The following is a 57,671-nucleotide window of genomic DNA, read 5'->3' on the forward strand; positions in this document are numbered from 1 at the left end:
TGTCCGCACAAAAAAATTCTCGTTAGAAACCATGTGGAATTATAAGGTTAAATAATTCAATTAGTTAGAATACACCTTAACCCGAGTTGAGGTTATTTAGATTGAACAAAGCCGTTTTTGTATAATTGGTTTATTATCCATAAACGGCTTTGTTAGTTTTAGATTAAAGCTTAATCACAAAACCATCGTTAGCCAGTAACGGGATTTTGGTTTCTGAACTTAACTCAATGGGATATTGAACTAAATTGGCTTGGCCTTTCCCTGTTGCAATAATTGATGCTTTTTTGCCAGCAAATTGAGATAAATCTAAGTTCAGCTCTTTTGATTTATTTTCACCATTTAACGCTGCAATATACCAATTATCGCCAGAGCGGCGAGCAAAAACAGCTAACTTGCCCGGATAACCATCAATAAATACCGATTCATCCCAACTTGCCGGAATTTCCTGTAAAAGCTGTTTGGCGTAGTAGGGTGCGTTTTTCATACCATCTGGCGTTTCAACTATATGCTGAATGCCGGATACAAATAATATGCTTTGCGCCAGTTGCAAACCGTTAGTGGTTTTTCGTTGAATATTATTCGCCAGAGGATTAAATGTGGTTGGGGTGTAATCCATAGGGTCAAATAAGTTACGGGTAAATGGTAAAACAGCGCTATGGCTAGCTGCTAAGTCGGCTGTTTTTTGAAAGAAGGTGACCATTTCAAAACCGTGCACTGCTTCTGCTGTCATCAAATTAGGGTAGGTTCTGTGTAAACCTCGTGGCAAAGTTGCACCATGAAAATTAACCAGTAGTTCGGCTTTAGCGGCATCCTGTAAAATATCGTGGTAATACTCAATCATAGATTGTCCGTCACCAGCAAAAAAGTCTATTTTGACGCCTTTAATCCCCATTGCTTTTAATTTTGCAAATTCAGCTTGGCGATCTTGCTGGGTGAGCAGAGTATGTTTTGGGGTGTAAGGTGTTTTATTCCAATCGCCAGATGAGTTATACCAAACTAATAAACCAACCCCTTTTGAGTTGGCATATTGTGCAAGCTCAGCTAGTTTTTCTTCGCCAATTTTTTGATCCCAGTCTGCATCCACTAAGGTGTATTGCCATTTCATATCGGCGGCGTGATCAATAAAAGTTTTTTGAACCGGAAATACCGTAAAATCGTCTTTTAATAATCCCCAGCTCCAAGACGATATGCCGGGCTTAATAAAATCCGTATTAGTCAATTTATTTGGCTCAGCTAAATCTGTTCCTATGGTTGATTCTGAAACCGTTTTTAAATCACCAATAGCCAGCACTCGCCAAGGCGTCGAAAAAGGCAAATTACTATGACCCATTAAGGCGCCATTGGTAAATACTTCTGCAGCCATAGGCTTATCTATTTCGTAAGCACCATCTGGTGAAGTTGGTGCTAAACGAGAAGCATGATTATGAGCGGTTATTCCAGCTTCGGTAATTGCAACCCAAGTATTTTCGTTTTTAACATTAAATAGAGCAGGGAAAACCCAACCGGCTTTAGTGGGTGATGGCGTATCAACTGCTGCTTCCATCAAATAATGTTCTTCATAACTTGGGTTGGTATTAGACCAGCCAGTTTGGGCTTCGGCAACAGGCTGAATCCAGGCTTTGCTGTCCATGCTAAAATCAAATTCAGTTATTTCATCTAGCAAAGTGACTTGTTCAGATGCATTCCCTTTCACTATATATTTAAAAGCCACACCATCGTTAGATACTCTGAATTTTATATCTAATTGTTGTTTGTCTGAGTTTTCTAGTGTGATTGTTTGCTCGTTAGCATCGTACTGAATGTGGCTGACTTTAGCTGAATATAAATGATATTCGTCATGGATAGGTTGAACGGGTGACTGTGCAATAATTTTCAGGTTTTTATCAAAGCTTCTGTCTTCAAAAATTAGACCTAAATCTGAATTTTCAATAATCAGCTGATTATTTCGATACACGCTATAAACTAATTGGTTATCTTCAAAATTAAGTTTTACTTGTAGTTGATTATCTGGGCTTGAGATTGCACCTGTCTGGTTTTGACTGCATCCTGATATAATTGCAGTTGCAGCTATGGTAAGCACTAACTTTTTCATCATTATTTTATCTTTTTAGTGGTTGAGGACATTTAAATAAAAAAGGCAGCTAGAGCTGCCTTAATGGATAACATATCTGTAAAAATTACTCTGCGCTGAATTTATAGCTCATACGAGTATGATAAACTTCGCCCGGACGTAATAATGTGCTTTGGAAGTTTTCCTGATTTGGTGAATCAGGGAAATGTTGAGGCTCTAAACAAAGTGCGCTGCGGTAATCAAATGTACGGCCTTTACCTTGTTTGGTACCATCTAAGAAGTTACCACCATAAAATTGCACACCTGGCTCTTCAGAAAATACTTCTAATACACGGCCTGATTTAGGATCTTTTAATTTAGCTGCCAGTTTAAACTCTTGCTTATCATCTTGAGTTAATACCCAGTTATGATCATAACCAAAGCCATATTTTAACTGTTGATTATCTTGATTGACTCGCTCACCAATTACCGTCGGTTGAGTGAAATCAAAAGGTGTACCCTCAACCGGCATAAACTCACCAGTTGGAATTAACGTTTCATTTACTGGTGTAATATGCTGAGCTGGAATCGTTAACTCGTGGTCTAAAATATCGCCTTCGCCCGCTAGATTAAAATAGCTGTGCTGAGTTAAATTAACATGTGTGGCTTTATCAGTTGTTGCTTTGTAATCAATTAATAATTCATTGCCACTTAATCTGTAATCAACTCTTACCGTTAAATTACCCGGATAACCCGCTTCGCCATCTGGACTAAAATATTGTAATTTTAAGCCAACATCTTCACCGTCAACATACGGGATAACCGACCAGTTTTTATTATCATAGCCTTGATTACCACCATGCAGGTGGTTTTGGCCATCGTTAGTATCTAATTGATATTCAGTTCCATCAATTGTGATTAAGCCTTTATCGATACGGTTACCGTAGCGGCCAATTAAAGCACCAAAGAAATAAGTATCGTTAATGTAACCTTCTAAATTATCATAACCAAATACGATATCGGCTTGTTTACCGTTTTTATCAGGTGCTTTAAGTGAAGTGATAATGCCACCAAAGCTAATCACTGAAACTTCAATGCCATCATCGTTGCGTAAAGTATATTCAGTGACTTCTTCACCATTTGGCAAAGTGCCGTAATAACTGGTTTGAATAGGTGATACTTTTTTCTCAAATGGTAACGAGTTTTGCTGTTCACTAACCGCATTACAACCGCTTAATAACAAACCGAACAGGGCGGCAGAGGTAAACGGAATGGCTTTTAAATTCATTTTATTCTCCAAATTTCCACTTTGTGCTTTATAAAACTTATTTTAACTGGCTAATATCCAGCCATAGGCTTTTATCATCAAACGGGGTTGTATCTGGAACAAACGGATTATTTATTTCAAATACGACTCGCTCAGTTAGATGCGCTTTTTCAATAACATCTTTAATCATTGGGTTACCAAAAAAATATGCGTCAAAGCTGCCATCTTCAATTGCTTGGCGTAAGCCGCTTTCTATTTTTTGTGCCAGTTCATAGTTACCTTTTTGAACCCACAAATATGCAGGCATTGGGTATTTAACTAAAATTCTTTTTTCAACAGTTAAAGGTAACTCTGGTCGGGCTGCAATTTCTGACCAAGGCTCATGTACACCACGTGGAAAATAATCATAGCGGCCTCCCTCTAACATATAAAATAGGTTTTCGTAGCGTCGAGTGCCAATGACCGGAATACCTGCGCTGCGTAAAATTTTAGTGTCAGCCCATGTGCGCTCCTGCGCTGCGGTTAATTGTTTTAACTCGGCAAAGGTATTTACATTATCAAATTTATATTGGTTACCTTCACGGATAATAAAAATTCGATGGCCTAATAAACCTTTGTATAAAGGGATGCGAATTGGCTGTATTTGGGCTTCTAATTCTTTAGAGGTACCCGTCCAAACAACATCTAATCTATCTGACTTTAGTTGTTCAACCATAGTTGACTGAGGTAAAAACTGGCTGGCAGGTTTGTATGTGTAGGTATTTTCTTTATCGTAAGACAATGCCAGTTTTAGCAGACCAAATTGATATTCTTCTTTAGCTCCAACGCCTTCTACTTTGTTGTGGCGTATCTCTATATTTTTGGCATTCACTAAAAGCGGAGATAAAACCGTTAAAATACTACATACAACTAACGTATGTTTTATCAATTTAAGCATGTCAAAACCTCTGGAAAATCATTTATGGTATATTAAATATAATATTACTTAATTACAACGCTTTAATGAATGTTTTAATTAATGTGAGGGAATTGTTGTTTTAGGTTACTGTAAATTTTGAATGGGTTAAATATAGTCTAGAGAGTCAGGTTTATAAAATATAAAACTTAATCTATAAAAAACCCCGCAGAGCGGGGTTTTAATTTTAAATATCGGTTAAGTTAAACAGATTTTTAGAACTGATAGCGAGCACCTACAGCAAATGTACGTGAGTAAATACCTGTCCCAAAGTTAAAGGTATCTACGTTACCTTCGCCATAATGGTTTTGGTATTTGTCATCTAAAATGTTAGTTGCATCAACCGTGATCCTTAAATCTTCTGTGACATCAAAGCTAAATTGGAAATCTAAACTTTGCTCTGGTTTGCTCCAGAATTGTAATGGGTTAGCAAAGAATAAAGCTTCGTTATGGCTGTAGAAAGCTTCACGCCATACATAAGATAAACGCATATCAAAGTTTTCTTTTTCATAGAAGGTAACAACACTGTATGAAGAATCAGAAACACCTGACATTTTAGATTCTACAACTGCACCTACTGTTCCATCTGCATTGAAATCCGTGGTTGTTTGAGATGAATCTAACTGAGTATAACTTGCTTGAAAACCAATACCGTCAATCATTTCAGGTAAATCTTCAGGCACATAGACTAAACCAACTTCCACACCTGATAACTCACCGTCCGATGCGTTTACTGGGGCATTTAAGATATAGTCTCGTTCTACATCATCTTCACCCACACGACGAACAATTTTAGAGCCGTTAATTACTAAACCTTCAATTTCCCGTTTAAACAAAGAACCGTATAATGAGCTACCTGGTGAAAAATACCATTCAAGTGTAACATCATAGTTAGTTGAAGTAGTTGGTTGTAACTGTGGGTTACCGCCATTACCTGTACCGTAAGATACACCTTCAGTTAATGGGTCATACCAGAATTGAAGCGCACTTAGTGCACTAAATTCAGGCATACGTAAAGTTTTAGTATAAGCCACACGGCCTACTAAATCTTCTGTAATATCCCAGGTTAAAGTAAAGCTAGGTAAAATCTCACGTTGACTACTATTTTCGGTTTCATAATTACCAGCAAAATCCCAGAACTCCATATCCTGTTTATAATCAACATAACGGATACCAAATTCACCACTAATATCTTCATAGCGATAATCAGCTGTTGCATAAACTGCAAATGAATCTTCTGAAATATCATAGGTTTTTGTTAGTGAAGCTTTTTCATACTGGTAAACAGAACGAACAGCATCAGCATTATCAATCATATATAAGCCATTAGCTGTAATATAGCTATCAAATACATCTGCACGGCCAAACATATAATCATCTACTTGTTTGATAAAGTCAGATCCATCACCAGAACCACCAGCGTCAACAATTGCTTGTGCCATATCTGCAACTGGCATGACAGAGGTTGCGCTTTGTTCACGAGCATAGTTTTTTGCACCGCGTTGCTCAATTTTTGCGCCAAAACGCACTTTTTCAACGAGTGAATCAACAAAATATTCACCGTCTACTTTAAACGTTAATGCGTCACCATCTTGTTTGCCGCTATTATCGTATAAAGTGCCTGAATTCCAGTTAGCTGGAGCTGCCATATCTGATTCATCAAGGTCAGCCGTTGCTGGATTATCCCAAAAATGTAAGCCTGGAACACCTTCACTATTGTTAAAATCGACATCTAAGCCATAAGCTTTACGATCGAATCGCATTGCAAAAAAGTCAGTTTCAAAGGTACTTTTTTGTGCAATAACCTCTGAGTTGATTGTTAAGTTTAAAGATGGCATCCATTTAGCACCAACTGCAAATAAATAGCTGTCAGTTTTACCTGTAGTTGCATCACCACTTTGGAAACCATTTGGTGCGTATACTTGGCGTTCTTTAATTATGTTAGTACCATCAATTAAGATTGGTTCATCAATATTTAAGTTACCGTTGTTTCCATCTTCTTCAAAGGTATTAGTGAACCACATAGAGTTTTGCAACTCTTGACGGTAGCCGGTATAAAAACCTTCGGCTAATAATTCAAGTTCCTCGTTCACAGCCCATTGTAATGAGACACTAGCGGCTGGGCGTTCACGTTTAGCTTCACCTACTGCACCAAATACCGCATCACGTGCTAAATAGTATGGAATTTGCTGATCGCCGACAGTTAAAGTTGAACCAGCTTCGCTTGGTAAACCATTAGTCAAACCTGGAGACCAGTAGCTACTGGCTGTACCAAAGTTCATAATTTTATATGGTTGGAAATCTGCTGGTGCATTAGCTGTAAAAAATGGAAAGGCCGCACCTGCCGTAATTGAGTCATCACGGAAATGGGTTTCAAGGTAAGATACGTTAACTAAAGCGCCAATTTCACCTAAATCAGTTTCCCAGCGGTTACTGACTAAAGCACTAACATTTGGATCAAGCTTTTTAGGTTGGTCTGAATAAATGCCACGTGCTGCTAAAACTACTTTTGAACCTTCAAAATCAAACGGGCGGTTAGTTTCAATATTAATTGAACCGGCAATACCACGCTCTGTTTGGCTTGCTGAACGAGTTTTATATACGGTTACATTTGATAATAAACTTGCAGGTATATCTTGTAAGGCTACTGCACGGCCAACCCCTGTAAATACATCACGGCCATTTACTGAAGTATGAACATCGTTTAAACCACGAATTGACACTGAACTAATTTCACCGCCACCACGGCCAGTTACCTGGATACCGGTAACACGTTGTAGCGCTTCTACTACGTTATTGTCTGGGAATTTACCAATATCTTCTGCAACAATTGAGTCAACAATTTGAGTATTAAAACGTTTGTTATTTAACGCTTTATTTAAACTGCCCTTAATGCCTTTTACTTGGATAACTTCTACATCTTCGCTAGTTTCTTCTTCAGCCGCGAATACTGGTTGTGCTAACAATGCGGTTAATACGGCGCTTGCTATAGCTGATTTTGAGTACATAGTTGTAACTCCATAATTATCTTGTTTTTAATTAAGCACATAGTGCTCAAATTTATTTAATTATTGATTGCAGAGGGATAAAACCCTCTGCGGATGAGTTTAATTACTCTGCAGTTTCTTCTGCTGGGATTTCGCCATCAGCATATAATTCACTGACTTTATTCGCTGAAATTGAGTTACCAAAAACTTTTAGTTCATCAATTGCACCGTTAAATGGAACATCCCAATGGTTAACGCCTAAACCGAAGTAGGTTGTACCGCCCGTACCAAATATATTCGGGAAGTTAATACCTTCAAATTTAAGCTCACCATTTACGTAAACTTGAACAGCGCCATTTGCTACAGAGAAGGCTATATGTGTCCACTCATTTACTGGGATAGTTTTATCTAAGTTAGCGTCGTACCATGCAGTACCAGACCATAAACGGCTCGCACCACCAGGAGATGGTACAAAACTTACCCAGCTAGAGGTGTTTGCAGCACCAAAGAAGGTGGTTGTATAGTCGGTAATAACACTTGGTTTTAACCACATAGAAACAGCATAGTCATAAGTGGTAATCAGGTTATTTGGTAAACGAACACCTGACGCACCGTCTAGCACTAATGCTGTGCCTTTAACACCTTCGACGTAAGATACTGCACCGCCAGTATTATCGATGCGATCACCTGTTACTGTGCCTGCTTCGGCGGCATCATTTAATGCGGTTAAGTCTCCCTCAAAGCTATATTCAGCTGGGGCTAATGACTTAATGGTGACATCAAATACTTTCGTATCGGTAAAGAAACTACCATCCGCTTTTTTGAATTGAATCGTTGCAGTTAAGGTAGCTTCTTGGTCACCAACTTCACCACTTGGTTGAGTCACAACTGCTTTGCCATTTTCAACTTTTAAGTATTGGTCGTTGTCAGATGTCCAGCTAATACCTGATACAAATGGACCAACACGTAATAAGTCAAAGCTTTCACGTACCGCACTGGTATCACCTAAATCAAGTGCTGCTTTAATTACATCAGCAAAATCTTCAGGATCAGTTAAGTTGTTTTTCGCAGCACCATTAATATCCAGAGGATGAAGTGCATAATCGTAAACAATTAACTCATCTAACTGGGCATCAAGTGGGGTGTCCCAATAGTTGACACCTAAAGCAAAGACACCGCCAGCATTACTAAACAAGTCAAACATACTAGTAGCAGTGGCTTTTAACTCACCATCAATGTAAAGTTTTTGCTCACCGTTATTAACAGTAACAGTAATATGAGACCAGCTATTTGTTGGTATACCCACCCAAGAGTCAGCAAACACCGCGCTCTCACCGTAAGCTGACCAAATCATAAAGTTATCTGCAACCCAGCCCATCGGCATAACGTTCATTCGCTGTCCGCCTGGATCGGCAATTGAGCCACCATAAAATGCACTGGTAAAGTTGGTAAAAGCTCTTGGTTTAAGCCAGAAAGCGACTGTGTATGTGTTTGTTTGAATTAAATCTTCTGGTAAGAGCACACCATAGGTAGCATCAAAATCAATAGCTTGACCAAAATCACCAGCTGAAAATGCTAAAGTTCCACCTGTGTTGTTAATCAAGTTACCTGTCACGCTGCCTGCTGCTTTAAGTCCTCTTGAATCAGTCAAATCGTCCTCAAACTTGTAATGGGCTACTGCATTAACAAATGCAGGACGGGCTTTTAACTCAACAGTGAATGATTTAGTAACACTTTGACCATTCAAGCTAATCGTGGCTTCTAAATCAACTACTTGGTCTCCACGATCTGGTGTTGGAATAAAGATAGAACCATCATTACCAATGTAGTATTCATCGCTGCTAACCCAGCTAATTTGCGCACCACTACGACCTTGCATTGGAATAATATAGTCTTCATCATCAATGGTTAGTACGGTTGGTAAATCTAGCGTTTGTTGAACATCTGCTAAAATTTCCGCTGTTGCTCCGATCTCATCAACTTTGCTACCCAATATGGTTGCATTTGTAGTTGAAACACCAGACAGAATAGGAACTAATTCCTGACGGCTATCGTCCCATTGCCATCTGGCTACAGTATTAAACTTGCCAAGTTCGCCCAAATTAATGACAACTTGACCAGCACCCAACATATGCCATGAACCAGATACCGAAGTTATCTCTTCATCTATTTTAATATGGCCTGTAATCGAGTGATCAGTATTTAACGAAATATGTCCAGACTCAGTGGACATATAATTCACTTTGCTGCCTTGGTTTATTAATTTGTAATAACCCGTAATATCAGCTTCATTTACAATATTTTCGCCATCTACAGGCACATAACGTTGTGGTGAGGCAACTAACCAACCAGACTCGTTAATAAACATTTCATGAACACGAACCTGGTGTGCTTCTCTGTTATTCGGGAATTCGGTTGCACTTTGAGGGAAGCGAGTATGGGTAACTAATAAATGACGACCCGTTGTTTCATCATAAATAGCTGAATTATGCCCCGGCGCATTATAACCCCAAGCTTGAGCTTCTTCGGCGACTTCTTGAGTAAATACAAAACCGCCCATTAATTTAACACCCATATCTAAACCACCAGCTGCAGCAATATCGTTCCCTGCAGCATCTAAATATGGACCATCCGGTGTTTTTGAACGAGCAATACGAATATTATAGCCACCGTTATAAACAAAACCAGCAGTTGATACCATTAGGTAATAATAATCACTTTCTGGGCTATAAAATACAAAAGGGCCTTCGATCGCTCGGAAGTCACCACCAGTTAAGTGTTTACCATAACCTTGGCCAGCAACAGGTTTGCCTGTTTCTTCATCCATCTCTAGTACAAAAATACCACCAGAGTACGATCCATAGACCATCCATAAACCACCTTCTTTATCATAAAAAGCGGTTGGATCAATTACGTTAGGATCAACGGCACCATTCCAAGTTGTTTGTCCATTATCTAATGGATAAGCTTCAAATTCTTCTGCATTACGGTAACCACTACGTAAGAAAACTCCTTTATCAACATAAGGGCCTTCAATATTATCTGCCTCAGCTAAACCTAAATATGAACGGTTATGGCAAACCTCATCTCTTGCTTCTGTAGCTGGGTCGTCTTGGGCGCAGTGGTTGTAGTAGAACCAAAATTTACCATTTGGCGCTTTGATTACATTGGCGGCCCAGTTACCGGTAAAGCCATCTGTCCATTCAATACCTTCAGAAATTTCAGAGGTGTAAGTATTAAATAGTGGGCTTTCATCAACACTGTCACCATAGCTTGAGAAAAGTTCCCAGTTCATTAAATCGGTGGATTTAGCCGCAGCTAAATGCGAACCAAAGATATAATAAGTATTGCCATCTTTAACCACAGATGGATCATGTACACCAACATTGGTAAATTCAGCCTGACCCGTGGTTGGATCTAAAATTTCAGAATCAGGTGCACTTGGCTCTACACTTGGATTAGTTTTACCTGGATTGCTTGGTGCTTCTGTGGTTGATAATGTTTTACCATCATCTGTGCCACAAGCTGTGATGGCTAAAACACTGCTAAGAAGCAATGTTATTTTGTTTAATTTCATTTAAAAAGCCCTCTTAAATTGAGATGTTTTTATTCATTTGTCATCGGAATGATAAATGTCGTGTGTACTTGTATCTAAATTAGTTAATAACAGAATATCATAATTTAATAATACTATTTAAATTGTGTCAATATGTTTGCTTTAGTAAATTTTTTGTTAATTGCTATTGGTTTGTTTGAGGGGGAGTGTTAAATTTGTCTATATACTTGAAAATACAGGGCTTTAAATGTGGCATATACTTAATCCTCTTTATCCTATTTATATTAAAAATATTTTGAAAAGGGTGTATAAACTTTTCATTACAATTTAAGTCTATTAAAATCCTGATTAATACAACTACTATCAAATATAGTAACAATAATGGTATTTTGCATGTCGATTGAAAATTGGAATCTAGCTACAGAGCAAGTTAAGTTTGATGTTCATTCAGTTATTGGTGGTCACCAATATATGGTTGAAAGTGAAAGGCTTTTCCAGAAGGTAAGCCCAGTCAACGGCAAAGTATTACCTGAGTTGTTTTGTTGTGATCAGAATGATGTAAACATTGCTGTACAATCGGCGAGGCAAGCTTTCGATAAAGGTGACTGGGTTAATATGCCGCTTGAGCAAAGAAAACACGTGTTATATAAGTTTGCCGATTTAATTGACCAGCATACAACTGAGCTTGCTTTATTAGATTGCCTTGAAATGGGTAAATCTATGTTCAATTTAATTAACGATGATGTGCCAACCTGTGCACGTAGTATTCGCTGGTTTGCTGAGGCGCTGGATAAAAACTATGGTTTTACCGCACCAGCTAGAGCCGGTGCACTGGGTACAGTCACTTATGAAGCCTTAGGTGTGGTTGGGTGTATTGTGCCGTGGAATTATCCGCTTATTTCTACGGCTTGGAAAATAGCTCCGGCGCTGGCAATGGGTAACTCCGTTATTTTAAAGCCAGCAGAACAATCCAGTTTTTCAGCCATTAAGTTAGCCTATTTGGCTTTGGAAGCAGGCATGCCTGCTGGCGTACTTAATGTGATTACCGGTGATGGCGAAACCGGCAAACAGCTAGCCATGCATAATGATGTCAATATGATCTCTTTTACCGGCTCAACTGAAGTTGGTAAATTAATTATGCAATATTCTGGCATGTCAAACCTTAAAAAAGTGGCACTGGAATGCGGCGGGAAATCACCATTTATTGTATTAAATTCATCAAAACAACTTGCCTATGCTGCCAAAAGTTTAGCGCGCCATTTATTTTTTAATCAAGGTCAAATTTGTTCATCGGCATCACGTTTAATTGTTGAATCAGGGGTAAAAGCTGAGCTACTTGAGTTAATTAAACAACAAGCTTTGAACTATCAGCCAGCCGATCCACTTAATATGAACAATAAAGTGGGCGCTATGGTTAGTCTTGACGCTTTACAAAAAGTGAAATCCAGTATTACACAGGCTGTAGAGCAGGGGGCTGAGATATATTGTGGTGGACAACAAGTTAACCCAGTTGCTGGTGGTGCTTATTTTGAGCCAACGATAGTCACTAATGTAACTAATAATATGCCAATTGCTCAGCAAGAGGTTTTTGGTCCAGTTTTATCGGTTATCACAGCAGACTCAGCAGAGCATGCGTTAGCACTTGCTAATGATACAAGATACGGATTAGCTGGTTCTGTTTGGTCCGATGATTTAACAACAGCACATAAAATCGCACAAGGGATTAAAGCGGGCGCTGTGCATGTTAACTGTTATGGAGAAGATGATTTATCAGCTCCGTTTGGTGGATTTAAACAATCCGGTATGGGCAAAGATAAATCTATTTGGTCGCTACAACAATATGCTGATTTAAAATCGACTTGGTTTAGATTAGCGGATTAGCTCTATAATAATCATCACTAAATTAACTAACCCACTAAAATTAAAAACCCGATTGAGCTAAAGCTGAATCGGGTTTTTTATTAATTTAGCACGCTACATTAGAATGAGTAACGAGCACCTAAAGCAAAGGTTCTGCTGTAAATTGCATTACCTAAGTTATACAAGTCTTCATCACCATAGTAGCTTTGGTAAATCTCGTTAGTTAAGTTAGTCGCATCAAAAGTAACAACTAAGTCTTCTGTTACATCTACACTTAACTGGAAATCTACGCTGGTTTCTGGTCTGCGGTAAATACCAAGCGGGTTAGCAAACGCACGAGCTTCATTAGCTGCTAAGAAATCTTCACGCCATACATAAGATAAACGCATATCGTAGTTTTCTTTCTCGTAAGCAAATACCACACTGTAAGATGAGTCAGATACACCAAACATTTTAGTGGTATCTGTACCAACAACTTCACCATTTTCTACGCGAGGAATATCCTGTGTTGAATCTAACCAAGTATAGCTTGCCTGAACACCAAAACCGTCTAGTGTAGTCGGTAGGTTATCCGGGAAATAAACTAAGCCAATTTCAGCACCTTTTAATTCACCATTCGAGGCGTTATCTGGTTGAGATAACATATATTCATCTTCAGCAGCAGAAGGACCATCGTAATAAACAAGGTTAGCAAAATCTGTAATAAAGCCTTCGATTTCACGCTTAAATAAAGTTGCATGAACTGAGCTGGTATCAGCAAAATACCATTCTAATGATAAATCGTAGTTTTTAGATTCAGTAGGCTTTAAGTTTGGATTACCGCCAGATGCAGTGCCGTATCCTTTATTTGTCGTATCTTCTATATAGTTTATGTTTGAATTTAACTGAGCAAAGTCTGGACGGCGCAAAGTTTCACCATAAGCAAAACGAACCATTACGTCATCAGTGATTTCATAACGAACCATTAAACTTGGTAATAACTTAGTGGTAGACGCATCATCACTAGAACGGACAAAAGTGTCTTTTTCGATGAATAACATATCTGTTTGTACATCAGTATAACGTACACCAAACTGACCATCTAAAATATGACCGTTTAAGTCAGTTTCAAAATCAGTCTGTAGATATAATTCTACTGTATCTTCTTCAACTTCAAATAGTTTTTGTAAAGCTAATTGTTCTGCTGGGAATGCATACATTTCACGGAATTCATCGCGGTGTGCCTGAATATAAGCACCATCTGCTGAAATCCATGATGTAGGAATATCCGCTTCACCATCAAAGAAGCCTGTAGTGGTATTAATTAAACCAGCGTCATAGCTTGATACTAAACCGCTACCAATACCTGTTATATCACGGGCACTTTCTTCTGCTTTACGCGCATCATAACGAGCACCAAACATTAATTTAGTGAAAATACCTGCATCTAAATAATATTCACCATCTACTTTTAGGGTAGTGGCTTCGCCTTTGCGTTTTGCACCATTATCGTATAAATCAGCTACTGTCCAAGCATCGGCGCGGGTTAAATCTGATTCATCAATATCGGCTGTTTCAGGGTTATCTAAATATTGATAAGCCGGTAAACCATCGTCGGCATTAAAGTCCATTTCTAAACCGTAATAACCGCCGTTAAATCGCATGGCGAAGAAAGACTCATTGTATTCAGATTGCTGATAAATTAACTCTGATTTAACCATTAAATCTTCTGTTAAATACCATTTACCGCCTAATGCATAAACATAACTATCTGTTTTAGCATCAACAAAATCACCACTGGTAAAGCCAGAAGTGCTATATACGGTTCTTTCTTTAATAATATTTGTGCCGTCAAAGGTAACAGGCGCGTCTGCTCCGTCTAATGCCCACCATGCATCAGCATAGGCGAATAATAAAGCATTGTTCGATTGATTACGGTAACCGTTATAAAACGCTTCAAATAAGTATTCTGAATCTGCGTTTGGTGCCCATTGTAATGAAATGTTAGCGGCCGGACGCTCACGCTTACCCGTGTAATCACTTTGGAAAATTGCGTCACGCGATAATAAATATTCAGTTGGCTGACCATTAATATCAATGGTTGAGCCTGGTTGGTTAGATAAACCTTGATCTAAGCCCGCTTCCCAAATTGGATTTTCAGCTACATCTGGGTGATCTAAAAAAATACGCTCATACGCGCCATAAGGAGCAGTAGGATTATCTGTCGCAAAAGGTACAAATGCACCCGGAGTTACACTTTGGTCACGATAGTTAGTTTCAGCATAAGAAATATTAACTAAAGCACCAAATTCACCTAAGTTGCTTTCCCAGCGCGTACTGGCTAATAAACTGACATTTGGATCAATTTCTTCAGCTTGTTCTTGATAAATACCACGTGCTGCTAAAACTACTTTATCACCTTGGAAATTAAATGGGCGCTGAGTTTTAATATCGATTTGGCCAGCAATACCTGAGCCTAATAAATTAGCTGAACGAGTTTTGTATACATTAACCTGACCTAATAAACTGGCAGGGATGTCAGCTAATGCAACAGAGCGGCCTGAGGCGGTAAAAATGTTGCGACCATTTACTGTTGTGGTTACGTCATTTAAACCACGGATAGATACAGTACTAACTTCACCTGCACCACGGTCAGTTACCTGAACACCGGTTAAACGTTGTAGAGCTTCAACAACGTTATTGTCAGGAAATTTACCGATATCCTCTGCAACAATTGCATCAACAATCTGAACTTCATCTCGTTTAATGCTAAGTGCTTTGTTTAAACTACCACGAATTCCTTTTACCTGGATTACTTCTGTATTTTCTTCTGGGGTTGATTCTGCTGCTACCGCTACTGCTGTTTGAGCAGACAGAGCTACAATAATTGCGCTAGTTAAATATGTTTTTGAAAACATGTTTAATCTCCGTGACTACGTTCACCTCAAGCATGATGAACAGGGATTAGAAGACATTGTGAATTTTTGTATAATAAGTAATACAATATAATTATATTATTTTAAAGCTGTGATTTTCAAGTCATTAAAAGGTTAACAAGGTGAAATCAAGGTATGAAATTAACGATAATTTGAATAATGTGAAAGCGGTCGGCTAATAAAAGATATTATATTGAATAGCTTAGCTAAAACTGTAATTAAATGTGATGCTGATAAAAAGAGGAAAATAAATTAAAGAAAAAGTGGATTTGACTAAGAGAGAATAAATGTTAGGTTTAATTTGTTAAACAAAGCGTTTTGCAAAAGTACAAAACGCTTTAACTTATAATTCACTTAAATTCAAAATGATTATTTAACAGGCTGAGTAATGCCTTCGGTAGTCATTTGAATACGTTTAATTGTACCATCTTCATTATAATATAATGGATCAACTGATACTGAACGACGGAAACGGCCACCACTTTCTTGACCATCTTTTGGTGGTAATGCACCAGTGTGATAAATAAAGTAACTTTTGCCTTTAAATTCAATAATTGATTGGTGATTGGTTTCACTGTTACCAGCTAATTCATTTAAAACACCTTTAAATTCCCACGGGCCATGAATGCTTTTACTCATTGCATAACAGATTTTTTCAGGGAATTCACAAGCATAAGATACATAATAGTTATCATCTTTTTTATGTACCCATAACGCTTCGGTAAAGTTAGGTAAGTCGATAGTTTTAATTTCACCGTCTAACTCAATCATATTGTCTTTTAACTTAACGTATTTTGGCATCAAGTTACCAAAAAACATATAAACGTCACCGTTTTCTTCAATATGAATTGCTGGGTCAATGTCATCCCAATCGTTAGGAGTTTGTTTGGTCATATCGTCTGTAATTAAAGCGCTGCCACGAGCATCTTTAAATGGACCATAAGGTGTATCTGCTACGGCAACGCCAACTGCAAAACCTGGTTTGTCGTCTTTATGACGTACTGTTGTATAAAAATAAAATTTACCATTGCGCTCAACCATGTGAGCTGCCCATGCATCGCCTTTTGCCCATTTAAAATCTGTTGCTTTCATAATCGGGCCGTGCGCTTTCCAATTCACCATGTCTTTTGAGGTAAATAATAACCAATCGTGCATTTGGAAAAAGACATTATTACTTGGTGATTCGTCATGGCCGGTATAAAGATAAACTGTATCACCATGTACCATAGCCGCAGGATCGGCAGTAAATACATTGTCAATGATAGGGTTTTTTGCAAATGCTCCAGCTGTAAGCAGCAAGCCTGATGCTGCTAAAGTTTTGAACATTTTTTTCATTTTCGCCTCACTTTATATAGGTTATAAATTTATTAATTTGAAAAGTATTACAATAATAGTAATATACTATTAACTTAAATTAAATACTTTTTGCCGCTTTGGTTTATTAAAGCGTTACATTTAACTGGTACAGTTTAATATTGCTCAGTATTTATCGGTTTACATAATTTGTTTGCTAATCCTTGGTTGACACATTCTATACATAAGATTAACATATAGTATAGTATTACTTTTTACTTGGTCCATTTGGATTATAGTCTGAATTGCCCCCACAGTTGAGGAAACTGAATGAAATCGTACAAACTATCTACGTTAGAAAAGGTAGGCTTTGGCGCTGGTGATATGGCGGTTAACGTTGTTATCTCGTCTATGATGTTAATTATCACCTATTTTTACACTGATATTTTTGGTTTAAAACCAACTGATTTAGCGATTTTATTTTTAGCTGTTCGTTTTATTGATGCGTTTACTGACCCGTTAATGGGGATGATTACTGATAAATATACCACCAGATGGGGACGTTACCGACCCTACTTCTTATTCCTATCTATCCCATTTGGTATTTCAGTATTTTTGACTTTTAGTACACCAGACTTTGATTATAACCAAAAATTAGTTTGGGCTTATGCCACCTATATTTTTGTCACTATCATGTTTACCAGTGTGACCATTCCATATATTTCGTTAATTGGGGTATTAACAAATGATCCTAAAGAGCGTTTATCGGCCAATGGTTATCGTTTATTTTTTGCTAAAATCGCCGCTTTTTTAGTGACTACCATTGTGCCTATTTTGGCGAAACATGAATACTGGCAAGGTAATCAGCAGTTAGGTTATCAAATGGCAATGGGGTTAATGGCTATAATGGGCGTTGGGTTATTTTTGTTTTGCTTTTTTACGACTAAAGAACGTATTGTGCATGTGGCAGACACCAAACCTTTTAAGCAGCAACTTAAATTATTATTAAAAAATGATCAGTGGTTAATCTTGTGTTCGGCTTGTTTTTTAATCACCATTGGTTATGTCGTACGGGGTTCTATCGCTATTTATTATGCTAAATATTATTTAGGTGGCGATGAAAAATTCCAATCTCTGTTTTTATCTGCCGGTGTTGCTGCAGCCATATTAGCTATGGTGGCTTCAACTTGGACTACTAAATCCTACTGTAAAATTAAGCTTTTTAAATACAGCCAAATGTGGGTTGGCGCATTGAGCTTATTAATGTTTTTTGCAGTAGAACCGGGGGATATGTTACTTGCATTAGTGATTTATTTTGTCTTGTCTTTTGTGGTTGATTTACATGCACCGGTATTTTGGTCAACCATTGCCGAAGCAGTAGATTATGGTGAAGTTAAAAATAAAGAGCGTGTATCTGGCTTAGCTTATGGTGGTATTTCATTTTTCCAAAAAGCCGGTATGGGTTTAGCTGGTGCGATAGTTAGCTGGTTATTAGCTTATTTTGATTATGTTCCAAATCAGGAACAAACCGAGCATGCATTATTTGGTATTGCACTGATTTTATGTGTGATCCCGGGCGCATTTCACTTTCTAGTTGGTGTATTGATGACTAAATATTTTATCACCGACGAATATTACAAACAAATAGAGCCTCAAGTCGCGTCTTCTCATACTGGTGTTCCTGTAGAGCAAGAAGCTGCTGAAATGGCAGAACCACCAGTTACGCAAGTGGCAAAACAAGATTAATAGCGGAGATTTAAAGTGAGCGAGATTAAACCACTTATTCCACAACGAGCTGACCCTCAAATTTTAAAACATACAGACGGTTATTATTATTTTACTGCGTCTGTACCGAGTTACGAGGGGGTTGAATTACGCCGCTCAAAAACGATTGCAGGTTTGGCTGATGCACAACCCCGTATGGTTTGGACAAAACCGGACACTGGTCCATATTCAGATTTAGTTTGGGCACCTGAGATTCATTTTAATCAGGGCGCTTGGTATGTTTATATTGCGATTGCACCAAACCGTGAATTAAAAGAAGGTATGTTCCAGCACAGAATGTATGCCATTAAGTGTACTGATGAAAATCCAGTTGAAGGCAATTGGGAATTTTGCGGACAAATTGATACAGGAATGGATACATTCTGTTTAGACGCAACTACTTTTTCCCATAAGGATATACTGTATTACTTATGGGCGCAGAAAGAAGATGGCATAAAAGGTCACTCCAATATTTATATTGCGCCAATGGAAACTCCAACCAAAATTAAAGGTGAGCCGATTCGGTTAACTATTCCTGAGTTTGATTGGGAGACCCGTATTTTTTGGGTGAATGAAGGCCCTTATGTGTTAAAGAAAAACGGCAAAATCTTTGTTACTTATTCAGCCAGTGCAACAGATGAAAACTATTGTATGGGCTTGTTATGGGCAGATGAAAACGCAGATTTGTTAGATCCAGCAAGCTGGCATAAATCTGAACAGCCAGTTTTTCAAACTTGTTATGAAAACAAAATGTTTGGCCCAGGACACAGCAGTTTTACTGTTTCTGAAGATGGCGAAACTGATTTATTGGTATTTCATGCGCGCAATTACACCGAAATTGAAGGTGATCCATTATGGAATCCAGACAGACATACTTTTATTAAAGCGATTGAGTGGGACGAACAGGGGATGCCGGTATTCGGTAGCCCAGCCGATTTGTTAAAACTGTAAAAGTTAAAAAATAAAAAAAGCCAAGTTTAACTTGGCTTTTTTTATGGTTATTAACAAGCTAATTCGTTATATAAAGTAACAAACCTCAACTCGGTTTAATGAATATGTTTCAAACGGTCTTTTTTCATGGGGACTGCGTTAAATTCACTTGCAATAGGCTAGCTATTGACGTGTGAATTTGCCTTGTCCGCACAAAAAAATTCTCGTTAGAAACCATGTTGAGCTATAAGGTTAAATAATTCAGATAGTTAGAATATACTTTAACCCGAGTTGAGGTTAATAAGTTACATAAATAAGAGAAGATCATGTTTAAAAAATCAAAAAAACTATTACTGGTTGGGGCAACTTTATTAGCTTCACAGATCAGCTCAGCTTTTGCTGAGCCTTTATCAACTTATCCATTAGCCGACGTTAAATTATTAGACGGGCCTTTTTTACATGCCCAGCAAACTAATGTTGAGTATTTATTAAGGTTGTCGCCGGATAAGTTATTAGCACCTTATTTGCGTGAAGCCGGTATTGCTACATTAGATAGCTATGGTAACTGGGAAAACACCGGTTTAGACGGGCATATTGGTGGTCATTATTTATCTGCATTAAGTTTAAGTTATGCGGCAAGTGGTGATGTTAGGCTCAAACAAAGATTAGATTATATGATTGAGCAGTTACGCCATGCTCAGGTAAAAAACGGTGATGGTTATTTAGGGGGGATCCCGGGCGCTAAACCAGTTTGGCGTGATGTTGCTGCCGGTAAAATTGATGCTGATTTATTCTCGATGAATAAGCTTTGGGTACCTTGGTATAACTTGCATAAAGTTTACACAGGTTTACGTGATGCTTATGTAATTGGTAAAAATGAGCAAGCTAAAACCATGTTAATTGACATGGGACGCTGGGCTCAGCGATTAGCTGCTAATTTGTCTGATGAGCAAATTCAAACCATGTTAATTACTGAACATGGTGGTTTAAACTCGGTATTTATTGATATTGCTAACATTACCGGCGATCAGTCTTTTGTGACTTTAGCTGAGCGTTTTTCACAAAAAATTATTTTAGATCCTTTAGTTAAATCGCAAGATAAGCTTAATGGCTTACATGCCAATACTCAAATTCCTAAAGTGATCGGCTTCAAAAAAGTGGCTGATGCAACAGGCAATCCGCAATGGGAAAAAGCCGCGGAATATTTTTGGAATAATATTGTTTCTGAGCGCTCAGTGGTGATTGGTGGTAATAGCGTGCGTGAGCATTTTCATCCGTCAGATGATTTCACTAGTATGGTTGAAGATGTTGAAGGTCCAGAAACTTGTAACACCTATAATATGCTTAAATTGAGCCGTTTGTTATTTTTAACTTCCAGCAATAATAAGTATATGGATTATTACGAGCGTGCACTTTATAACCATATTTTATCGTCGCAACACCCTGAGCATGGTGGTTTAGTTTATTTTACGCCTATGGTGCCGGGACATTACCGGATTTATTCTCAGCATGACAAAGGTATGTGGTGCTGTGTTGGCTCTGGGATTGAAAACCACGGTAAATATGGTGAGATGATTTATGCCAAAGACGATAGCAGTATTTATGTTAACTTATTTATTGCCTCAACATTAACTGATACAGATAAAGGGATTGTATTAACACAAAATACGGCGTTTCCTGATGTGAATTCAACTGAGTTTACAATTAGCAAAGGGCAAGCGAATTTTGAATTAAAAATACGCCGTCCAAATTGGATTCAGGGCGGAGAAGTTGAAGCTAAATTAAACGGTGAAACCATTAAGGTTAAGTTAGATGAACATGGTTTTATTAGCTTAAAACGTGACTGGAAAACCGGTGATAAATTAAGTTTAACTTTGCCAATTGGTAATCGTTTAGAGCAATTACCGGATGGACAGCAATATTTTGCAGTCATGCATGGCCCGATTGCAATGGCAGCTAAGGTGAATCCGTTTAAAGATGAAAAGCTAAACTTTGTTGGTGATGATTCACGTATGGGGCACATTGCCAGTGGGCCAGTTTGTCCGCCAGAAGCAACGCCATTTATTGTAGGTGAACCGGCGCAGTTTTTAGCAGGGTTAACGCCTGTTGCTGGCAAGCCATTAACTTATCAGGTTAACTCAAGTGTGTATAATCCGGGTGAAGAAAAGCTGGAGTTAATTCCATTTTTCAGATTACATGATTCGCGTTATGAAATTTATTGGCCACAAACCAGTAAAGCAGAAATGGATGACTTTTTAACCCGTGCGGAAAAAGCCGCAGAACAAAGAGCCGCTTTAGATGCTATTACCATTGATAAAGTCGCACCGGGCGAGCAGCAGCCGGAGTCTGATCACTTTTTTAAAGGTGAAGCAACAGAAGCGGGTGTTCATATGGGTAAACACTGGCGTCATACCCAAAAGTGGTTTAGTTATGAGTTAAATGATCCACAGCAAGAAGCTAAAACTTTGCGTATTACTTATTTTGGTTTAGATAACGGCCGTAGCTTTGAGATTCAAATTAATGGTCAAACCATTGCCACTGAAACGTTAAATGGTGATAAAGGCAATGATTTCTTTACCAAAGATTATGTTGTTCCGGCTGATTTAGTGGCCAATAGCAAGGGTAAACTCACGCTTAAATTTGTGGCTAACCCTAACTCGATTGCGGGTGGTTTTTATGGCGTGCGTTTATTACGCCAATAATTAGACAGATTTAGCGGTGTTTTAAATTAAGTAATACGATATACTATCCGGCTTGTTTTGACTTAAATTAGCTTGTTTATTGGCAAGGGATAAGTCGGATAGTTATTTAATTAAGTTAGAATCAGGGCTGTGGCAATTCATTCATCTAACCAAAATAGACATTCTCAAGTAACCCGTATTGAAAAATTAGGTTATGGCGCAGGTGATATGGCAATTAATGTTGCTTATTCATCTATGATGCTGCTGATTACCTTTTTTTATACCGATGTATACGGGCTTGCACCTCAGGATATGGGGTTGATGTTTGTGGTTGTTAGAGTGCTTGATTCTTTAATTACTCCGGTTATTGGGTATATTTGCGATAATGTGACTTCTCGCTGGGGACGTTATCGTCATTATTTATTGTTTTTATCTGTGCCGTTTGGGTTATCAATATTTTTAACTTTCACGACACCAGATTTAGATTACCAGTCTAAATTAATCTGGGCTTATGCCAGTTATGCTTTTGTCACTATTATGTTTACCGCAGTGACAATTCCTTATATCTCACTATTAAATGTTTTAACGGTAGACCCAAAAGAGCGTTTATCAGCCAGTGGTTATCGGCTATTTATGGCTAAACTCGCTGCGTTTTCGGTTACCGTATTTGTCCCTATTTTATCAACTGCTGGTATTTGGCAAGGGGATTTACAATTAGGTTACCAAATGGCAATGGGCTTAATGTCGGTCATGGCGGTGATACTATTTGTATTTTGTTTTTCGCAGGTTAAAGAACGTGTTAGATACCCAAATGTCACTTTAACTTTTAGCCAGCAGATGATGCATTTGGTTAAAAATGATCAATTATTGATTTTGTGTTTAAGCTTTTTCTTAAGCTCTATCGGTTTTATGATCCGCGGTGCGATGGCAATGTATTATGCCGGTTACTTTTTAGGAGGCAGTACAGAAATTCAGTCTGCATTTTTAGCGGTAAATGTATCAGCATCTTTATTAGCCATGGTCGCTTCAACTTGGCTCACCAAGCGTTTATGTAAAATTAAGCTGTTTTATTCAAGCCAAATGCTGGCTGGTGCATTGAGTATTTTAATGTTCTTTTGTGTGTCAGATCATCAAGTCGCACTCGCTTTTGTTTTCTTCTTTTTAATTAGTTTTATTGTCGATTTACATGCGCCTGTATTTTGGTCGGCAATTGCTGATGCTGTTGATTACGGCCAGTATAAACATGGGGTTAGAGTACCGGGAATGACCTTTTGTTTGGTCTCGTTTTGTCAGAAGATTGCTATTGGTTTAGCGGGCGCTATTGTGGGTACTTTACTGGTTGTATTGGATTATAAACCGGGCGAAGAAGCGACAGAATATGCAATGTATGGAATTGCCTTTGCATTTACGATTATTCCGGGCATTTTGCATTTGTTGGTTGGTTTAGTGATGCAAAAATATACCTTGAAAGGGGCTCAAGTGAGTCGCTTGAGCCAAAAGTTAGATGCGCTAAAAACCGCAGGATATCCGACAAAATAATATGATTGAATTAAGCTTATAAAGCTTGTTTTGCACCTTCATCTGTAACATTTAATAATGATGCCATTTCAAATCTGGCTCTTTCTGGATTCGCTTCTTTTATTCCTAAATAAACCGCTTTGTGCATAGGCAGCGAGGCTAGCCAATATTCTTCGCCACGGTTAGTTGTTACGTTAAATGAACGAATTAGGGCAGTTTCTATCATGGTACCAAAAGAGTCCATAAATGCATTGCCTGAGGCATCTAAAATTGCTTGATGGAATTCTAAATCAGAATAAAAGGTTTCATCCGTGCCGTATTTTGCCGCTTCCATTTTATAGTAGGCTGTTTCAATTGCGGCCAGTTGTTCATCTGTGCGCTTTTGTGCAGCTAAAAATGCCGCTTTAGGCTCTATTGCCTGACGGATCTGGAATAAATCTTCAAGCAATTCTTTACCAGATGAAGTATCAAAGCTCCAGTTTAAAATGTCTGGGTCGAGCATATTCCAGTATTTTTTAAAGTTTACACTGGTTCCGGTTTTTGGTTTAGATTGAATTAATCCTTTGGCTGCTAATACTTTAAAAGCTTCACGCAGGGCAGTACGTGAAATTTCAAACTCTTCCATAATAATGTTTTCTGCGGGTAGGATGCTGCCTTGAGGGTATTGTCCACTTACAATGCGCTCGCCTAAAGCGTTGGCTACCATGCCGTATAAGCTTCGTTTAGTCACTCTTCTTTTATTGTTTAACAAAGGAAATTCCCTTACATAATATTATTTACGTCGATCTTGGCATGATATTACAGAATTATTTTTGTTACTACTATTGAGTTTAGAAAGTTATATTTTTTAGCTAAATTTGTAATAAGGTGGTTTTAAGCGGCTTGGGAAGAATATTGAAACGGCTGAGAATATGGAAGTGTTAGTGTGATGCTAAAAATAATAAACCCACTTAAAACAGTTAGCATTAAGTGGGTTTAAAAAGTGCTTAGGGGCCGTTATGTGTAACAGCCTATGATAGACTAGTCACCTAATTCCTGATTGAAAACTGGGAAGCCGTTTTCATCGTATTCAATTACACGTACACGAGCATGACGGTTAGGATCTGTTAAAGGATTACCTTTTAACTCTTTATATGTACGAGCATGGTAAATTAATAAATCAGTTTTACCATCTTCAGATACAGTAAAGCTGTTATGACCTGGACCATAACGACCTACAGCTTCGTTAGTCGAAAATACTGGCTCTTGTAATTTATTCCAGCTTTTAGGATCCATTAAATCAGCGTCTTCATCTGCCCATAACATGCCCATTGCATAGTTATGATCGGTTGCACTTGCTGAATAAGTAATAAAGATTTTACCATTACGTTTTAATACAGCCGCACCTTCGTTTACTTTGTAAGTTACGGTTTCCCAGTCTAATTCTGGTTTAGTTAATTGGATAGTTGGTCCTGTTAACTCAAGCGCTGATTTTTGCTCAGACATCCATAAAGCTGAATTATTTGAGTCATCTGGGCTACGTTGTGCCCAAATATAATAACGCTTGCCTTTATGCTCGAAGCTGGTTGCGTCTAATGCAAAGTTTTCCCAGCCAGATTTAATTTGGCCAGCTTCTTTCCATTCACCTTCCATCGGGTTTGCTGAATCGTTTGATAAAGCATACATGCTGATGTGCCAGATATCTTCGGCACGTGAAGCTGCAAAGTAGACATACCATACACCATCAATTTTGTGTAACTCAGGTGCCCAAATGTGTTTACTCATTTCACCTGATTCGTGTTTTCTCCAAATCACTTTTTCAGGTGCGTTATTGATACCGTTAATGGTTTTTGACTTACGTAGAATAATGCGGTCAAACTCAGGTACAGAAGCAATAAAATAATAACTGCCGTCTGTATCTTTATAAACCCAAGGGTCAGCTCGTTCTTCGGCTAACGGGTTAATATATTGTGCTTGTTTTTCTGCCCAGCTTGATTCGTTACTGGTCGAAGTACAGCCAGAAACTAAACTGACCAGTGCGATTAAACAGCCGCCAATCAATGCACGACAGCTTGTTTTTTTGTCTATATTTGAGTTCATAGTTTACCCTAATATTTGCTACGTTAAATTTCAGTTATCTTTACTTAACTATGTTAACATTGTTTAAATGGTATTACTATAGCATAAATCTGCTAATTATTTTCCATCTTAATAATCTTGTAACTACCTATTTTTGCTCGAGTTATTTTTTATGTCTATGAAAAATATTGTTTTTTAAAAAGTATGACTAATGACATAATAAATTTAATGACTTATTATGTCATTAAATTTCAACTTAACTAACGCTAGATTTTATTGTGTAGCCCTTTGGGGAAGTGTTTCAAAGCTTAGTTATAGATAGATTGTTACGCCAGATTTACATTTAAATGATTTTTCTAACTGATGAGGTATTAGAATGAAAATTAAAAGTCTATTGGCTTTGGCATTGGCTTTTTTTACCAGTGTTGCCAGTGCGCAAGAAGTGATTGTGCATGATCCTGTCATGATTAAAAACGACAAAGGGTACTATTTGTTTAGCACCGGGCCGGGCATTGTTTTTTATCATTCGGATGATATGAAAAGTTGGAAAAACCAAGGTTCTGTATTTACTGATATGCCGCAGTGGACGCAAAAAATAAAAGGGTTTGACGGTCACATGTGGGCGCCGGATATTTATTTTGCTAACAATCAATATTATCTATATTACTCGGTATCTGCATTTGGCAAAAACACGTCTGGTATTGGTGTTGCAACTAATAAAACCCTTGATAAATCAAGCAAAAACTATAAATGGACGGATCATGGTATTGTAATTGAGTCTATTCCTAACCGTGATTTATTTAATGCAATTGATCCGGCTATTATTCAAGACAAGCAAGGTGAAACTTGGATGAGTTTTGGCTCATTCTGGGCTGGTATCAAAATGGTTAAGTTAGATAAAAGCTTAACTAAAATTGCAGAGCCTCAAGTTTGGCATTCAACTGCTAAGCGTGAAAGATCTTTATTAATCTCTGATACGGTTGCTTATCCTGGGGCAATTGAAGCGCCTTTTATTGCTAAACATGGTCAATATTTTTATCAGTTTGTCTCATGGGATTTTTGCTGTCGTGGTGAAAACAGTACCTATAAAGTAGTTGTTGGTCGCTCAAAGTCGGCGACTGGTCCGTTTTTAGATAAAGACGGTAAAGATATGGCACAGGGTGGTGGTTCTATTTTGGTTCAAGGTGACAAAAATTGGTATGGCGTAGGCCACAACAGTTTTTATACTTTTGATGGTTTAAGCTATTTAGTGGTTCATGCTTACGATGCCAATGATAAAAGTTTGCCTAAACTCAAGGTATTACCTGTTAAGTGGGATGCTGAATGGCCGGTTGTCACGCAGGAACAGTTAGTGGAATACAAGAGCAAGTTGGTCGAATAAGCTAAAAAGTTGCAAACAAAAGTTTAAGTTTTAACGTCTTTTGTTTGCATTTTTGTATATTGTTATATAATAATACTTATTAGCTTTTTATTAATTTATTTTTTGAACCTGTTGTTTATAAAAGGTCACAACATGAAACTAAAACAGAAAATGATGTCTTTAAAATCAGCATTGTCTATGGGTGTATTAGCTGCATCTTTGACTGCTTGTGGTGTTACTCAGCAAAACACAAGCGCTGAATTGACTCAAAATGATGCAAAAAATGCTCAGATTGCTGCTGACACTTTTGCTAACCCGTTGTTTAGAAATGGTGCCGATCCTTGGATGCATTATTTTAACGGTAACTATTATTTAACCACAACAACCTGGACTTCTCAGCTTGTTATGCGCAAATCTCCAACCATTGCGGGTTTAGCGGATGCTCCTGCTCATTACGTTTGGTCTGGTGATGATCCTAGTCGTGCATTTAACTTCTGGGCTTTTGAATTTCATCCACTACAACGCCCTGAAGGTTTACGCTGGTATATTATTATTACCTCAGGTGTTGAAGAGAGCTTTGGTGGTCAGAAGAATCACATCTTAGAAAGTGAAGGTTCAGATCCTATGGGGCCTTACCAGTATAAAGGCACACCAATGCCGGATCACTGGAATATCGACGGTAGTTATTTTGAGCACAATGGCGAACTTTATTTCACATGGTCTGAATGGCATGGTCCGGAGCAGGTTAACTTAGTTTCAAAAATGACCAACCCTTGGACATTAGAAGGTGAGCGTAATGTTATTACTCGCCCTGAATACGAGTGGGAACGTTCAGGTTTACCGGTTAACGAAGGTCCTGAAATTATCAAGCACAATGGCCGTGTATTTTTAACGCATTCATCTAGTTTCTGTAATACCGAAGATTATAAGTTAGCAGTTGTTGAATTAGTGGGTGATGATCCGGTTAAACCAGAATCATGGAAAAAATTTGATAAGCCATTCTTTAGTAAAGCAAACGGTGTTTATGGTCCGGGTCACCATGGTTTCTTTACCTCTCCAGACGGCAGCGAAGAGTGGTTAATTTATCACGGTAACTCTTCACCTACTGATGGTTGTAGTGGAACTCGTGCCGCCCGTGCACAACCTTTCACTTGGACGGCGGATGGTTTACCTGATTTTGGCGAGCCATTAATGGATAAACAACAATTACCTGTACCGAGTGGTGAGCAAGGTCCGTTAAAAGCACAAGTTGAGGGTGTTCGTTATAAAGTGGTTAGCCGTAACTCTGATTTATGTTTAGCTGCAAATGGTCAGGGCGAAACGCAAGTAGCAGATTGTACAAATGCTGCAACCGATTGGGTACTTGATCCGGCAAATGATGGTTTTTACCGTTTAGCAAACCATAAATATGGTACGTTTTTGACCGAAGATGCGGAAAACTCAGTTTCAAGCAGTGATTGGGTCTCTTCAAATTATCAACGCTGGTCTGTAGATGCTTCGGAACATGGTTGGGTACGTTTTGCTAATGCTCAAACGATTGGTCATTTACAAGCAGCAACTTGTTCAAATGACGCTGGCTCAGCAGTTGAAACCGGTGGTGACAGATTTACAACTTGTACAGACTGGCGCTTAGAGCCGGTAGATACTTTTGCTATGATTAATGCAAATAGCGGTAAAGTTGTTAGTGTTGCTGAGTGTAGTAAAGATGCTGATGCCAATATTGAGCAGCAGTCGTATACAGACAGTGCTTGTCAAAAGTGGAAAACCAATTACACAGACATGGGTTATTACACGTTTGAGTCATTAAATGCTCCGGGTTTATGTTTAGCTGTAAATGGTGTGTCTGATGATGATGGTAAAGTTGATATTGCTGATAATTTAGTTCAAGCAGCTTGTAGTGAAGCTGACAGTCAATGGCGCTTTGAACCTATGCCAAATGGTACTATGCGTATGACATCACGTAACTATGGCTTATCAATGAAAGTTGAAGGTGAGTCAATTGACAATGGTGACAATATCATTCAGCAAGTTTGGAAAGATACAATTTACCAACATTTCTACTTCAGAGTAGCTAAATAAAACATAAGTTTTATAAGCCAATTGGTAGCTGTAATATAAAAAGATAAAAAGGACGCTGATGCGTCCTTTTTGTTTTTAAATCAGTTAAAAATTTGCCATTTTAAATAATGGATCAACTCATACCAATCTAACCATTGATTTGTTTTGTCTGAATTAACTGCCAAAAACTTTCATCGTTTACTAATTCAACCATGCCAATTAATTTATCTGCAAAACGCTTTAATTGCTCAGCCTGATGTCGGTTATAGCGGGCAATATAGCGTAAGTTATCAGCAACGGTTTCAATTTCTGGGTTTGAAATAGGATAGATAGATAATTGAACAGAAGATAAAGTTTTGTGGTTTTGATCTGTGATAGCTGCTTTAAGTTGATCAATATTTTGTTCCGAGAATACAATTCTTTTTTCCATTTGCTGGTGTTTATTAGTGATAAAAAGGAAACTATCGTGGCTAAATTGTTTATGTCTTATAAAGTCTTGGATAATATTTGCGTAGGTTACTTTCTCATTCCCTTTAAGTAGAGGGAATAGAGTTAATTCATTTATATTACTGGCTTTTTGTAATTGTTCTAAAAAATCTAATTCTGGAGCGTCATTATCAGCTGTTAATAGGCGACTAGTTTTAAATAAGGCTTTATTACTTCTTACCACTCCAAAAGCGCAACTTGGAAATTCACTAATAAATGCAATACATAAAGCTTTTTGCAGAATGATAAATCGATCATACTGATCATTTATTTTTAGTTTACTTCTATGTTGCTTGATTAAAGCTTGCATAAAACTCAATAAGGGGCGGTTATTCTCATTATCTGTTAGCTGTAAATGAAGCGTATTCTTATGCTCATTTATACCAACTAACTTATATTTAGCATCCGTCTGCGTTACTATTTTATTAAATTGTTCTAATTTATCTATATTAAGCGGGAGCAGAGCTCCTAACTCAAGATAAGCAGGAATCTCTGAAAGTTTAACACTTAGGCCTTTTATCGATATATCAATTAGCTGAGCGTTGATTATACGGTTTTGGTAGGAAAAACTAGCAGGTGAATTGAGAAAAAATCTTTGCTCACTTCTTGCACATTTAGCCACTACATCGAATTTGCTCAATGTTTGGTTTTTTATTTTTGGGCACAAAAATTGATTTAATTTGGCTAGTTCGTGTTTTTCGATTTTTTGTGCTTGAATAGTATCTATATAATCTTTTACTTGTATAAGTGGAAATAAATAAATTAGTTGATTTGTTAATGTTAGTGGGTCTAAAGCCTTGTTTGCTTCATTGCTGGATTTAAACCAGTTTAATTTTAGTTGATTAAGAATATCTTCTGTTAAAGCCTTTGTTCTAACCTGATAAACGTTAATTTCTCCTTTTAACTTGGCAAAATCAACAAAGGTATTAAATAGTTTTTGCGAAATTAAATCGCTTAAAGTGGCTGCAATAAATTGAGTTTTATTTTGATTTTGCAGTTTACCAACTAAAAGAATATTAGAGTCTGTCTTATTTAATGAAGGCCATAGTTTAAAAATAATAGAGTTCAGCCGGTTTGAAGACTCTTTATCTTCAAAAAAGTCAGACACATTTGAGTTATTCTTATTGGTTAAACAGTACTTTACCTGTTTAACTTTGTTATTCTTTAGTTGTGCAAAGATAGGTAGCCATTGAGTATTTTTTAGAAGATGATTTTCTAATATTCGGGACTCTGTTAATTCTTTAGCGTTAGATATATCAACCTTAAATGATGAACGGTTAGCAAGTACATACCTATCTAAAAATTGCATCCATTCATGATTACCTTCATTCAGTTGTACACCGACCCTATATAATTCATCTTTATCTGGTTGATTAGAGATAAATTTAATTTGATAGGAGCAAACAGGACTTTGGCTCATCTTAAATTGCTCTGTTAATGAGCTGAAATCGATTCGGATTAGTTGATCTATTTTTAAATGATGTATCTCTTTAATTCGAATTAAGCATCCAGAGCGAGATATATTGGAAGTTACTGCATCTAATTGTATATTCTCAGAGGTATGGATAATAACGGGCTTAGCACAAAATAATCTTTCTTCTAATCTTTTTGTCGTTTGACCTAAACTTGTGATTTGTACTTTAAAAGCACTTAGCTGTTCTTCTTGTTGAAATTGCTTTTCGTATTGTAAATAGTTGCTGGGCGACAGAACAGTTTCATATACTCCTTCGGTATATTCGCCACCAAATATATCTATTGTCTGAATAAAAATACGCTTTGAGATTTCATCTAGATAAAATCTCATTTTACCCCATTTAAACTCACTGACCGGGTATTTTACTTGGGTTGATAAATCTATAGTTTTAATACAAGGTCTAAATAAACGAGCTAGCTCTTGTTTGATTAAAAATTTTTGTGGGGTTGTTAATGTATCAGTCAATGCATTAAATAAAGAATCAAATTCAGCAGTACGATAGACTCGTATGAGCTTATCGATCTTAAACTGAATATGGGGTTCTATAGTAACTGTATTTGATTGCATTATGACTATACTGGCTTGGTTACTGCTTAAAAATACCTACAATATATACTCAATAGGCTAATAAATCAGCTTTTTATTACTAGAAAGTATCTTTTATTGATTAACAGTCAGTTAAAAGCCATATAGAAACGATAACGTGTATTTATGCAATTAAACTAAATGTTTGAGTGGATTGCAGCTGTGAAATATTCACGGTTTTTAATAAAGCACTAGGTTCTGCACTGATAATATTTGCCACTAAAGCCGTTGCTTGTTTTGACGATAAATGTGAATTTTTTAACTTTTCAGTTGAAATTGCTTGGGGTTGACTTTGATTTAATTGAGTCTTAGCTGTGATATGAGTGGATGAAGTGTTAGAAATCATATAAAAACCTCGAATAAAACTTAATATTTAAAAGTGATATTTAACTATGCCTATATCAGGTTGTTGACGCTTATGTGCAAATTTCGTTAAAACTAACAACAGCTTTTGCTAGAATTTCTTCTGTGTTGTCTACTATAGATGCTGTGTATGTAACACAATATTTTTATAGACAGCTTGTTTGTGTAGCTCACTACACCTCAAATTTTTTAAATAGATATACAAAAAATTGATTAAAAACCGTACTTGGAAGGTCAACAAACCTTATATATGTGAGCAAAGCAATAATAGGACCAATATTTTTCGTCAAATTAATGACATAGCTTTTTATAGCTTTAATTTAAAATTAGGTGGAGGATTAAATGTGGCTAAGTTATGCTTATATACACCTGCTACTTTAAGATGCTGTTGAGCTATTACGGTGTTTTCAATCAATACAAAATATATTGGTGGGATATTTTCAAACTCATATTATGTAGTTGAGGGAGGTCATGACGCTCCCAAAAAGCCGAGCTAAAGTGCTAGATAGTAAGTCAAATTGTTTCGTTTCACGCATTTTTTCTTTGGCTTAAATTTAGTACTTTGGAATAGCACGGGTATAAACTCAAATAACACAGGTATATTTAACTTATTTCATTTAGCGCAATTAAGACTGGGAATATATGAAAATTAAACAAGTAGCTATTGTTTGTGGTACTCACGGTAATGAAATTACGGGTGTTTACCTGATGAAAAAGTGGCAGAAACAAAGTCAGCTGATTCAACGATCTACATTCTCACCTAAGTTGGTACAAGGTAATCCAAAAGCATACGAGATTAATCGCCGTTATGTTGACCAAGACCTGAATCGTCAATTTTCTGCTACTAGCTTACAAGATGATTCCTTAACAGGCTATGAGCAATTGAGGGCAAAAGCGCTTAATCAAATGATTGGTCCAAAAGGCGACTCAAAAACAGATTTAGTTATAGATTTACATACCACGACCAGTAACATGGGGCCAACTTTATTAATGCCGCAAAAAGGCACGTTTTATAACTTTTTGGCAGCCTATGTAAAATTAAAAATGCCTGAAGTCACGGTTTTTTGCGATGAAGATCATAAGCCTAATAACGAGCATCATTTAGTATGTACTATGGGGAAATATGGTGTTATTGTTGAAGTTGGGCCTGTACCACAATCTGTATTAAGGCACGATGTGTTTGAACAAAGTGAAATTTTAACTCAGCATATTTTAGATTTTGTGGATCTATATAATCAAGATAATCTACCTGAGTTACCAAAACAAATTGAAGCATATCGTTTTATAAAAAGCTTAAAGTTACCATTAGATGAACATGGTGAACGAATTGGCATGGTACATAAAAATGTACAGGATACAGACTTTAAAGCTTTAAATCCGGGCGATCCGTTATTTATTACTTTTGACGGTGAAGTGATCCCTTATACTGGTGAACAAACGGTATATACCGCTTTTGTTAATGAAGCAGCTTATTATGATAATAATTTGGCCACCTCATTAATGGAAAAAATTCAGTTAGATATCCAATAACCTCTAAATTCAGCTACACTGAAATTATTTATATTTCCTCTGCCTTGGTAGGGGTTTTGGTGTAGTCATGGATAGATTAAAACTTTTCTTTTGGATTTGGGTATTTGTTGTTTTTCCGGCAATAGCAAAACCTAGTCAATTAATGCTCGCTAATGTCTACAATGACAGTATAGATTTAGCTGATTATTGGGTTAGTGAAAAATATGATGGTGTCAGAGCCTATTGGGATGGACAAAAACTCTGGAGCCGGGCGGGTAATTTAATTAAAGCCCCTGCGTTTTTTACTCAAAACTTTCCTAAACAAGCATTAGATGGTGAGCTGTGGATCGCTAGAGGTCAATTTGCCAAAGTATCTGGGATTATTCGTCGTGATAATCCCGATAAACAGTGGCAGCAAGTCAAATATATGGTGTTTGATTTACCCGGCTCTGCGGACATATTTGACCAACGTCTTGAGCAATTAAATTTATTATTTTCAGACAATTCAAGTGACTACATTAAGCTTGTTCCTCAATTTAAGGTGAAAAATCATCAAGCCTTACAACACTTATTAGATGATTATGTTCGCCAAGGAAGCGAAGGGTTAATGCTACATAAAGGCAGCTCCTATTATCAAAAAATACGAAGTGATGATTTACTTAAACTCAAACAATTTATTGATGCTGATGCGGTCGTTATTGAGCATTTACCCGGTCAAGGTAAATATGCAGGCATGTTAGGCGCATTATTAGTTAAAGATGAAAATGGGGTTGTTTTTAAAATTGGTACTGGGTTTAGTGACGAAGAACGGAAAACGCCGCCTATAATAGGTAGCGTCATCAGTTTTAAATACACGGGGAGAACAAAAAGCGGTTTACCGAGATTCCCTGTCTTTTTGCGTGAGAAGCTGGATCAGGATTTATAAGCACTTTGTTGATCAGGTTCAGATTATACCCGTGATTGATTTGAAGGATTAGAGCTTTTTACTTTCAGTTTGCTCTGTAACTTCTTCTGATAAAGCGATAACCTCAATAGAAAGATCGTTTGGGTTCATACGCATTAAAGATAAAACTTTATCATTATCTAAATTAGCAGCCTGCTGATTAACTGACTCAAGTTCAATTTTAAACTCTTGGTTATCAGCGATTAAATTGGCAACACATGCAGCATCTTGCTCAAAAGTTTGTTTGTTGACACATTGATAAATATTTTGGCTATTTGCTGCTAAACAACTCGCACTAAACAGGCTGGCAAGCAAAATGGGTGTTAATTTTTTCATAACATTACTCCGGTTAAACAGCTTCATGCCGTGTGTAAAAGTTAAACGTTGTTTTACGTTATCTGTTGATATTAGAATGCGATAAATTAGATTTTTTTGCTAATTTTGGGGAGAGAGGTTAGTGGTCAGTGTGAGATTTGTTGTAAGTTTTTATTTACGAAAACACCGTTTCTTTTATGTGGTTTGTTACACTACTGTCACATTAATTTAAGATTAAAAAGAAAATATTTTAAAAACAAATAGATAACTTTTTTCTTTGGAAGGCTAATATTTTAATGGTATTTAGGCGCGTTATTCAATTTTTTCATCATCAGATCAATGAGTTTAGTTGGGTTTTGTTGATCTTTTTGCTGATATTTCATTTTGGTTTAAGTTGGGCTGGCTTATATTTAGCCGGTGAAAAAGAGTTAGCTGACTGGCTGGTTTATCCTTATTACTATGTGGTTACCACTAGCACAGTTGGCTACGGTGATTTTAGTCCACAAACTTTAGCCGGCAGAACTTGGGTGTGGTTATTTCAAATTCCAATGGGGTTGGCTCTATTTGCTGCTTTTATTGGTAAAGCTGGACAAGCATTAACTTATTATTTTAAGCGGGCGATTATGGGTAAAAAAGATTTTAGTCATTATACACATCACATTTTATTATTTGGTTACCATGAAAAAGTCACACAGGACATGGTTAAACATATTTTAGCGGATAAAAACAGAGAAGGTCGCAGGATTCTACTGTGTGATATTGAGCAAGCTGAACATCCAATATTAGGTTATTCCGATAGGGTAGATTACGCTAAATTAACTTCTTATACCTCTGATTCTGAATTAAGCAGAGTGGCTGTTGAAAATGCAGATCGTATCATTATTTTTGGTCAAACAGATGATCAAACCCTCACTTGTGCACTTAAACTTTCTCCGGTTGTCTCAGCTGATTGTCATATCACAGCTTGGTTTCATGATGAATCTAAAGTTGATTTATTACGTAGTCACTGTCCCAATATCGAATGTAGCTCATCTAAAATTGCGGAAATATTAGTGCGCTCAATGCAAGATCCAGGTGCAAGCCGAGTATATGAGCAATTACTTTCCGGTTTATTTGGGGATACTCAATATGCGATTCAGGTACCGGCCAAAATGAATAACCCAATTCAGTTTAAAGTTTTGTTTGAGTGTTTTAAAAATATTCATGATGCAACTTTATTGGCGGTAGCAAAAGAGAAAAATGGTAATTTTTTAGAAGTAAATCCACCTCTTGATACTCTGGTTCAGCCGGGTGATTATTTGCATTACATCGGAAATTTTAGAATTAGGCAGGATGAAGTTGATTGGCAGGCTTTAGATACTAATTAAATATTAAATCATTAAGCGATTTTAAACATAACGCGATTTTTACCGCGTTATGTTTGGGAGCAAGTTTATACTTCTTCGTCGTCTAAACTAAGTGGTTCGGGTGATAACACTATGCCGGTTGTATCCGCGTATAGATAATCCTCCGGTAAAAATGTAACCCCGCCAAAATTAACCGCAATGTCTGTTTCGCCGGTTTCATCATCATCAGCTCCAACTGGAATTGATGCCAGAGCCTGAATGCCGATATCAATTTCTTCTAATTCGTCAACATCGCGAACCGCGCCATAACAAATAATACCTTCCCAGTTGTTGGCCGCTGCGGTTTCTGCAATTTCAGCATCAATTAATGCGCGTCGCAGTGAACCGCCGCCATCAATTAATAATACTCGGCCTGAGCCATCTTCTTCTACAATTGAATTGATCAAACCATTATGTTCAAAACACTTGATTGTGCGAATACTGCCATAAAATGAGTCAATGCCACCATAGCTGCTAAACATTGGCTCAACTACATCGACCATGTCAGTGAAAGTATCGCATAAAATTGAAGTCGTAAATTCCATAATGATTGCCTATATTTAGTTTTAATAACGCCATTATAAACACCTGTTTGAGCTAAAGCCAAGAATTTAGTGGTGTCATATATCTGTCCAATTTGATTAAAGTTTTCGTCATATTTTAGGTCTAAGATGGTAAATGAGAGCTATAAAATGTTGGATGTTGTTAAATGAATTTAATTACAGTGAAAGATCAACAATTATTCGGTTGGATGTTTGCTTATACTCAAAATAGAAATATTCGTTGGGTTAGACTGATTTCACGCACCGGAGATGGCCATTTTTATTTGGCGCTGGCAATTATTTTAGCTGTATCAGAACAACAGGGCTTTTGGTTTCTAGCCGTTGGTTTGGTCGCTTTTTTATTAGAACTGCCTTCTTATTTTGTATTGAAAAAAGCATTTAAGCGCACACGCCCATCTGATTTATTAGTTTCTGCGCATATTCAGCCAAGTGATAAATTTAGCTTGCCTTCAGGACACACGGCGGCTGCATTTTTAATGGCAACGTTAATTAGTTATTTTTACCCGGGATTTACTGTTATTGCATACGCATGGGCAAGCTTAATTGGTTTGTCGAGAGTTTTATTAGGGGTGCATTTTCCTACTGATATTATTGCTGGAGCCTCTTTAGGGATGGTAAGTGCTTGGGTTAGTTTAAATTTGGTACTTTAGTTATATGAAAATTCTTTATGGCGTGCAAGGCACAGGAAATGGACATATCAGCCGTGCTCGCATTATGGCAAAACGATTCAATGAACTGAATATTGATGTTGATTTCGTTTTTTCAGGCCGAACGGCCGATAAATTTTTTGATATGGAAGTGTTTGGGAATTATCAAGTTCGCCAAGGAATGTCATTTTGCTATAAAGATGGCAAAGTTGATATGTTAGCAACATTAAAAAAACTAAACTTTTCTCAGTTAAGAGAGGATATTAAATCACTAGATTTGTCTAGTTATGATGTAGTGCTAAATGACTTCGAACCTATTTCTGCTTGGGCGGCAAAAAAGCAAAATAAACCGAGCATTAGCATTTCTCATCAAGCTGCTTTTTTGCAAGACATACCTATGCAAGGAGCTAAATGGACAGATAAAACAATTTTAAAATACTTTGCGCCATGTCAATTTAATTTAGGGGTTCATTGGTATCATTTTGGCGCAAATATTATTCCTCCATTTATTGATGCACCACTGCAGCTAAATTCAGTAGATAATAAAATCTTGGTTTATTTACCATTTGAATCTTTAACTCAGATTAAAGCGTTAATTGCCGACTTTTGTGATTTTGAATTCTATTGTTACCATCCTGATTTAATAGAGGACTCCGACGAAGAACATATTCATTTTAGAAAGTTAAGCAAAGAAGGCTTTAAAAAAGATATTGCAAATTGTAGCGGTATTATTGCCAATGCTGGATTTGAACTTTCCAGCGAGGCACTTTGCTTTGGTAAGCGGATTTTATTGAAGCCATTAACTGGACAGTTTGAACAGGCAAGTAATGCCTACACGTTAGAAATGTTAGGGTTGGCAAGTGTTATGGAGCGCCTGAGTTTTGATGCTGTTGAACAGTGGCTTGAAGAAACTCAGGCAGGGCAAGTAATTTTTCCGGCGGACCCACAGCCATTGATAAATTGGATCTTAGCCGGTAATTATAATGATACTTCCTATTTATTAACCGAGCTTTGGCAAAAAGTTCACTTTCCTGAACAAGTTAAATTACGTTTAGAGCATAGTTTAGCTGCTTGAGCTTTTTAATTTAGTCGTTAAAAATCCTCTGGTCTAGCCTAAGATTTCAACGCAATTCATGGCTTGATCCGAGGACAAACTATTTCATAATTGAATTATCCTACCAAGCATAGTTAAAACAATCTTTTATCATGAGTAGAAAAAAACCAGCAAAATAAATATACTTTTTTGAACCTGTATTTTTTTGATTGAGAAAGATCTATTTGAGCAATTAGTTCGTAACAATAAATTAGAACTATAAAACTAATCTGAAAATTAGAGGTAATTTATGAATGCTCTAGTTATTGGTGCTGGAATGGCTGGTGCCGCCTGTGCAGAATTATTATCTCAGGCTGGTCATCAGGTTAGTGTTTTTGATCAATCTACTCATATCGGTGGTCGTCTTTATACTCTGCATTTGGATTGGGCCGATATAGATTTAGGTGCTCAATATTTCACTGCCAAGGATGCTCTTTTTCAAAAACAAATCGATAAATGGCATCAGGATGGGGTTATTCAGCAGTGGAATGAGTCCCCATGGATGACGGATAATTATAATTCACGACCCTCACCGGATCACCAGATCCGATATATAGGATTCAAAAATGCTCAAGCACCAGTTAAACATTTATTGCAAAGTATTCCTGTTTATCTTCAACAGCACGTTGAATATGTGAGATTTAAACAGAATAAGTGGTATGTTGATTTAACTAACCATTCTCAAGCAGGGCCATTTGACACTCTAGTCTTGGCTATTCCCTTGCCACAAGCTCAAAAGCTATTTGAAGCAGAGTTGTTGTCAGGCTTGAATTTACCGGAAGTTGAAGTGAAGCCTACTCATACAGTTGCGGTCCAACTCGATGAACCAATTAAAACAGATTTAAAGTGGTCATTTGTTAAAGAACGTGCAATAGACTGGTTGGGACAAACAAATGTAAAACCGAACCGTCACTGTAAAAATCAAACTTGGTTGATGCATTTCTCAGAGGGGGCAACTCAAATGTATCAATATAACGGTGATTTAAGCTTTGTTAAACTTGCGCTATTACAATTATCTCAAATTTTTTCAACACAAAGGGTTGGCGAGTGTATTAATCACTTTAACTTTTATCATCCTTATGCTCGAATATTTAGTAAAACACTAGGACAAAATTTTTATTGGGATAAAACTCTCAGGGTTGGCTTTTGTGGAGATTGGTGTTTTTCTGGAAGAGTGGAAGGGGCATATTTAAGTGGTCGCCACTTAGCAAAAACGATTTTAAACTATCATTAAAAATAAAATTAATCAGTAATAGTTAATAAGATGTAAATTAAGTGGTGTTGTAAAAAATATGTTTGTTTTAGTCACGTTCAATTTATTGAATTTTATAACTTTACCACTATGCAGCGTATGATATTTGTTCTAGAATGACGCTTAAATCGACTTGCACATTAATAATGCATTAAGTAACCTATACTTATTATAAAAGTTATAATTTAGTCGACTAGATAAGTTTGGTTACATGATGAGTTATTCCCCTAATACATTTATTCAATATATTTGTGGAATGGCTCACAAGCTGTTAATTACAGGATGTTTTTTTTATTATCTTGTATAAAATAAGTGTTAGGTGGACAACGAGGTTCTATTTAATCTTTTTAATAGGACTTATTGAGTAAAACTAGACACTTTGAAAAAAATAGACTAAACCATCTTTAATAATAGAGATGGAATGAATTTAATTAGTTGTTTTAAGTTAGCGTAATTGGGACGCTGACTTTCATATTATAAACCCTCTAACTGGTTAAGGAATACATAATGAAAAAGTCATTTAAACTAGCCGCACTTGCCTCTGCTATTTTATCCGCTCCGCTAATGGCCGAAGAGCCTGTTTATGTGACAGGCGGTGCAAACTTATTTTTATTTGATACAGAAGTACATAACTTGGACTCAGGATTTGGTCCATGGTTAGGCTTAGGTTATCAAATCGATGATAAATGGGCAGTTGAGCTAGATTACAACATGGCAGATACAGACACTCGTGGTTTATCTCCAAATGTAAGCGCGGATGTCAGTTTATTATCTCTAAATGGTGTTTACCGTTATGCACCTGTTGGTCAAAACAGCTTATTATTAAAAGCAGGTTTAGGTAAATACGATTTAGATGCTGGTAGCCGTGGTGATGTGACTGAAACTGTTGTTAAAGCTGGTGCCGGTTATGAATATTATATCCAACCTAATTTATCTGCTACTTTCATGTGGGATTTGTTATATAGTGTAGATGAAGTATTAATTGATAGCATGCCTAGCATTGGTCTTAAATATCAATTTGGTTCTGTTAAATCTAGTAAATCTTCAAGCTCAGTAGATCCTGTTGAAACTAATAAACTAGATTCTGATGGTGATGGTGTAGCAAACAGCTTAGACATGTGTGCTAACACTCCAGCGGGTGTTGCTGTTAATTCTCAAGGTTGTCCATTTGATAAAGATGGTGATGGTGTATACGACTATAAAGATGAATGTCCAAATACGCCTGCAGGCGCTCGTACAGATGCTAAAGGTTGTAAAGTAGCTCTTACTGAAGAAGTGACTATGGACTTATACGTATCATTTGGTTTTGATAGTGCGAAGATTCCTGCACAATATTATGATGATATCAAGAAAGTTGCTGACTTTTTACGTGAATACCCAGACAGCAATGTTCGTTTAGTTGGTCACGCTGACTCAACAGGCCCTGCTAACTATAACCAAATGTTATCAGAGAAACGTGCTGCTCAAGTCGCTAAATATTTAGTTGAAGAGTTAGGTGTTAAAGCTTCACGTGTAAGCTCTGAAGGTAAAGGTGAGTCAAGCCCAATCGCAGATAACTCTACTGCTGAAGGACGTAAAAAGAACCGTCGTGTTACTTCACATATTCAAGCTATCATTGAAAAATAATTTAATGAGTTAGTTGTAATAAAAAGCCAGTCTTGACTGGCTTTTTTTATACCTAAATTTTGTTACGAGCAATTAGTCACTTATTTCAACACTTTCTAGTTTCACAGAGGTGTATAAGCTGGTATAAATAACTCGTTTTCAAGGATCCTGATAGCTGTTTTCTCAGTATACTTGATATGGACTTATTTTAAGCTAAATATACGACATTGTTACGGAGTTTAGTCATAAATTTGTCGTTTAAAGTTGGTCTAATAAACCTAACTTGTATTCTTTTAAATCATGGTTAAGGAACACATAATGGAATTGAACAAAACTTTTAAATTAGCTGCATTAACCGCTGCTATGTTATCTGCACCTGCAATGGCTGAGGAACCAGTTTATGTAACTGGCGGTGCAAATTTATTTTTATTTGATACAGAAGTACATAACTTGGATTCAGGTTTTGGTCCTTGGTTAGGTCTTGGTTATCAAATCGATGATAAATGGGCTGTTGAATTAGATTACAACATGGCTGATACAGATACTCGTGGCTTATCTCCAAACGTAAGTGCTGATGTTAGTTTGTTATCTTTAAACGGTATTTACCGTTATGCGCCTGTTGGTCAAAATAGCTTATTGGTTAAAGCGGGTTTAGGTAAATATGAGTTAGATGCGGGCAGCCGTGGTGAATCAACTGAAACTGTTTTAAAAGCGGGTGCAGGCTATGAATATTTCATTCAACCTAACTTATCTGCTACTTTTATGTGGGATTTACTGTATAGCACGGATGAAAGCTTAATTGATAGCATGCCAAGCATTGGTCTTAAATATCAATTTGGTTCTGTTAAATCTAAGCCAGCTAAAGTTGAAGAGACTAAACCACAAGTTAATACTTTAGATTCTGATAATGATGGCGTACCTAATGCTCAGGATGTTTGTGCTAATACACCAGCCGGTGTTCGCGTAAATTCACAGGGTTGTCCTTTTGACCGTGATGCTGATGGTGTTTACGATTATTTAGATGAGTGTCCGGCAACTCCAGCTGGTGCACGTATTGACGATAAAGGTTGTCGTGTACAGTTAACTGAGAAAGTATCAATTGATTTATATGTATCTTTCCCATTAAACAGCAGCTATATTCCTGATGAATATAATGATGAAATTAAACAAGTTGCTGATTTCATGCGTGAGTACCCAGATACAAATGTTCAGTTAGTCGGTTACACTGACTCAACAGGTACAGAATCTTATAACCAGATGTTATCTGAAAAGCGTGCGGCTAAAGTAGGTGATTATTTAGTTAACAAACTAAATATTGACGCAGCACGTGTAAGTACAGTTGGTAAAGGCGAAGCTAATCCAATTGCAAGCAATGCGACTAAAGAAGGTCGTGCGAAGAACCGTCGCGTGACAGCTGAAATTACAGCGATTGTTGAAAAGTAAGCGGAAAATATTTCTGTAAAACAAAAAACCAGTTGGATGCCAACTGGTTTTTTATGCTCATTGATTAGTTGAATTTAGTCTAGACTTAGCGATAAATAATCGCGTTAAAAACCAATATTTTCCTGCTTTTGGATAAGCTCAATCGAATAACCATCCGGATCTTTTACAAAAGCTATTTCCACAGTGCCACCTTTAACTGGCCCCGGCTCTCTAGAAATTAAACCTCCAGCATTTTTAATCTGCTCACAGGTTGTATAAATATCATCTACTTCAATTGCAATATGGCCGTATGCGTTACCTAAATCGTATTTTTCAACACCCCAGTTATAAGTTAGTTCAATAACCGTATTATGTTCTTCTTCACCATAGCCAATAAAAGCCAAAGTATATTTATATTCAGGGTTATCATGTTTACGTAATAGTGTCATGCCCATTATTTGAGTATAAAACTCGATTGATTTATCTAAGTTACCCACACGTAACATAGTATGTAAAAGTCGCATTGTTATCTCCTGATTAAATCTCGGTTTTATCTTTAAACTCACATAAATCTTCGATAATACAAGCGCCACATTTTGGCTTTCTGGCTACACAAATATAACGCCCGTGTAAAATTAACCAATGATGTACATCCACTTTAAATTCAGCCGGAACCACTTTAAGCAACTTTTCTTCTACTGCGACAACATCTTTACCAGCCGCTAATTTTGTGCGGTTACTCACTCTGAAAATATGGGTGTCTACCGCTATTGTTGGCCAGCCAAAGGCTGTATTTAAAACTACGTTAGCCGTTTTTCGGCCGACACCGGGTAGGGCTTCTAATGCTGCTCTGTCTTCTGGCACTTGGCTATTATGTTTGTCGATTAATATTTTACAGGCTTTAATCACATTGTTAGCTTTACTATTATAAAGGCCAATGGTCTTGATATATTCTTTTAAACCATCTACGCCTAATGCGTAAATGGCTTCGGGTGTGTTAGCAACAGGGTAGAGCTTACGGGTTGCTTTGTTAACACTCACATCAGTTGCTTGTGCTGATAATGTCACTGCAACTAATAATTCAAACGGGGTTGAAAACTCCAATTCAGTGGTTGGATTTGGATTTTGTTCTCTTAATCTGGATAAGATTTCTACTCGTTTTGCTTGATTCATAACAGTTGTAACTATGGATTAGCTCTCAGTGGTAACTCGTGCTCGTTCAATTTTTTCAGACTTTTTGCTTTCGCCGACAACTAAAGCTTCAATTCGTTTTTCATAACGATTTTTTAAAGCTATTAGTAAACCCATGATAATAAAAGCTCCCGGCGGCAAAATAGAGACTAAAAAGTGTTGTTCAAAATCAAATAGATGTACTGTCCAGTTGCTGGCAAAATCGCCTAATAATAGGTCAGCTCCAGAAAATAAAGTACCGTTGCCTAATAATTCACGGATACCGCCTAATACTAAAAGTACAACTAAAAAACCTGAGCCCATCATAAAACCATCCCAAGCAGCTAAAGGGACACTATTTTTAGAGGCAAAAGCTTCGGCACGACCAATAATGGCACAGTTAGTCACAATAAGCGGAATGAAGATACCTAAAGTTTGATAAAGCTCATACGTGTAGGCGTTCATTAATAGCTGAACTATGGTAACTAAAGATGCAATAATCATTACAAAAACTGGAATGCGGATTTCATTTGGGATCCAGTTTCTGACCACAGATACACTTATATTTGAGCCAATTAAAACCAATAAAGTCGCTATACCTAAACCTAAACCATTAATAAAAGTATTGGTCACGGCAAGTAAAGGACACAATCCCAGCATTTGAACAAGTGCTGGATTATTTTTCCATAAACCTTGCCAGCTGATTTCCTGAATTTGATTCATTAATGATCTCCACAATTACTGGGTAAATCGAAAATTTGCTGCTGTTGTTCAGACCAAAGCACCGTATTTTTAATTGATTTTACAACGGCTCTGGGGGTAATGGTTGCCCCTGTAAATTGATCAAATTGGCCGCCATCTTTACGGACAGCCCAAGACGACAAATTGTCTTCTGTCACAGTTAAGCCATTAAAAAAGGTTATCCAACGCGATTTTTTAAATTCTATTTTATCGCCTAGCCCGGGGGTTTCGTTATGGCTGGTGGTTCTCACCCCTAAAATACTTTGCTGGGTATTTACTCCAACGAGTAAATCAATACGGCCATTATAACCATCTGGCGCTATGCTTTCTATGACCAGTGCGCTTGGGGTATTGTTTAAACGTGCTCTGAATACTCTGATTGGTTGGTCGTTTTGATCGTACATAAGTCGGCAATCTTGAGTAATATCATTGTTGTATAAGTCTTTAGGAATGATCTCATTGATATTTTTTAAGACTGCATTGTTTTTTTCTTCTGCAATTTTATCTTTAGTTAAAATGTGGGTCGCAGTGACTAAACCAGTGGTGACGACTGCAAAGGCTGTCAAAATGGCACTTGCTTTACTAATTGGATGAATTTTAAACATAATTAGCCCTTCACATGCCCATAAGTTCTTGGTTTAGTGTAGTAGTCAATTAATGGCACACACATATTCGCTAATAACACTGCAAAAGCGACAGCTTCTGGGTAGCCGCCCCAGTTACGAATAACAAATACCAAAGAGGCAACTAACAGCGCATAAATAATACGACCTTTAGGCGTTGTTGAAGCTGTCACCGGATCGGTAAGAATAAAAAATGCGGCAAACATAGTTGCACCAGAAGTTATTTGCATTAATGGGTCTGCAATACTTTGTGGCGAGGCCAAATAACATATTCCACTGAGTAAAAATAAGCTCGCAATAAAAGTAAGCGGTATACGCCAGTTAATAATTTTGCGTTGTAGTAGCCATAAGCCACCTAACAAATAAGCTAAGTTAACCTGCATCCAACCAATACCAAAATCATGGTTAAAAATATTTTGCTGTAAAATTTCCTGATAGGTTTGTTGATTACTTAACCCTGTTTTAATGGCATCAAGAGGTGTTGCCATTGTGATGCCATCTAAGCTGGTTCTAAACTGAGCGAGTGAATAACCCTGATCGCTGTAACCGGTAAAAATGACTAAAATCATATCCCAAGCAGAGAGGCTATATTCAATTAGATTAAGTGGTGGCAGCCAAAGTGTCATTGCCAGTGGGAACGAAACCAGTAAAACCACATAGCCAGCCATAGCCGGATTAAATAAATTTTGCCCTAAACCACCATAAATTTGCTTTGCTATTACAATTGCAAAACAGGCACCGATAACGGCAATCCACCAAGGTGCTAAAGGGGGTAAGCAAATTCCTAAAAGCAAACCAGTTAACAGTGCCGAATTATCTTTAATTTGCATAAAAGAGCGGTTTCTTTGTCGTAAACAAATTATTTCAGTTAATAATGCTGCGGTAATTGCTAAGGCGATTTGGACTAAAACACCGATACCAAAATACCAAACTTGCGCCAATATCCCCGGAATACAGGCAAGAATAACGGCTAGCATTACATCGCTGGTTTTACGTTTTATTCTGTTATGTGGTGAGCTGGAGACTTTAAAATTCATTATTTATCTCCCAATGCTTGTTTTTTAGCTTTTGCTTTAGCAATTGCGGCTTTCACTCTTTGCTGCCTTATCTCTGCTTCAGTTAATTCATTCTCAGCCGTTTCTGTTGACTTCACATCGGTTGCGGCAGATGGCTCTGGTTCATTTTTGGGTGATGCTGTTTCGGTTTGGTTTGCTAGATTTTCCGGTTCAGCTTGCTCATTTGATCCTGCTTGAGCCTCAGCTTGGCGTTTTGCTTTAATTTTGTCAGCAATCGCTTTGGCTTTAATTTGAGCCGGTGTTAAACTTTGCTCCGTATCCTTATTATCGCTTTCGGTTTTTCCTGCTGCATTGTCAGGGTCGGCCGGTACATCAGATCCAGTTTGAGCCTCAGCTTGGCGTTTTGCTTTAATTTTGTCAGCAATCGCTTTGGCTTTAATTTGAGCCGGTGTTAAACCTTGTTCCGTATCTTTATTATCGCTTTCGGTTTTTCCTGCTACAGTGTCAGCCTCAGCTGGTGCATCAGATCCCGCTTGAGTTTCGGCTTGGCGTTTTGCTTTAATTTTTTCAGCAATTGCTTTGGCTTTAATTTGAGCCGGTGTTAAACCTTGTTCCGTATCTTTATTATCGCTTTCTGTTTTTACTGCTGCATTGTCAGGTTCGGCCGGTGCATCAGATCCCGCTTGAGCTTCGGCTTGGCGTTTTGCTTTAATTTTTTCGGCAATCGCTTTGGCTTTCGCCTGTGCCGAATCTTCAGTCGTTGGAGTCTTATCTGTGTCTTTTGCTAATTGTTCTGCTTTTGCTTGTGCGGCTTTTTTCGCTTTAGCCCTTGCAATCGCAGCTGCTGCTGTTGCCTTAGCTGATGTATCTTGACTAACGGCTGAATCAGCAACATTTTGTGCTGTTTTATTGGTTGTTTCTTGCTGCTCTGGCGTTTCTTTAGCTTGCTTTTTCGCTTGGACTCTAGCCAGTGCTGCAGCTACTTTGTCTTGTGCCCCCTGATCTTTAGCCATTGCTTTTTTACGGCTTTCGGCTGCTTGTTGGTGTTTGTCTAAACGCTCTTGTTTTTCACGTTCTAATCTTTCGTTGCGAGCATTAAAACGTTCTTTCGCTTTTTCTGCTTTTTCATGTTCAAGCTGTTCAGTTTTTATATCGGCTTTAGCAATTCGATAATACTGAACTAAAGGTATTTCACTTGGGCAGACATAAGCACATGCGCCACATTCAATGCAATCAAAGAGTTTATAATCCTGTGCTTTGTCATATTCTTTAGCTTTACTATGCCAATAGAGCTGTTGTGGTAACAGTGACGCAGGGCAGGCATCGGCACAATAACCGCAGCGAATACACGCTTGCTCATTTTCTGGGGCTGGTAAGGCTTTATCACTAGGCGCTAATATACAGTTTGTCATTTTAGCAACTGGGGTTGCCAAACTATGTAGTGCAAAGCCCATCATTGGGCCGCCCATAATAACCCTAGGTTTTTTAAGCGGTTTATAACCTTGATTATCTAATAAAAATTGTACCGGTGTGCCAATTCTGGCCCATACATTTTGGGCAGAATTAACCTGCTCACCTGTCACAGTCACAACTCTTTCAATCAAAGGCTCACCCTGCACAATGGCTTTATACGCAGCGTACGCTGTGCCTATATTTTGGCTGATAATGCCTAAATCTGCGGTAATGCCTCGGCTGGGCACTTCTTGCCCTGTAATAACTTGAATTAGTTGTTTTTCACCACCAGCCGGATATTTGGTTGGGATGGCTCTCACTACAAATTTGGTTTTACCGCTACAAGCCGCTTCTATTGCCGCGATAGCTTCTGGTTTATTATTTTCAATTGCGATCACTACTAATTTGGGTTGAAGCAGATGGGTAAATATCTCAATACCGCTTACAATTTCATTAGCATGTTCCCGCATCAACATATCATCAGCTGTGATATAGGGCTCACACTCCACACCGTTAATAATTAACAGCTCAATGGGTTGTGAGTTAGATTGCTTAACATAAGTTGGGAAAGAAGCACCACCTAAACCCGAAATACCAGCCTGTTTGAGCTTATCTAACAGCTCCACTTTACTTAATGTAAAATAATTTGGCGTAGGGGACTTTTCACACCAGTTATCTAAACTATCCGGTTTAAGCACTATTGCCAGCTCTTCTAAACCAGATGGATGCGCTGAAATTCTTGGTTCTATTGCAATAATCTCACCAGAGGTTGGAGCATGTACAGGCAGCTCCATTGGCCCTTGAACCTGAGTAAGGGCTTGTCCTTTTAAAACTGAATCCCCTATTTGAACAACAATATTAGCCGGATGACCAATATGCTGTTTAACCGGAATAATATATTCATCCGCAAGCGGTAGTTGTTTGATTGGGCTGTGGTTTGATAATTTTTTTCGTTCCGGCGGAAAAACGCCACCGGGAAAATCCCATAAATAGCCAGATTTTATTTTTTCTATTAAAGAATCCACGCAGACTCCAACGGATAATTCAGGGGTTATAACTGTTTAACCGGAATGGCATTTAGCTGCCAGCGCCAGTTTTCTGGTTTAGTTGCAACAGGTATCATATCAATACAGTCAACCGGACAAGGCTCAACACATAAATCACAACCGGTACATTCATCGGTTATGACTGTATGCATGTGTTTGGCTGCGCCAACAATTGCATCAACCGGACAAGCCTGAATACATTTAGTACAGCCAATACATTCAGCTTCGCGTATATAAGCTACTTTTTTAACAGGCTCGGCAACTTCGCCCTCGGTTCCGGCCAAAGGTTTTACTTCTTTACCGGTTAAATCTGCCAGTTTTTTGATGGTTGCATCACCACCGGGCGGACATTTATTAATATCATCACCATTGGCGATAGCTTCTGCATAAGGTTTACAACCGGGGTAACCACATTGACCACATTGTGTTTGTGGCAAAATTTCATCAATTTGATCCACTAGTGGATCGCTTTCCACCTTAAATCGAATATTGGCATAACCTAAAATAGCACCAAAAATCAGTGCAATAATGCCTAGTGCAAGCAGTGAATACAGCAAAATCATGAGGTTTTAATCAATCCTGTAAATCCAAGAAACGCTAATGACATTAAACCTGCTGTGACCATTGCAATTGCAGAACCTTTAAAGGGTGAGGGAATATCGGCAGCGGCTAATCTTTCGCGCATTGCAGAAAATAATATCAGTACCAGTGAAAAGCCAACCGCAGCAGAAAATCCGTAGACAGCAGATTCAACCAGATTATGTTTTTCATTAATATTTAATAACGCAACCCCTAAAACCGCGCAGTTTGTGGTGATTAAAGGTAAAAATATACCCAACAGGCGATATAAACTCGGGCTGGTTTTATGTACCACCATTTCAGTAAACTGAACCACAACCGCAATGACTAAAATAAAAGCCAGCGTACGTAAAAACTCAATCCCCAATGGCAGCAGGATATAGTGGTCAATTAAATAACTAGCAATCGACGCCAGTGTTAATACAAAAGTTGTCGCCAAAGACATGCCTATAGCCGTTTCAACTTTGCCGGATACCCCCATAAAAGGGCATAAGCCTAAAAACTTAACTAAAACAAAGTTATTGACTAAAACGGTTGCAATAAAAATTAAAAAATAATCAGTCATAATCGTTCTGTAATTTGTATGCCGAATAAAATAAGTTTGCCTGTATGGCAAAACAAGATGTGAAAAACATACTTTTTAAGAAAATTTTAGCGGCGCTATTATCCGGTTTTAGAGCACAGATAACAACTTGTGATGTGCATGGTTTTTAACTTATTTGAGAATTAATTTCATTTATTCTGTAATTTTTTGATTTAGGATAAATAAATTTTATCGTATTGATTAAAATGGTGTTGGTTTACCTACTAAGTATCCTTGCGTGCCGTCAATAAATAATTTTTCTAATGTTTGTTTTTCAGCTTCACTTTCAACGCTCTCGGCGATCACACTAATGCCTATCCTATGCGCAAGCTCAACCAAAATTCGGACAAAATACTGATTGTCTTTATCTGTGTCTATATTACGGCTATAACTGCCATCTAATTTGATAAAGTCCGGCTTAACTTCCCGGAAAAAAGTCAGTGAACTAAAGCCTGTGCCAAAACGTTCTATAGTAATTTTTGCGCCACATTTATGCAGCATTTTGACAAATTTTTTGGAAGCTGAGGCATTTTGACTAAAACCAAATTCGGTTATTTCAAATATCAATTTGGTGGTGATAGACGGATCTTGTAATAAACGTTTTTCTAGCCAATCCACAAATGCTTCATCATGTACGGTTTTGGCACTTAAATTAATCGCAAAACTTTGTCCGGTTAAATTTTTTTGTTGGATAGCTTCAAGTGTTTTTTCGATAACTAATTTATCTAAGCTAATGATTTTGTCTAATTTATCCGCCATCGCCACTAAAGAATGAGTCGGTAAAAGCTGTTCATCTGGGGTGTTAAAACGAGCTAAAATCTCAGAATAAACTTTAGAAATTTTATTGGTTGGCTGAATTGGCTGACAATATAAAACCAGACTTTGTTGCTTGATAATATGGTTAATAGCATCCTGCCAATTTTGGCGGCCATATTTAGCACTCGGATGATCTAATACAGATTTATCATGTTGAATAAAGCAAGCATTGACTGACTGGGTTTGCGCCAAACTAATTGCGGTATCAGCTAAAGCCAGGAGTTCAGTAATTGCATCGTTTGACTGAAAAGGAACCATACCGGTATAAGCGACCGTGGTCGTTTGTAATCTAGTTTGCAGTTCATTAAATTTAGCCGTTAACTCAGACGCAATCGTATTGATTTGATCTGCTTCTAACTTGGGCAGGAGCAAAGCAAAATCAGCCCCTTTAATGCGGTATAAAATCGGATTATTTGGCAGAGATTGGGCGATTTTAGTTAATGTTTGCGCTAATGCATTGAGGTAATCGTCACCAATATGAAACCCACGGGTCTGATTAACTGTTTGTAATTCGCTGGCTCGGATAATTGCTAAATAGCCAGAATGCTCAGCCGTAGGATCAGATAAAAGGGTTTTAAAGGATTCTAAAAATGCTTTACGGTTGGCTAAACCTGTTAATTCATCGATTTTGGCTTCTTGTTGTAAGTTTTGGGTCGATAATTTCCATTCTTCAATTTGCTGATTAAGGGACTGATGCTGAGATTGCAATGTCTCGTACAAACGAACACATTCTTGTGGTAAAGCAACTTGAGCCGATTCAGTTAAGTTAGCCTCTTCACCATTAAATTGCTGCGCTAATATTGATGTGATTTTATTGAGTGCTTTTTTAAAGTTAATTAAAGCGGCAATACTAAACAGGCAGACAGCGGCTAACATACAAAGCCAAGTGTATAAGAGTAGGGCATTAGCTTGTTTAAAATCTTCAATCGCCGTCAGTTGATAACTGATACTAAATAACTGGTTATTACTTTGAATTAGAGCTGGTTTATATTGAAAACCAAACAGGCGGGATAATGTTTGAGTAAAATTAAATTCACCCTCAGGTGCAGAAAATTGGTGTAAAACAGCGCCACTTTGCCACTCAACTTTAAATTCTGTGTATTGATAAGTTGCCTTTAGTGACTTAATGATATCTTTTGTTTTTTGAGTTGAATGCGAGTCAAATAATTCAGCCAGTAATAAACCATGCTGAGCTTGTTTTTGTTGGTAAGTTTGGGTGACATATTGGCAGATTACAAAATTGAGGAACAGGCAAGTGATTAATCCTATTATCAAGTTTTGTACAAAAATCCGTCTTAAAAAGTTCATTAACTACCATACTCCGATAATGCTCTAGCTTATTTTTAAACTTTAGCTGATTCTGAGCTAACATAGCAAAATACTATGTTGATTCCAATGACGAAACAAGGGCAGAGTATACAGCTTAATTTAACCTGTAAATTTAACGTCAGGAAAATAAAAAGATAATAATCAGAAAGTTTATAATAAACAATAAATTAAGCTAAAAACGAATGAAGTATAAGGGGAATAAATAAGATAAGAAGTGGAGCCAGATATTAAGTTGGCTCCCCCTCCCCGACTCGAACGGGGGACCTGCGGATTAACAGTCCGTCGCTCTAACCAACTGAGCTAAGGGGGAATAACTTAAATGATAACCTTGACGAGTGGCTCCCCCTCCCCGACTCGAACGGGGGACCTGCGGATTAACAGTCCGTCGCTCTAACCAACTGAGCTAAGGGGGAATTGTCTCGGTCAACGGGGGCGCATCTTAATGATACTCTTAGCTGCTGTCAACAAAGTTTTTATCAAATTTATTAAAAAATTACTGTTTGTTTAAAATATCAGCTTGGTAGATTTATTTTTGAGCAAAAATAGCCTAGTTGGGTCGTTTTTAGCTAATTTTCCTGACTGTGTTTTATCTTTGCGTTTTATTTTAGGCTGGAGGGTTTTATTCGCAGCTCTCGTTTTAGTTAACCGTTTATAGTTAACTTACTGTTGTCTGGCAGATAAGAAAAATGAAGCCCAATAATGAATCAGAAAAATGGTTATTTTGGTGCAATATTCATTTTATTTTTGAAGAATAAAATATCCAGTAGTCATTTTTATACTTTGTAAATCTGTTACAAAAATAAACAGATAAGCTGGCAGGCTAGATAAATCAAGGCTTAGCTTTGGTTATCCACCAAAGTTGTGGATAACTGTGTTTATAAGTTTGAATATCTGGGTCTAAGCCGCGTCATTACTGTGTCAATAAAAAATGTTTAAATTTTGTGTTTTTTTTATTTTTGAATATATATCAATGGTTTAAGTTTATTTTGATTAGTATGATTGAATAATAAACACTAAGATAAAAATCGTTAACTGATATTGTGCATATCATTTTTTAATCACTGTTCAAATTTTCAAAAAACAGGCCAAAATATCTTCAAAAATATTTATGTAAAGCTGAATTTGTAGCTAAAAGGTTAATATTTGTTGGCAGTACAAAAGCTTTAGCTACATTATTATTAAAAATATTGCAGCCAGATGAATCGCAAGGCTGTTGTAACTATTTGTCTGGTCAGTTTTTATCTTGGCTAAAACATGGCACTTATTTTACTTATCCCTTAAACTAACGCGCTCTGTAATTCTATTGATTGGATTTTGCCGTGCCGTCTGAACCAAAAAAGAATGATTTATTAACTCAGCCAATTAAACCAACTTTAAAGCGGATGACTATTCCAATGGTAATCGGCATGATTGCATTAATGTCGTTTAATTTGGTTGATACATTTTTTATTGGGTTATTAGGGACAGATGAATTAGCCGCCGTTAGTTTTACCTTTCCAATTACGTTTACCTTAATTAGTTTAACCATTGGCCTTGGTGTTGGCACCTCTGCCGTGATTGCCAAAACTTTGGGTAGTGGGGCAGAAGATAAAGCTCATTTGCAGGGCACCAGTGCATTATTACTGTCGATTGTTTTGGTGATTATACTGGCTGCAGCCGGTTATTTGGTCACTGAACCTTTATTTATTTTACTGGGCAGTGAAGAAAATACGTTACCGCATATCAAAGACTATATGCATATATGGTATTTAGGCTCGGTTTTTTTAGCTTTACCTATGATAGGTAATGCAATTTTACGCGCTTCGGGCGATACCAAAACCCCTAGCTCTATTATGGCATTTGGTGGACTTATCAATGCGATATTAGATCCGATCCTAATTTTTGGCTGGGGGCCTATTTCCGCCATGGGAATTAAAGGCGCGGCAATTGCTAGTGTGATTTCATGGGTGATCAGCAGCTCGGTATTAATGTATATATTAGTGGTTAAACGAGGTTTAATTGAGCTAACTTTACCCAGTTGGCATAGATTAAAAGAATCAACTTTCAGCATTTTAAAAATTGGGTTACCGGCTGCTGGAGCCAATATGTTAACTCCAATTGCGATGAGTATTTTAACTGCGATTATTGCCCGTTTTGGTCACGAAGCGGTGGCAGCATTTGGTGTGGGCCAGCGGATCGAATCTATTGCCAGTATTGTTGTATTGGCTTTATCTATGACATTGCCGCCTTTTATTAGTCAAAATTTTGGGGCAAATCAAACTAACCGTGTCCAGCAGGCGTATCAAATTGTGAGCCGCTTTGTTTTAGTATGGCAGTTTGTTGTGTACTTAATTTTAGCTTTGTTAGCGCCTTGGATTGCTAAAGCGTTTTCAGCAGAGACTCAAGTACAAGATTTAATTTGTGCGTTTATCTGGATCTTGCCTTTGGCGTACGGTTTGCAGGGGATTGTTATTTTAACTAACTCATCTTTTAATGCATTGCACCAGCCAATGGTATCAGTCCAGTTAAGCATTTTACGGTTATTTGTTTTTTATGTACCTTTTGCTTATGTGGGCGGGTTAATCGGTGGCATTTTAGGTTTATTTGCCGGTTGTGTTATTGCGAACTTATGTATGGCTGGTGTGTCTTATTTGCGTTTTTCACGTTATTTTAAACAACTTCAGCACAAGGTCTTGGTGTGATGAAAGCTTTTGACTTAAATTCAAATTATCAGGCGGCGGGTGACCAACCTAAAGCCATTGCTCAGTTAATTGAGGGGATTGAAGCTGGTTTGGCGCATCAAACTTTACTTGGTGTTACAGGCTCAGGTAAAACTTTTACAATTGCTAATGTTATCGCCAGTTTAGATCGACCAGCTATTTTAATGGCGCCGAATAAAACGCTAGCGGCTCAGTTATATGGTGAGATGAAAGAGTTTTTCCCTAATAACGCGGTTGAATATTTTGTTTCATATTATGATTATTACCAGCCGGAGGCGTATGTTCCGGCAACCGATACTTTTATTGAAAAAGATGCATCAATTAATGATCATATCGAGCAAATGCGTTTATCCGCGACCAAGGCACTAATGGAACGGCGTGATGTTATTATTGTTGCGTCAGTTTCTGCCATTTATGGTCTAGGTGATCCGCAGTCGTATATGCAAATGTTATTGCATTTGCGACAAGGTGATTTAATTGACCAAAGGGCCATTTTGCGCCGGTTAGCCGAATTACAATATACCCGTAACGACATTGATTTTCAGCGCGGTACTTATCGGGTGCGTGGTGATGTAATCGATATTTTTCCGGCGGATTCTGAACGTTATGCCGTTCGGGTTGAATTATTTGATGAAGAGCTGGAGCGGATCACTGAATTTGATCCTTTAACCGGTGAAATGTTGCGCCAGTTAGTTCGAGCGACTATTTATCCTAAAACTCACTATGTGACCCCGCGCGAAACGATAGTGGACGCAACAGAGCAAATTAAGCAGGAATTAAGACAACGCAAACAACAATTAATTGATGCTAATAAATTAGTAGAAGAGCAAAGACTGACCCAACGTACGCAATATGATTTAGAAATGATGCTTGAACTAGGGTATTGCTCTGGCATTGAAAACTACTCAAGGTATTTATCGGGCCGTGCCAATGGCGAGCCGCCTCCGACGTTAATCGATTATTTACCGGCTGACGGGATTATGATTATTGATGAATCCCATGTCACAGTGCCACAAATCGGAGCCATGTATAAAGGCGATAGGGCGCGTAAAGAAAACTTAGTGGAATATGGATTCAGATTACCGTCTGCTTTAGATAACCGGCCACTTAAATTTGAAGAGTTTGAACGCTTGATGCCACAGGCCATTTTTGTTTCAGCAACACCGGGACCTTATGAGCTGGATAAATCGGGGAGCGATATTGCAGAGCAGGTGGTTAGACCGACCGGTTTGGTTGATCCTCAAATTGAGGTGAGACCGGTTAATACTCAGGTTGATGACCTGATGTCTGAAGCAAGGCTAAGAATTGCAGCCGGTGAACGGGTTTTAGTGACCACTTTAACCAAACGTATGGCTGAAGATTTAACCGATTATTTAAATGATCATGATATTAAAGTTCGTTATTTGCATTCAGATATAGATACAGTTGAAAGAATGGAAATTATTCGGGACTTACGATTAGGTAAATTTGATATTTTGGTTGGTATTAACTTATTGCGTGAAGGTTTGGATATGCCGGAAGTATCATTGGTGGCTATTTTTGACGCGGATAAAGAAGGCTTTTTACGTTCAGAGCGCTCACTAATTCAAACCATTGGCCGGGCTGCACGTAACTTAAATGGTAAAGCCATTTTATATGCTGATACCATTACTAAATCTATGCGTAAAGCGATTGACGAAACCGATCGTCGCCGTGAAAAGCAAGTCGCGTTTAACCAGCAACACGGTATTACCCCGCAAGCACTGAATAAAAAAATTACCGATATTATGGATTTAGGCCATTCAGACGAAGCGCCAAGCGGGCAAGTTAAACTGCGTAAAGTTGCGGATAAAAAAGCACAATATAAATTGGATAATGCAGATGCTATCGCTAAACAAATTAAACAGTTAGAAGCTAAAATGTTTGAACATGCACGCAATTTAGAGTTTGAGCAAGCGGCTAAATTACGCGATGATATTCATGACTTACAACAAGCATTGCTAAAAGTGTAGCTCTAATTTAAAACTCTTCTCAAAGGAAACATACAGTGCTGGATTTTATTATTAATTGGTACAACAAACGTTTTTCTGATCCGGACGCAATTACACTGGCATTGATTTTAGCGTTTATTTTTATCGGCCTGATAGTGTTGGGCGATATATTAGCACCTGTCATTGTGGCGTTGGTGATTGCGTATTTATTGGAGTGGCCGATTACTCATTTAGTCCGTTTAGGGGTTAGGCGCAGCTTGGCCGTTGGCGCAGTTATGATCTTGTTTGTTTTTATCTGTACACTTTCTTTATTGGGTTTAACCCCGTTAATTTGGCATCAGTTGATTAATTTAACTGGTGAAATTCCTAATATTATTCAGCAAGGGCAAAACTATTTATTAAATATCCCCGAATATCAGCAAGTGATTAAGGAAGAGCAAATTAAAGCGATTACCGCCTCGGTTAATAATCAGGTGGTTGAATCAAGTAAAACCTTAGTAACCGCATCGCTTAATTCAATTGTTACTATTGTCACTTTATTAATTTATCTGGTGTTAGTGCCGCTATTAGTCTTTTTTATGCTGGCCGATAAAGAAACGCTGCTCAGACAAGTGATGTTTATTATGCCGAACAAACGTCGTTTAGCGGTTAAAGTATGGGCAGAGATGAACCAGCAAATTGGTAATTATATTCAAGGTAAAGTATTTGAAATTTTGATTGTTGGTAGTATTTCTGTCATTGCATTTTTATTAC

At 37.6% G+C, this 57,671-nt stretch carries 40 protein-coding genes and 2 tRNA genes (1 of these 42 running past the window's edge); 18 read left to right on the forward strand and 24 right to left on the reverse strand.

The window, feature by feature from the left end:
• Positions 1–163 precede the first annotated feature (163 nt).
• The 5 genes from N7931_RS12495 to N7931_RS12515 form a co-directional block, all read right to left on the reverse strand.
• The gene (locus tag N7931_RS12495; protein ID WP_262794508.1) at positions 164–2,095 is read right to left on the reverse strand and encodes a glycoside hydrolase family 97 protein; all 1,932 of its coding nucleotides are present in this window, start codon (positions 2,093–2,095) and stop codon (positions 164–166) included.
• 82 nt (positions 2,096–2,177) lie between these two features.
• Positions 2,178–3,338: an aldose epimerase family protein gene (locus N7931_RS12500; protein WP_262794509.1), complete on the reverse strand. Its 1,161-nt coding sequence runs from the start codon at positions 3,336–3,338 to the stop codon at positions 2,178–2,180.
• A gap of 37 nt (positions 3,339–3,375) precedes the next feature.
• Entirely contained in the window at positions 3,376–4,254 is an 879-nt protein-coding gene (locus tag N7931_RS12505; RefSeq protein ID WP_262794510.1) for a transporter substrate-binding domain-containing protein, read from the reverse strand.
• 233 nt (positions 4,255–4,487) lie between these two features.
• Positions 4,488–7,280, reverse strand: a complete 2,793-nt coding sequence (locus N7931_RS12510; protein WP_262794512.1) for a TonB-dependent receptor — start codon at positions 7,278–7,280, stop codon at positions 4,488–4,490.
• A gap of 103 nt (positions 7,281–7,383) precedes the next feature.
• Complete coding sequence (locus N7931_RS12515) at positions 7,384–10,836, reverse strand: LamG-like jellyroll fold domain-containing protein (RefSeq protein WP_262794514.1); 3,453 nt, start codon at positions 10,834–10,836, stop codon at positions 7,384–7,386.
• Between the two features lie 372 nt (positions 10,837–11,208).
• On the opposite strand from N7931_RS12515, the gene N7931_RS12520 reads away from it, so the two are divergent.
• A complete protein-coding gene (locus tag N7931_RS12520) occupies positions 11,209–12,696 on the forward strand; it encodes an aldehyde dehydrogenase family protein (protein WP_262794516.1) in 1,488 nt (495 codons plus the stop codon).
• A 98-nt stretch (positions 12,697–12,794) separates the two neighbouring features.
• On the opposite strand, the gene N7931_RS12525 is transcribed toward N7931_RS12520, so the two are convergent.
• Both N7931_RS12525 and N7931_RS12530 read right to left on the reverse strand, forming a co-directional pair.
• Positions 12,795–15,572 carry a TonB-dependent receptor gene (locus tag N7931_RS12525; RefSeq protein WP_262794518.1) on the reverse strand — a complete coding sequence of 926 codons (2,778 nt, stop codon included), beginning with the start codon at positions 15,570–15,572 and terminating at the stop codon, positions 12,795–12,797.
• Between the two features lie 387 nt (positions 15,573–15,959).
• Complete coding sequence (locus N7931_RS12530; protein ID WP_262794520.1) at positions 15,960–16,925, reverse strand: glycoside hydrolase family 43 protein; 966 nt, start codon at positions 16,923–16,925, stop codon at positions 15,960–15,962.
• A gap of 288 nt (positions 16,926–17,213) precedes the next feature.
• On the opposite strand from N7931_RS12530, the gene N7931_RS12535 reads away from it, so the two are divergent.
• The 4 genes from N7931_RS12535 (at position 17,214) to N7931_RS12550 (ending at position 23,797) form a co-directional block, all read left to right on the forward strand.
• Positions 17,214–18,629, forward strand: a complete 1,416-nt coding sequence (locus N7931_RS12535; RefSeq protein WP_262794522.1) for an MFS transporter — start codon at positions 17,214–17,216, stop codon at positions 18,627–18,629.
• Positions 18,630–18,644: 15 nt separating this feature from the next.
• Complete coding sequence (locus N7931_RS12540) at positions 18,645–19,598, forward strand: glycoside hydrolase family 43 protein (RefSeq protein ID WP_262794523.1); 954 nt, start codon at positions 18,645–18,647, stop codon at positions 19,596–19,598.
• Positions 19,599–19,903: 305 nt separating this feature from the next.
• Positions 19,904–22,279 carry a glycoside hydrolase family 127 protein gene (locus N7931_RS12545; protein ID WP_262794526.1) on the forward strand — a complete coding sequence of 792 codons (2,376 nt, stop codon included), beginning with the start codon at positions 19,904–19,906 and terminating at the stop codon, positions 22,277–22,279.
• Positions 22,280–22,408: 129 nt separating this feature from the next.
• Positions 22,409–23,797: an MFS transporter gene (locus N7931_RS12550; RefSeq protein WP_262794528.1), complete on the forward strand. Its 1,389-nt coding sequence runs from the start codon at positions 22,409–22,411 to the stop codon at positions 23,795–23,797.
• A gap of 16 nt (positions 23,798–23,813) precedes the next feature.
• Here N7931_RS12550 and N7931_RS12555 read toward each other — a convergent pair whose 3' ends face one another.
• Together N7931_RS12555 and N7931_RS12560 are read right to left on the reverse strand one after the other, a co-directional pair.
• Entirely contained in the window at positions 23,814–24,527 is a 714-nt protein-coding gene (locus N7931_RS12555; protein ID WP_262794529.1) for a FadR/GntR family transcriptional regulator, read from the reverse strand.
• A 269-nt stretch (positions 24,528–24,796) separates the two neighbouring features.
• The gene (locus N7931_RS12560) at positions 24,797–25,855 is read right to left on the reverse strand and encodes a glycoside hydrolase family 43 protein (RefSeq protein WP_262794530.1); all 1,059 of its coding nucleotides are present in this window, start codon (positions 25,853–25,855) and stop codon (positions 24,797–24,799) included.
• A gap of 355 nt (positions 25,856–26,210) precedes the next feature.
• Between N7931_RS12560 and N7931_RS12565 the strand changes: the two genes are divergently transcribed.
• Together N7931_RS12565 and N7931_RS12570 are read left to right on the forward strand one after the other, a co-directional pair.
• Positions 26,211–27,215, forward strand: coding sequence for an arabinan endo-1,5-alpha-L-arabinosidase (locus N7931_RS12565; protein WP_262794531.1), 1,005 nt, complete (start codon positions 26,211–26,213; stop codon positions 27,213–27,215).
• Positions 27,216–27,347: 132 nt separating this feature from the next.
• The gene (locus N7931_RS12570; RefSeq protein WP_262794533.1) at positions 27,348–29,273 is read left to right on the forward strand and encodes a family 43 glycosylhydrolase; all 1,926 of its coding nucleotides are present in this window, start codon (positions 27,348–27,350) and stop codon (positions 29,271–29,273) included.
• 127 nt (positions 29,274–29,400) lie between these two features.
• On the opposite strand, the gene N7931_RS12575 is transcribed toward N7931_RS12570, so the two are convergent.
• Positions 29,401–31,779 carry a PilZ domain-containing protein gene (locus N7931_RS12575; protein WP_262794535.1) on the reverse strand — a complete coding sequence of 793 codons (2,379 nt, stop codon included), beginning with the start codon at positions 31,777–31,779 and terminating at the stop codon, positions 29,401–29,403.
• A gap of 142 nt (positions 31,780–31,921) precedes the next feature.
• Complete coding sequence (locus N7931_RS12580; RefSeq protein ID WP_262794536.1) at positions 31,922–32,143, reverse strand: hypothetical protein; 222 nt, start codon at positions 32,141–32,143, stop codon at positions 31,922–31,924.
• A 659-nt stretch (positions 32,144–32,802) separates the two neighbouring features.
• Here N7931_RS12580 and N7931_RS12585 point away from each other — a divergent pair.
• Together N7931_RS12585 and N7931_RS12590 are read left to right on the forward strand one after the other, a co-directional pair.
• The gene (locus N7931_RS12585) at positions 32,803–33,690 is read left to right on the forward strand and encodes an aspartoacylase (protein ID WP_262794537.1); all 888 of its coding nucleotides are present in this window, start codon (positions 32,803–32,805) and stop codon (positions 33,688–33,690) included.
• A gap of 67 nt (positions 33,691–33,757) precedes the next feature.
• Complete coding sequence (locus tag N7931_RS12590; RefSeq protein ID WP_262794538.1) at positions 33,758–34,594, forward strand: DNA ligase; 837 nt, start codon at positions 33,758–33,760, stop codon at positions 34,592–34,594.
• Between the two features lie 48 nt (positions 34,595–34,642).
• Here N7931_RS12590 and N7931_RS12595 read toward each other — a convergent pair whose 3' ends face one another.
• Positions 34,643–34,948: a hypothetical protein gene (locus N7931_RS12595; RefSeq protein ID WP_262794540.1), complete on the reverse strand. Its 306-nt coding sequence runs from the start codon at positions 34,946–34,948 to the stop codon at positions 34,643–34,645.
• A 275-nt stretch (positions 34,949–35,223) separates the two neighbouring features.
• Here N7931_RS12595 and N7931_RS12600 point away from each other — a divergent pair, with 275 nt between their 5' ends.
• Entirely contained in the window at positions 35,224–36,294 is a 1,071-nt protein-coding gene (locus tag N7931_RS12600; protein WP_262794541.1) for a potassium channel protein, read from the forward strand.
• Between the two features lie 65 nt (positions 36,295–36,359).
• Here the strand turns inward: N7931_RS12600 and rraA are convergent, their stop codons facing one another.
• Positions 36,360–36,857, reverse strand: a complete 498-nt coding sequence (rraA, locus tag N7931_RS12605; protein ID WP_262794542.1) for a ribonuclease E activity regulator RraA — start codon at positions 36,855–36,857, stop codon at positions 36,360–36,362.
• 164 nt (positions 36,858–37,021) lie between these two features.
• On the opposite strand from rraA, the gene N7931_RS12610 reads away from it, so the two are divergent.
• The 5 genes from N7931_RS12610 (at position 37,022) to N7931_RS12630 (ending at position 42,915) form a co-directional block, all read left to right on the forward strand.
• Positions 37,022–37,525, forward strand: a complete 504-nt coding sequence (locus tag N7931_RS12610) for a phosphatase PAP2 family protein (RefSeq protein ID WP_262794544.1) — start codon at positions 37,022–37,024, stop codon at positions 37,523–37,525.
• A 4-nt stretch (positions 37,526–37,529) separates the two neighbouring features.
• Positions 37,530–38,597, forward strand: coding sequence for an MJ1255/VC2487 family glycosyltransferase (locus N7931_RS12615; RefSeq protein WP_262794546.1), 1,068 nt, complete (start codon positions 37,530–37,532; stop codon positions 38,595–38,597).
• Between the two features lie 268 nt (positions 38,598–38,865).
• A complete protein-coding gene (locus N7931_RS12620) occupies positions 38,866–39,849 on the forward strand; it encodes an NAD(P)/FAD-dependent oxidoreductase (protein ID WP_262794548.1) in 984 nt (327 codons plus the stop codon).
• Positions 39,850–40,374: 525 nt separating this feature from the next.
• On the forward strand, positions 40,375–41,493 hold the full coding sequence (locus N7931_RS12625; RefSeq protein WP_262794550.1) for an OmpA family protein: 1,119 nt from the start codon (positions 40,375–40,377) through the stop codon (positions 41,491–41,493).
• 297 nt (positions 41,494–41,790) lie between these two features.
• Positions 41,791–42,915 carry an OmpA family protein gene (locus N7931_RS12630; protein ID WP_262794552.1) on the forward strand — a complete coding sequence of 375 codons (1,125 nt, stop codon included), beginning with the start codon at positions 41,791–41,793 and terminating at the stop codon, positions 42,913–42,915.
• A 104-nt stretch (positions 42,916–43,019) separates the two neighbouring features.
• Here N7931_RS12630 and gloA read toward each other — a convergent pair whose 3' ends face one another.
• The 11 genes from gloA to N7931_RS12685 all read right to left on the reverse strand — a co-directional run bounded on the left by gloA (position 43,020) and on the right by N7931_RS12685 (position 52,662).
• A complete protein-coding gene (gene gloA, locus N7931_RS12635) occupies positions 43,020–43,418 on the reverse strand; it encodes a lactoylglutathione lyase (protein ID WP_262794553.1) in 399 nt (132 codons plus the stop codon).
• A gap of 13 nt (positions 43,419–43,431) precedes the next feature.
• Entirely contained in the window at positions 43,432–44,067 is a 636-nt protein-coding gene (gene nth / locus N7931_RS12640) for an endonuclease III (RefSeq protein WP_262794555.1), read from the reverse strand.
• Positions 44,068–44,085: 18 nt separating this feature from the next.
• Positions 44,086–44,787 carry an electron transport complex subunit E gene (locus N7931_RS12645; protein ID WP_262794557.1) on the reverse strand — a complete coding sequence of 234 codons (702 nt, stop codon included), beginning with the start codon at positions 44,785–44,787 and terminating at the stop codon, positions 44,086–44,088.
• The gene (gene rsxG, locus N7931_RS12650; RefSeq protein ID WP_262794559.1) at positions 44,787–45,410 is read right to left on the reverse strand and encodes an electron transport complex subunit RsxG; all 624 of its coding nucleotides are present in this window, start codon (positions 45,408–45,410) and stop codon (positions 44,787–44,789) included. Before rsxG ends, N7931_RS12645 begins: the two co-directional genes overlap by 1 nt.
• Before the next feature lie 2 nt (positions 45,411–45,412).
• Positions 45,413–46,465: an electron transport complex subunit RsxD gene (gene rsxD, locus N7931_RS12655; RefSeq protein WP_262794561.1), complete on the reverse strand. Its 1,053-nt coding sequence runs from the start codon at positions 46,463–46,465 to the stop codon at positions 45,413–45,415.
• Positions 46,465–48,921 (reverse strand): electron transport complex subunit RsxC, encoded by a 2,457-nt coding sequence (gene rsxC, locus N7931_RS12660; RefSeq protein WP_262794562.1) that lies wholly within the window; start codon positions 48,919–48,921, stop codon positions 46,465–46,467. Before rsxC ends, rsxD begins: the two co-directional genes overlap by 1 nt.
• A gap of 26 nt (positions 48,922–48,947) precedes the next feature.
• Complete coding sequence (gene rsxB, locus N7931_RS12665; protein ID WP_262794563.1) at positions 48,948–49,505, reverse strand: electron transport complex subunit RsxB; 558 nt, start codon at positions 49,503–49,505, stop codon at positions 48,948–48,950.
• Positions 49,502–50,086: an electron transport complex subunit RsxA gene (gene rsxA, locus N7931_RS12670; protein ID WP_262794565.1), complete on the reverse strand. Its 585-nt coding sequence runs from the start codon at positions 50,084–50,086 to the stop codon at positions 49,502–49,504. Before rsxA ends, rsxB begins: the two co-directional genes overlap by 4 nt.
• A 219-nt stretch (positions 50,087–50,305) precedes the next feature.
• The gene (locus N7931_RS12675) at positions 50,306–52,228 is read right to left on the reverse strand and encodes an EAL domain-containing protein (protein ID WP_262794566.1); all 1,923 of its coding nucleotides are present in this window, start codon (positions 52,226–52,228) and stop codon (positions 50,306–50,308) included.
• 254 nt (positions 52,229–52,482) lie between these two features.
• Positions 52,483–52,559, reverse strand: a tRNA-Asn gene (locus tag N7931_RS12680).
• 26 nt (positions 52,560–52,585) lie between these two features.
• Positions 52,586–52,662, reverse strand: a tRNA-Asn gene (locus N7931_RS12685).
• A 969-nt stretch (positions 52,663–53,631) separates the two neighbouring features.
• Between N7931_RS12685 and N7931_RS12690 the strand changes: the two genes are divergently transcribed.
• The 3 genes in view from N7931_RS12690 to N7931_RS12700 are tightly spaced (at most 35 nt apart) and all read left to right on the forward strand, a layout consistent with a single transcriptional unit that may run on beyond the window.
• Complete coding sequence (locus N7931_RS12690) at positions 53,632–54,930, forward strand: MATE family efflux transporter (RefSeq protein WP_262794570.1); 1,299 nt, start codon at positions 53,632–53,634, stop codon at positions 54,928–54,930.
• Positions 54,930–56,939 (forward strand): excinuclease ABC subunit UvrB, encoded by a 2,010-nt coding sequence (gene uvrB, locus N7931_RS12695; RefSeq protein ID WP_410369353.1) that lies wholly within the window; start codon positions 54,930–54,932, stop codon positions 56,937–56,939. Before N7931_RS12690 ends, uvrB begins: the two co-directional genes overlap by 1 nt.
• Positions 56,940–56,974: 35 nt before the next feature.
• Positions 56,975–57,671 carry the 5' portion of an AI-2E family transporter gene (locus tag N7931_RS12700; protein WP_262794568.1) on the forward strand. 380 nt of this gene lie beyond the right edge of the window, so the window shows 697 of its 1,077 coding nt (coding positions 1–697); its start codon is at positions 56,975–56,977; its stop codon lies off the right edge, out of view.

It is taken from the genome of Catenovulum sp. 2E275 (assembly GCF_025515275.1).
Lineage (GTDB): Bacteria > Pseudomonadota > Gammaproteobacteria > Enterobacterales > Alteromonadaceae > Catenovulum.

What these genes read in the sequence shown, in the direction of transcription:
- N7931_RS12495 (WP_262794508.1), bottom strand. Translation starts at nt 2,095, where the DNA reads ATGATGAAAAAGTTAGTGCTTACCATAGCTGCAACTGCAATTATATCA.
- N7931_RS12500 (WP_262794509.1), bottom strand. Translation starts at nt 3,338, where the DNA reads ATGAATTTAAAAGCCATTCCGTTTACCTCTGCCGCCCTGTTCGGTTTG.
- N7931_RS12505 (WP_262794510.1), bottom strand. Translation starts at nt 4,254, where the DNA reads ATGCTTAAATTGATAAAACATACGTTAGTTGTATGTAGTATTTTAACG.
- N7931_RS12510 (WP_262794512.1), bottom strand. Translation starts at nt 7,280, where the DNA reads ATGTACTCAAAATCAGCTATAGCAAGCGCCGTATTAACCGCATTGTTA.
- N7931_RS12515 (WP_262794514.1), bottom strand. Translation starts at nt 10,836, where the DNA reads ATGAAATTAAACAAAATAACATTGCTTCTTAGCAGTGTTTTAGCCATC.
- N7931_RS12520 (WP_262794516.1), top strand. Translation starts at nt 11,209, where the DNA reads ATGTCGATTGAAAATTGGAATCTAGCTACAGAGCAAGTTAAGTTTGAT.
- N7931_RS12525 (WP_262794518.1), bottom strand. Translation starts at nt 15,572, where the DNA reads ATGTTTTCAAAAACATATTTAACTAGCGCAATTATTGTAGCTCTGTCT.
- N7931_RS12530 (WP_262794520.1), bottom strand. Translation starts at nt 16,925, where the DNA reads ATGAAAAAAATGTTCAAAACTTTAGCAGCATCAGGCTTGCTGCTTACA.
- N7931_RS12535 (WP_262794522.1), top strand. Translation starts at nt 17,214, where the DNA reads ATGAAATCGTACAAACTATCTACGTTAGAAAAGGTAGGCTTTGGCGCT.
- N7931_RS12545 (WP_262794526.1), top strand. Translation starts at nt 19,904, where the DNA reads ATGTTTAAAAAATCAAAAAAACTATTACTGGTTGGGGCAACTTTATTA.
- N7931_RS12560 (WP_262794530.1), bottom strand. Translation starts at nt 25,855, where the DNA reads ATGAACTCAAATATAGACAAAAAAACAAGCTGTCGTGCATTGATTGGC.
- N7931_RS12565 (WP_262794531.1), top strand. Translation starts at nt 26,211, where the DNA reads ATGAAAATTAAAAGTCTATTGGCTTTGGCATTGGCTTTTTTTACCAGT.
- N7931_RS12570 (WP_262794533.1), top strand. Translation starts at nt 27,348, where the DNA reads ATGAAACTAAAACAGAAAATGATGTCTTTAAAATCAGCATTGTCTATG.
- N7931_RS12575 (WP_262794535.1), bottom strand. Translation starts at nt 31,779, where the DNA reads ATGCAATCAAATACAGTTACTATAGAACCCCATATTCAGTTTAAGATC.
- N7931_RS12580 (WP_262794536.1), bottom strand. Translation starts at nt 32,143, where the DNA reads ATGATTTCTAACACTTCATCCACTCATATCACAGCTAAGACTCAATTA.
- N7931_RS12585 (WP_262794537.1), top strand. Translation starts at nt 32,803, where the DNA reads ATGAAAATTAAACAAGTAGCTATTGTTTGTGGTACTCACGGTAATGAA.
- N7931_RS12590 (WP_262794538.1), top strand. Translation starts at nt 33,758, where the DNA reads ATGGATAGATTAAAACTTTTCTTTTGGATTTGGGTATTTGTTGTTTTT.
- N7931_RS12595 (WP_262794540.1), bottom strand. Translation starts at nt 34,948, where the DNA reads ATGAAAAAATTAACACCCATTTTGCTTGCCAGCCTGTTTAGTGCGAGT.
- N7931_RS12600 (WP_262794541.1), top strand. Translation starts at nt 35,224, where the DNA reads ATGGTATTTAGGCGCGTTATTCAATTTTTTCATCATCAGATCAATGAG.
- rraA (WP_262794542.1), bottom strand. Translation starts at nt 36,857, where the DNA reads ATGGAATTTACGACTTCAATTTTATGCGATACTTTCACTGACATGGTC.
- N7931_RS12610 (WP_262794544.1), top strand. Translation starts at nt 37,022, where the DNA reads ATGAATTTAATTACAGTGAAAGATCAACAATTATTCGGTTGGATGTTT.
- N7931_RS12615 (WP_262794546.1), top strand. Translation starts at nt 37,530, where the DNA reads ATGAAAATTCTTTATGGCGTGCAAGGCACAGGAAATGGACATATCAGC.
- N7931_RS12620 (WP_262794548.1), top strand. Translation starts at nt 38,866, where the DNA reads ATGAATGCTCTAGTTATTGGTGCTGGAATGGCTGGTGCCGCCTGTGCA.
- N7931_RS12625 (WP_262794550.1), top strand. Translation starts at nt 40,375, where the DNA reads ATGAAAAAGTCATTTAAACTAGCCGCACTTGCCTCTGCTATTTTATCC.
- N7931_RS12630 (WP_262794552.1), top strand. Translation starts at nt 41,791, where the DNA reads ATGGAATTGAACAAAACTTTTAAATTAGCTGCATTAACCGCTGCTATG.
- gloA (WP_262794553.1), bottom strand. Translation starts at nt 43,418, where the DNA reads ATGCGACTTTTACATACTATGTTACGTGTGGGTAACTTAGATAAATCA.
- nth (WP_262794555.1), bottom strand. Translation starts at nt 44,067, where the DNA reads ATGAATCAAGCAAAACGAGTAGAAATCTTATCCAGATTAAGAGAACAA.
- N7931_RS12645 (WP_262794557.1), bottom strand. Translation starts at nt 44,787, where the DNA reads ATGAATCAAATTCAGGAAATCAGCTGGCAAGGTTTATGGAAAAATAAT.
- rsxG (WP_262794559.1), bottom strand. Translation starts at nt 45,410, where the DNA reads ATGTTTAAAATTCATCCAATTAGTAAAGCAAGTGCCATTTTGACAGCC.
- rsxD (WP_262794561.1), bottom strand. Translation starts at nt 46,465, where the DNA reads ATGAATTTTAAAGTCTCCAGCTCACCACATAACAGAATAAAACGTAAA.
- rsxB (WP_262794563.1), bottom strand. Translation starts at nt 49,505, where the DNA reads ATGATTTTGCTGTATTCACTGCTTGCACTAGGCATTATTGCACTGATT.
- rsxA (WP_262794565.1), bottom strand. Translation starts at nt 50,086, where the DNA reads ATGACTGATTATTTTTTAATTTTTATTGCAACCGTTTTAGTCAATAAC.
- N7931_RS12675 (WP_262794566.1), bottom strand. Translation starts at nt 52,228, where the DNA reads ATGAACTTTTTAAGACGGATTTTTGTACAAAACTTGATAATAGGATTA.
- N7931_RS12690 (WP_262794570.1), top strand. Translation starts at nt 53,632, where the DNA reads ATGACTATTCCAATGGTAATCGGCATGATTGCATTAATGTCGTTTAAT.
- uvrB (WP_410369353.1), top strand. Translation starts at nt 54,930, where the DNA reads ATGAAAGCTTTTGACTTAAATTCAAATTATCAGGCGGCGGGTGACCAA.